Here is a 57,671-nt window from a genome sequence, read left to right as displayed (position 1 = left end):
CGCCAGCCGCCGGCTGCACGGCCCGACGCCGGCCGCCAGCCTGCCGCGCCCGACCATGCGCGACTGGATCGAGCGCTATTCGCTGCGGGGGCGCGCGCACTGGCTGCGGCTGCGGTCGGCCTCGCCACTGATCGGCCGCTCGCTCGACGACATCGATCTGGCGGATGACTACGGCGCCCATGTGGTCGCCGTGGAGCGGCGCACCCCGATGGGTGCCAGTGTCCTGCTCGGCAATGCCGACACGGTGCTTGCCGGCGGCGACATTCTGCTGCTCGACGCCGATGCCGATGCCGAGGCCTTCGACGTGTCGGCCCTCTGCACGCGCTATCGGCTGGCACAGACGACGCTGTCCGGCGCCTATTTCATGGACCAGACGCATGAAGTCGGCATGGCCGAGGTCATCGTGCCGCCGGACTCGGGACTGGTGGGCGGCATCGCGCGCAATTCGGCATTGCGCCGTTATGGCGTGACGATCGTCGGGCTGCGCCGGGCCGGCGGGCCAGTCGCAGAAGGGCTCCAGTCGACGCCGCTCAAGGTCGGTGACACGCTGCTGGTGGTCGGCCCGTGGGACAGCATCTTCACGCTGCAATCGGTGGAGCATGACTTGGTCTGTCTGGCCATGCCGATCGAGAGCGAGTCGTCCGTGCCCGCACCGCACCGGGCAATCGAGGCCATGCTGTGTACGGCACTGGTGATCGCGATGTTCATGATGCCGGGCATTCCGAACCTGTTCGCGGGCCTCACCGGGGCGCTGCTGATGGGTTTTTTCGGCTGCGTGAACTGGGAGAGTGCGTATCGGGCCATTCACTGGCGCAGCATCGTGCTGATCGTCGGCATGCTGCCGTTCGCCATTGCACTGCAACGAACCGGTGGCATCGACATGGTTGCCGATGGTCTGGTGTACGTGGCGAGCGAGTGGGGCATCCACAGCATGCTGGCCGCCGTCTTCGCGTTGACGGTGATTTTCGGCACGGTGGTGTCGAGCACGCCCACGGCCGTGCTGATGACGCCCGTCGCCATCACCATGGCGGAGCATTTGCATATGCCGCCGGCGCCGTTCGCGATGACCGTTGCGATCGCCGCGTCGGCAGCCTATATTTCGCCCATCGCCACGCCCGTCAACGCGCTGATCAGCAGCGCGGGCGGCTACACCTTCCGGGATTTCGTCAGGATCGGCGTGCCGATTACGCTGGCGGCAGGCGTGATCTGCGTGGCGCTGGTGCCCGTCTTTTGGCCGGCTTGATTCGATGTCAGCAAGACAAAGGAAGATTGCCTCATGCAGAGCAAATTGTCCGGCGTCGTGAAGAAGTGGAGCAAGCGGTGCGTGATCGGCCTGTTGCTCGTGCTGGCGACATTCCTCGCCTTGCGCATTTACGAAACGCAACGCGGCCCAGCGTTGTCGCTCTGGCACACCTACGTGCCGCCTGACTGGCATTACGACGATATCGATCACGCGACATGGGCGCAGTATCTGGCGCACGAAAATGTCTTATTCGACGACGTGCGCACGCATGTCAGCGACCATCTGCCCGCCGAGGAGCGGGTGCCGAGCAACCGCTTCAACCCGGCAAGCCCGATCTATCCCGAGCATTTCCAGCAGGACTGGAATCGCTCTTATACGCTGATGCCGGCGGGCGCGCCGCGCGGGGTCGTCGTGTTGCTGCACGGTCTGACGGATTCGCCTTACAGCCTGCGGCATATCGGCCGGCGCTATCAGCGCGACGGCTTTGCGGTGGTCGCTGTGCGCCTGCCGGGGCATGGCACGGTGCCGTCGGGCCTGTCGGATGTCACATGGGAGGACTGGGCCTCGGCAACGCGTCTGGCGGTACGCGAGGCACGCACGCTGGTCCCCGCGCCGTTGCCGTTGCATATCGTCGGCTTTTCCAACGGCGGGGCGCTCGCCATGCAGTACGCGCTGGGTGCCATCGAAGACCCCAAGCTCGCGCGGCCGGACCGGTTGATCCTGATTTCGCCGATGATCGGCATTACCGCGTTCGCCCGCTTTGCGGGGTTAGCCGCGCTGCCGGCGTATCTGCCGCCTTTCGCCAAGGCGGCGTGGCTCGGTATCGTGCCCGAGTTCAACCCGTTCAAATACAACTCGTTCCCGGTGAATGGGGCACGGCAGTCGTACCGGCTGACGCGCGCCTTGCAGTCGCAGATTGTCGACATGTCCCGTCAGGACAAGCTCGGTACGCTGCCGCCGGTGCTGACGTTCCATTCGGTGCTCGACTTCACGGTCAGCACGCGTGCGGTGGTAAGCGCGCTGTATCAGCGCCTGCCGGCGAACGGCAGTGAGTTGGTGCTGTTCGACATCAATCGTTCGGCGAAGATGGTGCCGTTCTTCCGGGCCGCCGCTTCGGATGCGATGCTGCGTCTGCTGCCGCCCGCGCCGCGCAACTATCGTACGACCATCGTCACCAACGCTACGCCCGATTCGCCGGACATGGTGGCTCAAGTGACCGAGGCCGGCAGCGCCGATACCCGCGTCACACCGCTGGCATTGCGCTACCCGCAGGAGATCTTCTCGCTGTCGCATGTGGCGTTACCGTTTCCGATGTCGGACTCGCTCTATGGCATCCGTCCGGACGAAACAGAGTCGTTCGGCGTACATCTCGGTGCGTTGTCCGTGCGGGGCGAAGTTGGCTTTCTGGTGATCGGTGCAGACACGTTTCTGCGGCTGTCGTCGAATCCATTCTTCCCGTTGATGGAGCAGTACATCGACGAGGCAACGGGTGCGCCTGCGCAGTGAGTTGTGCGGCTATCGCAAACAAAAAGAGGGCCTTGAAATTCAAGGCCCTCTAAGTACTTTCGCAGTGGTTTTTGTGGGGTCGTGCCGGTTTAAACCCGACAGGAACACGACGCTTTAAACGTCGATATTCCCCGCACGCAGTGCATTCGACTCGATGAACGCGCGACGCGGTTCGACGTCGTCGCCCATCAGCGTGGTGAAGATACCGTCCGCGGCAATCGCGTCTTCGATCTGCACGCGCAGCAGGCGGCGCACGGTCGGGTCCATCGTGGTTTCCCACAGCTGTCCCGCGTTCATTTCGCCCAGACCCTTGTAGCGCTGCTTCGACACATTGCGCTCGGCATCGGCCATCAGCCACTTCATCGCGGCCTTGAAGTTCGCCACCGGCTGCGAACGCTCGCCACGACGAATCGTCGCGCCTTCGCCGATCAGGCCCTTGAACGTCTCGGCCGTCTTCTGCAACTGCGCAAAGTCCGCCGATTGCAGGAAGTACGGATCGATCACGCTCACCTTCACGTTGCCATGGTGACGACGCAACACGCGCAGCGAAATCACCGGCTCCGCATTCTCGACGTCTTCCTTCACCGCCTCGATCGTGATTTCCGGTGCCAGCGGGTCGTCGCTCAACGCCGCTTCCAACGCGAGCGCCGACTTCGCTGCGGCTTCCTCAGTGTCCAGATTGACCTCGACACCTTCGGTCACGGCGGTCAGCACCGACGCTTCGTACAGACGGCTCAGACGCTCGATCACGCTGTCGGCCAACTGGTAGCTGCGCGTCAGTTCGCCCAGCGCATCGCCCGAAATCGGCGTTGCGCCCGTCGACGGCGTCAGCTCGGCATTGTTCATCGCCAGCTTCAGCATGTACGTGGCCAGCTCGGCCTCGTCCTTGATGTAACGCTCGTCCTTGTTGTGCTTGACCTTGTACAGCGGCGGTTGCGCGATGTAGATGTAACCACGCTCGATCAGCTCCGGCACCTGACGATAGAAGAACGTCAGCAGCAGCGTACGGATGTGCGCGCCGTCCACGTCAGCATCGGTCATGATGATGATGCGGTGATAACGCAGCTTGTCGATGTTGTAGTCGTCCTTGCCGATGCCGCAACCCAGCGCGGTAATCAGCGTGACGATCTGCTCGCTCGAAATCAGCTTGTCGAAACGCGCCTTCTCAACGTTCAGCACCTTGCCGCGCAGCGGCAGAATGGCCTGGAACTTACGGTCGCGGCCCTGCTTGGCCGAACCGCCTGCCGAGTCGCCCTCGACCACGTAGATTTCGCACAGCGCCGGATCCTTCTCCTGGCAATCCGCCAGCTTGCCCGGCAAACCAACGCCGTCGAGCACGCCCTTACGGCGCGTCATTTCACGTGCCTTGCGCGCTGCGTCGCGCGCACGCGCCGCTTCAACGATCTTGCCGCAAATGATCTTCGCGTCGTTCGGGGTCTCGAGCAGGAACTCTTCAAGCGCCTTCGCCACGTACTCTTCCACCGGCGCACGCACTTCCGACGACACCAGCTTGTCCTTCGTCTGCGACGAGAACTTCGGCTCCGGCACCTTCACCGACAACACGCAGGTCAACCCTTCGCGCATATCGTCGCCGGTCGTCTCGACCTTGGCCTTCTTGGCCAGTTCGTGCTCGTCGATGTACTTGTTGATCACGCGCGTCATGGCTGCGCGCAGACCGGTCAGGTGGCTGCCGCCGTCACGCTGCGGAATGTTGTTCGTGAAGCACAGCACCGACTCGTTGTAGCTGTCGTTCCACTGCATCGCCACTTCCACGCCGATACCGTCGCGTTCGCCGATCACATGGAAGATGGTCGGGTGCAGCACCGACTTCGAGCGGTTGATGTACTCGACGAAGCCCTTCACGCCACCCGCGAAAGCGAAGTCTTCTTCCTTACCCGTGCGCAGATCCGACAGGCGGATACGCACACCGTTGTTCAGGAAGGACAGCTCGCGCATGCGCTTGGCGAGAATGTCGTAGTGGAATTCAACCTTGCCGAAGATCTCTTCGTCAGCGAGGAAGTGCACTTCGGTACCGCGCTTGTCGGTATCGCCCAGCACCTTCAGGGGCGAGGTCTCGACACCATCGATGACTTCCAGTTCGCGGTGCTGCGGCACGCCACGGTGGAATTCCATGAAGGACTTCTTGCCGTCACGGCGCACCGTGAGCTTCAGGTACGTCGACAGTGCGTTCACGCACGACACGCCCACGCCGTGCAGACCACCCGACACCTTGTAGCTGTTCTGGTCGAACTTGCCGCCCGCGTGCAATTCGGTCATCACGATTTCCGCCGCGCTACGCTTCGGCTCGTGCTTGTCGTCGAACTTGATGCCCGTGGGAATGCCGCGGCCGTTGTCGGTCACGGAGATGGAGTTGTCCGCGTGAATGATCACGTGGATGTCGTCGCAATAACCCGCCAGCGCCTCGTCGATCGAGTTATCCAGCACCTCGAACACCAGGTGATGCAGGCCCGTACCGTCCGACGTGTCGCCAATGTACATGCCTGGACGCTTGCGTACGGCCTCCAGACCTTCGAGGATCTGGATGGATGCTGCGCCGTAGCCGTTTTCGGCCTGTTTTTGCTGTTCGCTCATGACAATCTTCCGGTTACTGCGTCATTGCTGACGGTTTGCTGCTTCATGACCCTGTCGCTCCCAGGCACTTTTGGCACCCGGAGAGCGATTTATCCTGCAAAAGGATCATCCTCTAGAAACGCCAAAGGGGCGCTCGGCCCCTTCGCGCATGGCGGCGCGTGTAGCGGAATTTCCGCTTAAATGCGCATCGGCATCACGACGTACTTGAACTCGTCGTTGTCCGGCAGTGTGATCAACGCGCTCGAATTGGCGTCGCCCAGACTGATCTTCACTTGCTCGACCTTCAGGTTGGCCAGCACGTCGAGCAGATACGTGACGTTGAAACCGATGTCCACCGAGTCACCGCTGTAATCGATTTCGATTTCTTCGCGCGCTTCTTCCTGCTCGGAATTGCTCGCGATGATCGTCAGCAGATTCGGCGCCAGCGTGAAACGCACGCCCTTGAATTTGTCCGACGTCACGATCGCTGCACGTTGCAGCGAACGATGCAGCTCTTCGCGGCTGATCGTGAAGCTGTTCGCATAGCCCTTCGGAATCACGCGCGTGAAGTCCGGGAACTTACCCTCGACCAGCTTCGACACCAGTTCGACATTCGCAAAACGGAACTTGACCTGGCTCGGCGCCACGTCGATCTGCACGGGGTCGTCGATGTCTTCCATCAGACGTTGCAGCTCGAGAATCGTCTTGCGCGGGATGATCACTTCCTGCTTGGCAAACTTCTCGCCGGCAATCTTCGTGCTGCTGTACGCCAGACGGTGACCGTCCGTCGCCACAGCCTTGATCTCTTCACCGTCGACCACCAGCAGCATGCCGTTCAGGTAGTAGCGGATGTCCTGCTGCGCCATCGCAAAGTGCACCATCGCCAGCAACTGGCGGAACGTGCGCTGCGGCAACGCGAAGCTCGCGGCGTAATCCTTCGCCTCGGCCACGGTCGGGAAGTCTTCCGCGGCCAGCGTCTGCAACTGGAAACGGCTCTTGCCGGCCTGCACCGTCAGACGCTTGTCCGACAGCGAGAGTGCCACTTCGGCGTCCGGCATGTTGCGCAGGATGTCGAGCAGCTTGCGCGCCGCCACGGTGGTCGCCACATCATCGGCGCCCGCACCGCAATCGGCGGTCGTGGTGATCTGGAGTTCCAGATCGGTGGAGAGGAACGAGATGTCCTGTCCGTGCTTGCGAATGAGCAAATTGGCCAGAATCGGCAACGTATGGCGACGCTCGACGATGCCACTCACAATTTGCAGCGGCCGCAGCAGATTGTCTCGTTGAGTTTTGACCAATTGCATATTTATCCTTCGTAGTAACTGTTAACGGGCGCCAGTTCCTGCTGATAACCCGAAGATTCCCTTACCAATCAATCGCTTGCAAAAGGGATAACAGGGCGGAAAACGCTGTGGATGATCGGGGGACGCAATGTGCGCCGATCCGCTATTGTGCCCGAAAACACGAATTGCCCCCAAACCGCTCCCAGCTTATCCACAGGGAGACGAGCAACCCCGCTCGCGCCCCGCCATACCCCCCGGCATCGATGCTGCCGACTACCTTTCGCCAATCGCTTGCCGACGCTTCGCCAGACCTTTCGATTTAACCCTTGAGCGTCTGCTCCAGCACGTGCAACTCGTGGTTGAGTTGCGCATCCTTGCTACGCTCTTCGGCAATCTTGCGCACGGCATGCAACACGGTCGTATGATCGCGTCCGCCGAACAGTTCGCCAATCTCCGGCAGGCTCTTTTGCGTGAGCTCCTTTGCCAGATACATCGCGATCTGTCGCGGCCGTGCAATATTGGCAGGCCGCTTTTTCGAATACATGTCGGCGACCTTGATATTGTAAAAATCGGCGACGGTCTTTTGGATGTTTTCGACAGAAATCTGACGATTCTGAACCGTCAGCAGATCTTTCAGCGCTTCCTTGGTCAGCTCGATCGTGATCTCTCGGCCATGGAACTTCGAATACGCCAGAATCTTGCGCAACGCACCTTCGAGCTCGCGCACGTTCGAGCGCAGGTGCTTACCTACGAAGAACGCCACGTCTTCCGACAGCCCTACGCCTTCGGCCTGCGCCTTCTTGATCAGGATGGCGACGCGCATTTCGAGCTCAGGCGGCTCGATGGCCACGGTCAGCCCCGAATCGAAGCGCGAAATCAGGCGGTCGTCGATGCCGGTGATTTCCTTCGGATACGTGTCGCTCGTGATGATCACCTGCGCACGGTTCGCGATCAGCGCCTCGAACGCGTAGAAGAATTCTTCCTGCGTACGGCTCTTTCCCGAGAAAAACTGAATATCGTCGATCAGCAACAGATCGAGCGAATGGTAATAACGCTTGAACTCATCGAAAGCCTTCCGTTGGTAGGCTTTCACCACGTCGGATACGTATTGCTCGGCGTGGATGTAACGAATTCGCGGATTCTGCTTCTCGGCCAGCAACTGGTTGCCGATGGCGTGAATCAAGTGGGTCTTACCCAGACCGACGCCGCCGTACAGGAACAACGGGTTGTACGACGTGCCCGGATTGTTCGCGACCTGAATCGCCGCCGCGCGGGCGAGCTGATTCGACTTACCCGTCACGAAGTTGTCGAAGGTCAGCACCGGGTTGAGCTTCGAGCGCTCGTAAATCGATTCGACCTCATGGGTCTGCGCCGGCTCTTGCGGCGTGACCCGCCAGTTGCGGCGCACGGCCTCGGCTTCGCTGGCTTCCAGATCGGGACGCTCGCCGTCGAGCGCGGCGCCGTCAGCGCCCTGCGATCCATGCGACCCATGTGACCCGTGTTGTCCGCCATGGGCACCGTTCGCACCATTCGAACCGTTGGCGCCATTCGCGCCAGTCTGCGCGCCAACCGGTGTCGTACGCTGGGCGGCCGGCGCCTGCGTGGCAACCGATGCCGGGGTGGGCGTGGGGGCAGGGGTGGACGACGGCACACGCATGCCGGCCTTCGGGTCGAGCACGAAGGTCACTTCGACCGGCTCGTTCCAGAAGTCGGACGCCATACTCTGGATGCGGCCCGAAAACTGGCTCTTCACCCAATCCAGCTTGAAGCGGTTGGGCGCACCAATTTTGAGCGTGCGCGAAGCCTCGTCGAAGTCGAGCGGCGCCAGCGGTTTAATCCACGTACGGAATTGCTGGGGCGTGAGCTCTTGCTCGAGACGCGTCGCGCAGTGTTGCCAGAAGTCGTTCATGCAGCGTGTGTCCAGGTGGCGCGAAGCCCGTCTGACCTGTCCGGCAGTGTCATTGACCGCACTATCCGATACATCCGATATGGGGTCAGAACACCGAAAACCAAGTCGTCACCCGCGCCGGCATTGGGTGCCAAGGCATAGCGGAGAGTCGACTGGCCGGTACCCGAGTCAGGCCGACGGCGCAATGCAGAAGACCGGCAAAGCCTTGCCATGGCGCTGCGCTCGGGCTCTCGTCGCGCGCTCGGCCGTGCTTCGGCGCGCGCAGACGACAAAACCCGGCGCGCTATCCACATGGCGGCGTCACCGGTACTCTGCTGGGAAAAAAATTGATGGGGGATTTTACCGCCAAAGCGTCGGCAAAGCGAGTTATCCACAGGAATGCCCACAGCACCGGCATCAGCAAGCGGGCGCACCGCGTTAACCCGCTTACGTTCGCACGATGACTGCGCAAAACCCCGGCAATCGCGACGATTTGCCGCGACCCTTTGGATATCTTTTGACGACGAACCGACCGATCGGCAGAAATTGATGCAATGGACGATTTTCGCCAACAAATCCGTGCCAAGTGGCGTCAACACGACAGCCCCGCGCGGGATGGCGCGTGCCCGCCTTTCACGCGGACGCTAACCTATTGACACACAACGGAAAAGCCGATTAAATAGCGGGTTCGTTAGAAAGACAACCGGATTCTTATCCAACTCCCGACGGCTGGACCGTGCGTGAAAGTCCTTGAATACGCAGGTTTTCACGGTGTCCATGTGGCGTTTCACGATGCTGCTGCGCGGGAATTTTTTCACACAGTGAGTGCATCATGAAACGTACTTTTCAGCCTTCCGTGACGCGCCGCAAGCGCACCCATGGCTTCCTGGTTCGCATGAAGACCCGTGGCGGCCGCAAGGTCATCGCCGCTCGTCGCGCCAAGGGCCGTAAGCGCCTGGCCGTTTAATCGCGGTTCGGTCGTACCGCGGTTTGCGCGTCAAATCCGCAAGGCGCGAAGTCCCGGCATTGGGGTTTCCCAAAGCTGCGCGACTTCTCAAAACGGATGAGTTTTCATCCGTTTTTAGTTTGCGCCCTCTGCGTCGTAGCGCGCATTTCGTCTTGTACATGCGTCGGCGGGAAACTGCGCCTGACGTCACTCCGGATGCCGGTGCTACGCCCGATGAGGGCCGCATCGGTATCGTCGTCGGCAAGAAGCATGCGCCGCGCGCGGTCACTCGCAACCTGATCAAACGTCAGGCCCGCGAGATGTTCCGACAGCGCCGCGTGTCTCTGGCCGGCTGGGACTTCGTGCTGCGACTGACCCGGCGTTTCGACAAAGGGACGTACACTGCGGCGGCCGCACCGGTTCTGAACACGCTGTGTCAGACCGAGTTCGCGCAGCTCTTCGATGCCGCTGAGAAAGCCGCACGCAAGGGCCGCACGACGAGCGACAAGACGGAAGGTAGTTAGTCCCCACACGGTAGCGCCCGAACCCGGGCATGCGCCGCCCACCCGGCCCCCAAAGGCCGGACTGACAGGCGGAATCGAGATGCGAAGCGTGCTGTTGTTGCTCCTGCGCGGTTACAAGCTGGTGATCAGTCCCTGGCTGGGGAACCGTTGCCGCTTTCATCCGAGCTGCTCCGACTACGCACGCGAGGCCATCGTCGAGCACGGTGCCGGTTACGGCACTTATCTCGCGGCCAAGCGTCTATGCCGCTGTCATCCGTTTCACCCCGGCGGTTTCGATCCCGTTCCGCCGGCTCGACACGCCCGTCCCGCTCCCGACTCCTCCGCTGAAGGCACCGATAAGGCTGCCGGCAGTGATTCGTCGCGAGCAGAACGGTCTGTCTCGTCCAGGCCCGCGGCCGCATCGGCAGTCACGCGCCGCGCGCCGAGCCATTCCTGAGTTTCGTCCACCACGAGTTACCGCATGGACATCAAACGCACCGTACTCTGGGTCATTTTCGCGCTGTCTGTCGTGATGCTTTTCGACAACTGGCAACGCGCCAATGGCCATTCGTCGCTGTTCTTCCCGGGCGCCGAAGTCTCGACCCCGGCCGCCACAGGCGGCAACGCGACCTCCGCCAACGACCTGCCGCAAGCCGCTAACGGCGCTGCGACGGGTAACGCGCCGGGCAATGCGCCCGCGACTGCCGCTGCGCAGAAGGTCCGCATCAACACCGACGTCTACGAAGCCGACATCAGCACGCAAGGCGGCACGCTGTCGTTCCTCGCGCTGAAGAAGTGGCCGGACGCCGATGAAGCCGACAAGCACGTCGTGCTGTTCGACAACACCCCGAGCCATCAGTACTACGCTCGCACGGGTCTGATCGGCGGCGACTTCCCGAACCACAACGACATCTTCACGATGGTGCCGGGTCCGACCACGTTGGAAGGCGACACGCTGACCGTGAAGTTCGAATCGCCGGTCAAGGGCGGTCTGCAACTGGTGCGTACCTACACGTTCCATCGCGACAGCTACGTGATCGACGTGTCGAACACGATCGTCAACAAGACCGACGCGCCGATCAAGCCGACGCTCTACATGGAACTCGTGCGCGACGGTCGTGAGATCAGCGGCGCGAAGTTCTCGCACACGTTCACGGGCCCGACCGTGTACAGCAGCGAAGACAAGTTCCAGAAGATCACGTTCAGCGACATCGACAAGGACAAGGCTAAGTACAACAAGCAGTCGAGCGACGGCTGGATCGGCATGGTGCAGCATTACTTCGCCACGGCCTGGATTCCGAAGGAAGGTGTCGCACGCGACAACTACATCGGCAAGCTCGACAACGGCCTGTATCGCGTCGGCGTGAAAGAGCCGCTCGCGAGCATCCCGGCAGGCGGCACGCAGACGGTTGACGCACGCCTGTTCGCCGGTCCGCAGGAAGAGCACATGCTCGAGCAGATCGCGCCGGGCCTGGAGCTGACGAAGGACTACGGTTACTTCACCATCCTCGCCAAGCCGCTGTTCTGGCTGCTCTCGAAGCTGCATGGCCTGATCGGTAACTGGGGTTGGGCGATCATCGCCGTGACCGTGATCATCAAGCTGGTGTTCTTCCCGCTGTCGGCCGCAAGCTACAAGTCGATGGCGCGCATGAAGGAAATCACGCCGCGGATGCAGGCGCTGCGCGAACGCTATAAGGGCGATCCGCAGAAGATGAATCAGGCGCTGATGGAGCTGTACAAGACCGAGAAGGTCAATCCGTTCGGGGGCTGTATTCCGATCGTGATTCAGATTCCGGTGTTCATCGCGCTGTACTGGGTGCTGCTGTCGTCGGTGGAAATGCGCGGCGCGCCGTGGCTGGGCTGGATTCATGACCTCTCGACGCAGGATCCGTATTACATCCTGCCGGTGCTGATGGCCGTGTCGATGTTCATCCAGACCAAGCTGAACCCGACGCCGCCGGATCCGATGCAGGCCAAGATGATGATGTTCATGCCGCTGATTTTCTCGGTCATGTTCCTCTTCCTGCCGTCGGGCCTGGTGCTGTACTACGTGGTCAACAACACGCTGTCGATTGCCCAGCAATGGTCGATCAACCGCATGCTTGGCCAGAAGAAGGAAAAGAAGGCGGCGTAGTGGTTTGAGAAATCCGGCATGCCCGGATTTCGCCGTCTGACGAACGAAGCCGCCCGCGAGTCTCTCGCGGGCGGTTTTGTTTGGTGCGTGTCAAAATGAGCCCTGTTTTTCGATGAATCGTCCTATGAGCGCAACCTCCAACGCCGCCCCGATTGCCGCCATCGCCACTGCCCCCGGGCGCGGCGGGATTGGCGTGGTGCGCGTGTCCTTCGGCAAGCATCGTGGCGAAGCCGTGCAAGGCGTCATCGCACGACTCGTCGGACAGCCGTTGAAACCGCGCCATGCGTCGTACCTGCCGTTTCTCGATGGCACCGGCGACGCACTCGACCGCGGGATTGCGCTCTACTTCCCCGGGCCGAATTCGTACACCGGCGAAGACGTGCTGGAGTTGCAGGGCCATGGCGGCCCGATCGTGTTGCAACTGCTGTTGCAGCGCTGCATCGACGAAGGCGCTGCGCTCGGTGTGCGTCTGGCAGAGCCGGGCGAATTCACGCATCGCGCTTTTCTGAACGACAAGCTCGATCTGGCGCAGGCCGAAGCCGTCGCCGATCTGATCGAAGCAAGTACCGAAGCGGCCGCACGCTCGGCCAGCCGGTCGCTCGACGGCGCGTTCTCGCGCGAGATTCATTCGCTGGTGGATCTGGTGATCCATCTGCGCATGCTGGTCGAAGCGACGCTGGATTTCCCGGAAGAAGAAATCGATTTTCTCGAAGCGGCCGATGCGTTCGGGCAGCTCGAGCGCATTCGCACGCAGTTGGCGCAGGTGTTGTCGCAGGCCCGTCAGGGCGCGCTGCTGCGCGAGGGCATCAACGTGGTGCTCGCCGGGCAGCCGAACGTGGGCAAGTCGTCGCTGCTCAATGCGCTGGCCGGGGCCGAGCTGGCCATCGTCACGCCCATTGCCGGCACCACGCGCGACAAGGTGCAGCAGACGATTCAGATCGACGGCATTCCGCTGCATATCATCGACACGGCCGGGTTGCGCGAGACGGAGGATGAAGTCGAGCGCATCGGTATCGAGCGCAGCTGGAGCGAAATCGCGAAGGCGGACGCGGTGCTGCATCTGCTCGATGCGCGCACCGGCGTGACGGCGGAAGACGAGGTCATCGCCTCGCAGTTGCCGAAGCACGTGCCGATCGTGCGCGTGTTCAACAAGACCGACTTGGCGAGCGAGCCCGCGACCGTGTTGCCGAAGGAGGGCACGGCGCCCCTCGGCATCCGGTTGTCGGCGAAGGGCGGGCAGGGCATCGATCTGCTGCGCGCAGAGCTGCTGAAGATCGCCGGCTGGCAAGCAGGTAACGAAGGCGTGTTCCTCGCTCGCGAGCGGCACCTGACGGCGCTACGGGCCGCGCGTGAGCATGTCGAGATGGCCGACGCCCACGCACGGCAAAATGCCGGTGCGCTGGATCTCTTCGCCGAAGAACTGCGACTCGCGCAAGAACAGTTGAGCACCATCACGGGCGAATTTACTTCTGATGATTTGCTCGGCGTGATCTTCAGCCGGTTTTGTATCGGGAAGTAGGCGCCGCGCCGTCTGCTGCCCGTCGCAATGTTCGTCACGGCATGACGATCGGCTCACGCGCGTAAGCCTGCGTCAGCAGCGCCACGAAGTGCGGGTCGACCGGTATCGACACCTCGTCGATCCGATGCACCGCGACACCCGGCGTCCACGAGTTCATCACCACGGCACCGCGCATCGCTGGCAGATCGTCCACGGTGATTTCCTGCTCGCGCTGCGGCACGCCCAACGGCGTTAGCTGCCTGCGTAAGATGCCCATGGTCGTGCCGCCCAGCATCGCGGCCACCGGCCAGACCACCGATTCGCCATCCCAGAACGCCAGATTCCAGATCGAGGCCTCGCTCAACCGGCCCGCGCGGTCTTTGAACGCCGCATCGTCGAAACCACGCGCTGCTGCCTGTCGCAAAAGCCATGTCTTGGCGACTTCGCCGACGTGTTTCAGTTCGGGCAAAACGCGCTCGTGCTCGAACGTCGCGAGACTGAGTGATTCGGCCGCTCCCGTTCGTCCATTCCCCCCCGCCAGTCCAGTCCACGCCGGCCCAGTGCGTACCAGCAGCTCCGGCACGGCCTCGGCGCCCGCGACAGTGAACTCGCCCTCAGGCGAATACACCGTCGCCACCAGCGACATCTCCGCAGGCCCTGCACGTAGCGCCGCCCGCAACGCGTGCTTGATGCGTTCGTCCGGGAGCGCTTGCCCGAACATCTTCAACGACGCCTGTCGCAGACGCGCCAGATGCAAGTCCAACCCGCGTACGCCGCCGTCACGAATCTGCATGGCCGTGAAGTGCGCGTATCCGGCGAACGCCAGCGGCGTCAGTTCGGCAGCCGTTGCAGGGTGCGCTTCGGGAATCGACCGCTCATCGGCATTCCCCCTCGATATCTGCGTGACGAATTGCCCGGACGCGTTCTCCGTCACCGCGCGTGAACGCACTTCGCCCGGCGTGCTCTGCGTCTCCTGCCTGCCTGTTGCTGCCATGTTGATCTCCCGATCTGGATGTCTTCATTCACGCGTCCACACATCGACGCCAGCCCAAAGGCTAAACTCTGACAGCGCTGTCAAGGTCAAGCGTTGATGCGGGCCTCGCGCGCATCACCTCATCAAGGAGTCCCAGAGCCATGCGAATCGGAGAACTGGCACACCGCGCCGGTGTGAGCGAGCGGATGTTGCGCTACTACGAACAGGAGGGGTTGTTGCGCCCCGCACGCACGGGCGCGGGCTATCGCGACTACGACGAGGACGACGCGCAGGTCGCGCAACGCATTCGCGTGCTGAGCGCCGCCGGTCTCAAGATCGACACCATCCGCGTATTGCTGCCCTGCATGCGCGGCGATCAACCGGTGTTCGAGCGCTGCGACGACATCGTCGACGCGCTCTCGCAAGAGGTGGAAAAGCTCGATCGGAAACTCGACGAACTCACGCAAAGCCGACGTCTCGTCGCCCGTTATCTGGCCGATCTCAAGGCGACCGTACCCCGTCGCTAGATCGCCTGTTCATGCGGATCTTCGTAAAAAACGTAATGCTTTGAAACACTTCTAACAGGCACCGTAATTGCTACGCCGGAGGGACGGGCCTAGACTCCGAAGCGTCAACTCCAGGGCGTTGTCTCGTCACATCCAAGCCAAGTGCGACGCGCGTACGCGAGGCGGAATCCACCGCGCCGGGAGTCAGTTCCTTCGAGGTCTGTGCCGTGAAACGTATTCCTGTTGTCCTCGGTTTCGTCGCCGTGGCCGCCGCGCTCGCCAGCAGCAGCGCATTTGCCTGGCGCGGGGGTGTGCGCGTCTGGGTCGGCCCCGGCTACTATCCGTACGCCTACCCGTATCCGTACTACTCAGCCCCGTATTACTCGCCGCCCGTCGTCGTCGTGCCCAGCCAGCCCCAGCAATATGTCGAACAACCGCAGGCTGCCGCACAACCGGGCCAACCCGGCACAGACAGCGACACCTGGTACTACTGCGACAAGGCCGGTGCCTACTACCCGTACGTAAAAACCTGTCCGGCAGGCTGGCGCGAAGTGCCGGCACAGCCGGCTAACTGATCGGGAGGCTCCGCATGCCATTCGAATCGCTTGTTTCTGACCAATCCCACGCCAGCCAATCCCGCCGCAACGTTCGCCGTCTTGCTGCGCCGCTGGCCATCGTGCTCGCCGCGGCAACGCTCGCCGGCTGCGCGGTCGTCCCGTCCGGCCCGAGCATCATGGCGCTGCCGGGCACCAACAAATCGTTCGACCAATTCCGGCAGGACGACTTCAACTGCCGTCAGTTCGCTAACGGCCAGAACGGCGGCATGGATACCGCCTCCGCCGCCAACACCAGCGCTATCGGCAGTGCCGTGATCGGTACCGCCATCGGTGCCGCAGCAGGCGCCGCCTTCGGTGGTGGCTCGGGGGCCGCGATCGGTGCCGGTGCCGGCCTGCTCGCGGGTAGCGCGGTGGGCGTGGGTAACGCCCAGTCGTCTGTGTATATGACGCAAAGCCGCTATGATCAGGCCTACATTCAGTGCATGTATGCCTATGGCAACCGCGTGCCTGTACGGGGCGACATGGTATCTTCGCAGCAGATGCAACCTGCGCAGCGCTATGCGCCGCCGCCTCCGCCGCCCCCGGGCTGGAAACCGCCCCCCGGCGCTTACTGAAACGACTGAACCCCATGACACCGACATGGCGCGCGCCTGCCGATCAGCGCGCGGCGCCAGCGTCGATGTCTTCCCGAGAGAATTCAATGGCCCACCCCACGTTTGCCCGCTTCCCGTTCGCCGGGTACTTCTCCGTGCGTACGGCGCTTTGGCTGACGCTGCCTGCCGCCATCGCCGCCGTGCTCGTACTCACGCCGTCGGCCCACGCCCAGAACACGCCCGCACCGGCCAACTCAGCGAATTCGGCCAACGCCACCGGTGCCGGCAATGCCGCCAACGCCGCCGCATTCAATCCGAGCGCCGACATTTCGCGGGCCGTGTCGCGCGACACCACCGACGCTGCTATCCAGAGCAACTGGAACAGCATCATGCACCCGCCGGTACAAGCCAAAACCGAAGAAAAACCCGCCGATACGCCGCGCCGCGGCCGTCGCAACGGGATCAACACCGGGGTGTCGACCAACTGAGGGGTAACGATGACGGCGCCGGCTGGAATTCGCGCCGTACCCCGTCTACTATGAGAATCATCAGAAGGACACAACGACTGGTGTTCTCATGCGACTTTTCCTTGCCCTGTGGCCTGGGCCGGGCGTGCGGGCGCAGCTTCACGAATGGGCGTCTGCCGCCCATGCGGAGTGCGGCGGACGCGTGCTCCGTGCGCAGACACTCCACCTGACACTCGCCTTTCTCGACGAGGTCGATCCCGCCCGCCTGCCGGTGCTCCTTGCGCTGATGCAGCGCACGCCGCTCGCACCGTTCTCGCTCACGTTCGATCATCTGGGCTACTGGTCCGATCGCAAGATCGTCTGGGCCGGTTCACCCGCGGCGCCCGAGAGTCTGATCGCCACGCGCGACACATTGCTCTCGCAATGGCGCGCCACCGGCGCACGTGTCGTCACGCAGTCTTTCAGGCCCCACGTGACGCTGTTGCGTCATGCACGGCGTGCCCCGTCAGACCCCTATCCGCGTCCGCTCATCTGGCATTGCGACGGCTATGTGCTGGTGCATTCCGTGCGCACGCCGCGCGGTCCGCATTACCGCGTGCTGGCCGAACATCACGGCGGACAGACGGACGGTTTTTTCACCACGGCGCCGGAGAAATCGGGGATGTCGTCTGCGCAATACGGTATAGTCGGATGACGATTCGCCCGCATGAAATCACCCGCCGGCGCGTCGTTTTTCGTTATTCGCAGGAGACTCAAGTGAAAGTGGGAACGATCGTCACATCCAATCACATCGCAGTGCCGCAGGGCGCCAAAGGCATCGTGACCCGTGTGCTGGGCGACATGGCGATGGTGCGCTGGTACGCCGGCCAACCCGGGGCATCACGTGAACTCAACACCGAACCTTTCTTCATTGCCGATCTGATCCCGACGGGTGACGTCATGCCCGTGGGTGCCAGTAGTCCCATCCTGCATTGACCCGCCGCGTGCGAGCGCGCAATCACTCGCAAGCACGCGCAAAAAAACGCCGGCCCATCGAAAGACGGGCCGGCGTTTTGCTTTGTGTTGTGTCGTTAATTGTTTCGTTAATTGTTTCGTTAAACGTGTCCAGTGCGCTGCTGCATCACGGCGTCCAGCCGCGCGGCAATACGCTCACGACGGCGCCGCCCGGTGCGATAGAGCAGCACGCCCATCCCCAGCAGCACCACGCACGCAATCACGAAGACACCGTACGGCAGCAGGTCGCCCTGCAAGCGCGGGCTGATCTGCGCGCGCGTTTCCGACGTGCAGATCATCGTGCCGGCGAGCATGCCCGTGTAGTGCATGCCGCACACCGCAATCGCCATGACAATTGCCGCGAGCGCGCGTTGCAGGCTCGTTTGCAGATGGAACGCCAACCACAGCGCCACGCTTGCCGCCACCATGGCGATGAGTACCGACAGCGCAATGATCGTCGTATCCCATTGGAAAACGGCTTGCGTGCGTACGGCGTTCATGCCGAGATAGTGCATGCCTGCGATGCCGAGGCCGCCCGCCACACCGGCGATCACGCAGTGCATCGCATTGCGGTAGGGCGCCTGAGCGACGTACCAGAGCGCCGCACCCGACACCACCACGGCGAGCACCAGACTGCCGACGGTCGGCCACAACGCAAACGACACCGGGAACGGCATGCGCTGCGCGGCCATGCCGATGAAGTGCATGCCCCAGATGCCGACGCCGCCCAACGCAAGCGCTGCAACTGCCAGATAACCGACGCTGATGCCACCATCTTCATTGCGGATACGCGACGCGGCCACGAGCGCCACATAGGCACCGAGCGCGGAAATCAGAAACGAAAGCAGGACGAGAAACTCGCCGTACTGAAGGGGAATGACGCTGCCTGGTTGCATGGGGCTTTTCCTGTGGTTTTACCGTTGCCCGGCATCGTTCGCAAAAAGCGCACGACGCGGGTCATTTGGTTTTCTGAGCCGGCCGACAACGCCCAGGGGCAGCGACGCGAAAACCTCCGCATCGGGCGTCAACGCCGATTCAAGCTTGTGCACTGTCTGGCGTCAAGTGGCAAAAACGTCTCGTGATCGCCAACTGACGGCGTTTTGCCGCATGACCGTCGTGCGGCATGCCAGCGTTCGCCTGAAAACCATTACAGGACGCGCATTCCACGCAGTTCGCAGGTGTCCGGACAGGATAAAGGTGCGTAAGGGGTGCGATTAGAGCATCGCGTCCAAACTTGCGTCGCACATCTCCCGGCGATCTGCGGCACCATCCAATATTCGGAATGGTCAGGCGACTTCAGATCGCCGGCCGCCAAATCAGGGAGAGCATTTGCATGTCTGACGCCGCTACCGCCAGCCCAGCCGACGCGCCACAAGCCGCCCCGATCACGGGCGGCCGACTGGCCATTCTCACGGTCGGGCTGGCACTCGGCACTTTCATGGAAGTGCTCGACACGTCGATTGCGAACGTGGCCGTGCCAACCATCGCGGGCAGTGTGGGCGTATCGAACAGTCAGGGCACGTGGGTCATCAGCTCGTACGCGGTGGCCGCCGCCATTGCCGTGCCGCTGACCGGATGGCTGGCAAGGCGCGTGGGCGAAGTGCGGTTGTTCGTGACGTCGGTCACGCTGTTCACGATTGCCTCGATGCTGTGCGGCCTCGCGCCGAATATGGAATCGCTGGTGTTCTTCCGGCTGCTGCAAGGGCTGGTCTCCGGCCCGATGGTGCCGCTCTCGCAAACCATTTTGCTGCGCAGCTTTCCCGAGAAGAAACGCGGGCTCGCGCTCGGCTTATGGGCCATGACAGTGATCGTCGCGCCGATCTTCGGCCCCGTGGTCGGCGGGTGGATCACCGACAACTACACGTGGCCGTGGATCTTCTATATCAACGTGCCGGTCGGCATATTCTCGGCTGTCGCGTGCTATCTGCTGCTGCGCGGACACGAAACCAAAACCCAGACCATCCCCATCGATCTCGTCGGGCTGGCGCTGCTCGCCATCGGTGTGGGGTCGCTGCAAATGATGCTCGACCTCGGCAAGGATCGCGACTGGTTCAACAACAGCCTGATCGTCACGCTCGCGATCACGGCCGCGATCTGTCTGTCGTTGCTGATTCTCTGGGAGCTCACGTCCGACAAACCCATCGTCGATCTCACGCTGTTCAAAGACCGCAATTTCGCGCTTGGGGTGGTGGTGATCTCGTTCGGCTTCATGACGTTTTTCGCCTCCGTCGTAATCTTCCCGCTATGGCTGCAAACGGTGATGGATTACACGGCGGGTAAAGCCGGGCTCGCGACCGCGCCAGTCGGCTTATTGGCGCTGATTCTCTCGCCGATCATCGGGCAGAACATGGACAAGCTGAATCTGCGCGCCGTGGCGTCGTTCGCGTTCTTCGTGTTCGCGGGGGTGTCGTTTTGGAACTCGCATTTCGCGCTCAACCTGTCGTTCGCGAAAGTCATCGAGCCACGGCTGGTGCAGGGCATCGGCATCGCCTGCTTTTTCGTGCCGGTGACGACCATCACGCTCTCCAGCATTTCCGACGACCGGCTGGCCGCGGCATCCGGGCTGTCGAACTTCTTCCGCACGCTCTCGGGCGCCATCGGCACCGCCGTGAGCACGACGATGTGGGAAGACCGGGCGATCTACCACCACGCGCGGCTGGCCGAGAGCGTCACACCGTACTCCGATGCCACCACGAGCTATCTCGACCAGTTGCGGCAGGGGCTGGGCCTCACCAACGGGGCGGAGATCGGCGTGCTCAACGATCTGGTTACACGGCAGTCGTTCATGCTGGCGACGAACGACATCTTCCACTTGTCCGGCTACGTGTTTCTCGCCATGGCGGCGCTGGTGTGGATGACCAAGCCCAAGCGGGGCACGAAGGCGTCGATGGGGCACTAAAAACGTCACCGACGGCGATTTCGCCCGCGATCGTTCCAAAAGAGCAACAATACTTTTCGAGATACGGGCTTCTGGCCGTCATGGCCGGGGGCTACCATGCGTTATTGCGTAAATTCGCTCAGGTACCGGCATGCTGTTCGATCTGATTGCCCGCTATGGCCTCTGGCTCGTCTTTCTGAATATCTTCGGACAGGCGCTGGGCCTGCCGTTGCCGGCGTATCCCACGCTCATCGTCACCGCCTCGACGGCGCTGTTCCCGCCCCTCGGCATCATCGCGCTGGCCGCTGCCGCCGCGCTGCTCGGTGACGTCATCTGGTTTTTGGCCGGGCGCCGCTACGGTCATCACATCCTGCGACTGATGTGCCGCCTGTCGATCTCGCCCGACACCTGCGTGAGCCGCACCGAAGGCTCTATGGGCCGCTACGGCGTGCGCGTGCTGCTGTTCGCGCGGTTCGTGCCGGGTCTCTCGGCCTTGTCGGTGCCGATGGCCGGGGCGCTAGGCGTGTCGTGGCGCAAGTTTTTGCTCTACGACGCGCTGGGCGCGATGCTCTGGTCGGGCGTGGCCGTGGCACTGGGTGTGGGCTTCTCGTCGCACATCGTGTCGGTGCTCGACGCCTTCGACACCCTCGGCCGGGGCGTTCTCTGGCTCGTGGTGATCGTCTTCGCGCTCTACCTGCTCAACCGCTGGCTCAATCGTTACCGCCTGCTGCGCTCGCTGCGCATGGCACGTATCGGCGTGCAGACGCTTGAAACATGGATGAAGGACGAGATCACGCCGGTCGTGATCGATGTTCGCTCGGCAGCACGCCGTGCCATCGACCCGTTCACGATTCCCGGCGCGATCGCCATCGAGCCGGACGACATCGCCAGCAAGCTCCGGGATATTCCCCGCGACCGTCGGATTGTGGTGTTTTGCGCCTGTCCGAACGAAGTCACGGCGGCGCGGCTCGCCCAGCAATTGCGGCAACAGGGCTTTGCGGAAGTGCGTCCGCTGCTCGGCGGACTGGATGCATGGCGCGATGCCGGCTACCACGTAGAGAAGATCGCCGGCTTCGAGATGCTGATGCCGGCGCACTGATCTTTTCACCGGCAGCCGATTCAATTGCGCGCAACTCAATGACGCGTGCCTTTCCGAAGAAGGGCACGCGTTTTGTTTTTTTACGCCTCGCCGAGGGCGTCGCGAAGTTGCAGCAACAAGTTGCGCAAGGTCTTTTGTGCCGTGTCGGATTGACCGGTGGCGGCTTGAATTTGCGCCGGCACCTGACGCGCTTCGCGACGCAGATTCACGCCGCGCGGGGTCAGGTCGATAAACACCTGACGTTCGTCGATATGACCGCGTCGACGCGTCAAAAGCCCCATGGATTCCAGTCTTTTCAGCAGCGGCGTGAGCGTTCCCGAGTCGAGCCCGAGGCGTGCACCGAGTTGATTGACGGCGATGTCGTCCTGCTCCCAGAGCACGACCATCGCGAGATATTGCGAGTACGTCAGCCCAAGTCGATCGAGCATCGGCTTGTGCGCTTTGGTCATGGCAAGCGAAGCCGAGTACAACGCGAAACCCAACTGCTCTTCGAGACACACGGGTGATTTTTGTGTGCCTTTTTTGCTGACTGCCATTCGGGTGGTGCTTTTCAGTTCCATTTCAATTGCGTGCCATTCTATTTCACTGAATGGAATGTGACCAGTTGATTGCGGGTTGGTATGACGAATTCGTGACGCGTGATTTTTCGAGGCGTCGGCCAAGCAGGTGCCGCTATTCCGGCATGCGCTTTTAGTGCCTGTGTGCCTGTGTGCGGCTTGCCGGCGACGTCTCAGAAATGCGGGCGGGGCGCCCCTGCGCGCGGAAATCGGCCGTGGAAAATACGCCTCTCTGGAAATGGCAAAAAATCATGTCGCGGGCGGTTTGGCGAAGGCGCCGTGCCTCAGAAATTACCTTTATCTGAATCACGCTCAGAAGTCGCTGGATGGCCGGGGCGTACGGAAAATCGATCTCGGAAAATGCCGCCGGGGAATACGTCGCGCGAGACATGCGAAGGCGGTGCACAGCGATGTAACTAAGCTAGCGAAACCCGCTTATCTGAGGCCGGCTCAGTTTTTGCCGGGAATCGGCAGGCCAAAATCGCTCAGGCCCTCAAAAAATGCCCCTCGGCTGAAATCGATCCAGCCGTTCGAAATGGATTTCAAATCGACGCTATCTAGGAAGCTCAACGCGAAGCAGGGGCGATGACCGCTAAAAAATACCTTACGTGAGCAACGCTCAGTTTTAGCGAGAACGACGGGAGCAAAAAGTCACGTTCCCGTCCAAAAGTCCCCTTCATGCCGAAAATCGCCCGTTCCCGGCGCCCGGCGCGCCGGTCCCGCGCTTTCAAAATAAGTCGTCGGTCGATACCATGAGACCCAATTTCGATCACGACAGTCTCCTATCCGTGTCAGCAGTGTCCGCTTGGGCCAAGTTGCCCGTCGTCGTGTGGGTGCGTCGTCAGTTCGCGCCCAACACCCTGCAAATCACGCTGCTGCTCGCCGGCATCGTCGGTCTGTTGGGGGCGTTAGCCACCGTCGCGTTTCGCGAAGCGCTCTCCGGCCTGCAATTTCTCCTCGCGGGCCACCACAGCGGCATGGTCGAGCTCGCCATAGACCTCAACTGGTGGCAGCGCCTGCTGTTGCCGACCACCGGCGGTCTCATCGCCGGGCTGATCCTCCAGTACGCCACGCTCTGGGTGCCCAAGAAGGGGGCCGACGACTACATGGAAGCCATCGCTATCGGCACCGGCGTGCTGAGCCTGCGTCAGACGCTCGTGAAAAGCACGTCGTCGCTGTTCTCGGTGGCCTCGGGCGCGTCGATCGGCCGGGAAGGGCCGATGGTGCAACTCGCCGCCATGTTCGCCTCGCTGGTCGGCCGCGCGCTCGCGTTCCCGCCTGAGCGGCTGCGGCTGCTCGTGGCCTGCGGTGCCACCGCCGGCATCACCTCTGCCTATAACGCGCCGATCGCCGGGGCGTTATTCATCTCCGAGATCGTCTACGGCTCGATTTCGACGGCAACGCTCGGGCCGTTGGTCGTCGCCTCGGTCATCGCCAACATCGTCATCCGCCAGTTTCTCGGCTACGAGGCGGTGTATCAGATGCCGCGCTTCGACTTCGTGTCGGGCTGGGAAGTGTTTTTCTACGTCGGGCTGGGCATTCTCGCGGGCGTGCTCGCGCCCCTGTTCCTGCGCTTGCTCGACACCGCCAAACAACGCTTCGGCGCGTTGCCCGTGCCGTTGTTCGTAAGGCTCGCGCTCGGCGGGCTGGTCGTCGGGGTGCTCTCGCTGCAAGTGCCGCAGGTCTGGGGCAATGGCTACAGCGTGGTGAACTCGATACTGCACACGCACTGGGCGTGGCAGGCGCTTGCCATGGTGCTGGTGTTCAAGGTGCTCGCCACGGCCTCGTCGGCGGGGTCGGGCGCGGTGGGCGGCGTGTTCACGCCGACGCTGTTCGTCGGCGCAGCGCTCGGCAGCCTCTACGGTCTCGCCATGAACGCGCTCGCGCCGGCCACGGCGTCGGTCGCCAGCAGCTATGCGGTCGTCGGTATGGGGGCGTTTCTTGCTGCCACCACCTATGCGCCGTTGATGTCGATTCTGATGATCTTCGAGATGACGCTGAGTTATCAGGTCGTGCTGCCGCTCATGCTGGCCTGCGTCACGGCGTATCTCACCGCGCATACGTTGCGAGAAGACTCGGTGTACGCCAAGTCGCTGCGCCGCAATCTGGTGGCCGGGCGCTGGTTGTCGATGACCGGCGAGGCGAGCCAGATGCGGCTGTCGTCGCTGGCCGTCGATCCGGACGCCAGCGACGCCGTGGTGACGGCCAACCTCTCGCCGGAGGCCATCGGCGAACGATTTGTCGAGACGGGATACCGCAATCTGGTCGTGCGTGCGGAAGACGGCCGTCTGGTCGGCATGCTCGACGCCGCAAGCTGGTGGCGCCGGCAGGCGACCGGCGAGCCTGCGCAATGGACGGAGATCGTCGCCCCTTGCAACGCGCTCGATGGTGAGATGGCGCTGGTCAGCGCACTGCGCGCGGTGGCGAAGTTACATGCCGACTGGATTCCGGTCGCCGCGGCCGACGGCCGCTGGCTCGGCGTGGTGTCGCTGCCCGGGCTGATCGAGATCGTGACCGAAGAGCGGGGGAGCGAATGAAGCGCCGCGCCGGTTTGCGCCCGATCGTGCCGGCAGAACCGGCCCGAACCGATGACGGCACGCCGTACTCGGCCGAGTTCGACGACGTTTATCACCCCGTGGAAGGCGCACTCGCGCATGCCCGTCACGTGTTTCTCGACGGGAATGACCTGCCTCAACGCTGGCAGGGGCGCGATCAGTTCGTGATCGTCGAGACGGGCTTCGGTCTGGGCCTGAACTTTCTGGCGACATGGGCCGCGTGGCGCGACGATCCGCAACGCCCCAAGCGCCTGCACTTCGTGTCGGTCGAGAAATTCCCGTTCCGCCCGCGCGACCTCCGCCAGACGCTGACGCCGCTGCTGGTGCAGCCCGGCATGACCGAACTCGCGCCGCTCGTGCAGCGGTTGTGCGATATCTGGCCGTTGCCCGTGGCGGGCTGGCACCGGCTGGAACCGGCCCCCGGTGTCGTGCTGAGCATCGGGTTCGGCGACTTCTCCGACTTGATGCCGGACCTGCGTGTGGGCGCTGACGCGTTCTTTATCGACGGCTTCGACCCGGCCAAGAACCCCGACCTGTGGACGCCAGTGGTCTTCAAGACGCTGGGCAAGATGGCGCGGGAAGGGGCGACGCTTGCGACCTACACTAGCGCCGGGCAGATACCACGCGATCTCGAGGCTGCGGGCTTTCAGATGACGCGTCGTGAAGGCGACGAACACACTCGCGAGTCGCTTGCAGGTGTCTACGCGCCGCCTTACCGCATGCGCCGCTACGATCCGCCCGATGCGCCCAATATGCCCAATACACCCAATGCGCCAGCATGGCGTGAGTTGCGGACGGCCGCCGCCGAATCAGATACCGCGGATAACGCAGAAGCCGCAGATACCGCCATCATCATCGGCGCGGGGATGGCGGGTGCCGCCATGGCATTGCGGCTCGTCGCGCGCGGCTGGCGGGTGAAACTGTTCGAACGGGCAGAGGCATCGGGTTCGGCAGCCTCGGGCAATCCGGCAGGCGTCTTCCATCCGCAGCTATCGGCGGACGACAACGTGCTCTCCCGCCTTACGCGCGCCGGCTTCCTGTACGCGCTGTCGCAATGGCGCACGCTGCCGGGCGGCCTGCCCGGACGCGCCGACGGCCTGTTGCAGGTGGCCTCGGACGACGACGACGCGCACGGCCTCGCGCAACTGGTCGCGGTGCATGGCTATCCCGAGGAATACGTGAAGTGGGTCGATGCGGCCCAAGCCTCGGCGCTCGCCGGGGAAACGCTGGCATATGGCGGCCTCTGGTTCCCGGAAGGCGGCTGGCTGGCCCCGGCAATGCTGTGCCGCGCGGAACTGGTCGCCGCCGGCCCGTCGCTCGATGCCCGCTACGGCGTGAGCGTCGAGCGGCTGGAACACCGGGACGGCCGCTGGCTGGCCATCGACGAGACCGGACGGGTGCTGGCAGACGCCGCCGTGGCGGTCGTCACCGCCGCCGATGAGTCGCAACGCCTGCTGGGCCCGTATCTCGCGCCCGAGTTCATTCCCGTCCAACGGGTACGCGGTCAACTGACCTTCCTGCCGCCCGATTCACTCCCCGATCTGCGCATACCGGTCTGTGGCGAGGGCTACGTTGCCCCATCGCCGCTGGGCGGGGCAGGCCCGATCACGGGCGCCACATACGGTTTCGACGATCCGGCGACCGATGTCCGCGTCGGCGACCATCAGGCCAACCTGCGCCGCCTCGCCACGTTGCTGCCTGACCATGCTGAAGCCTTTGGCGATGGGGAAGGCGGGTTGGGAAGTGCCAGCGCCGCCGCCGAACTCGGCGGACGTACCGCCTTCCGGGCGCTGGTCACCGACCGTTTGCCGATGGCCGGTCAACTGCCGGATATGCCCGCAATCGCCAGCAGCGACCCGCAGGGCCGCCGGTTGGCCGGGGGCCACCTGCGAGACCTGCCTCGGCTGCCAGGCCTGTACGCGAGCTTTGCGTTCGGTTCTCGCGGTCTGGTCTTCGCGGCGCTCTGCGCAGAATTGGTTGCCAGCCAGATCGACGGCGAGCCGTGGCCCGTGGGCAGCGATCTGGCCGACGCCATCGACCCGGCGCGCTTTCTGTTACAGGCGCTGCGCAAGGCCTGAGCGCACGGCACCACGGCAGAACTTCGGCAGATAAAACCGGCCGACCGGCCGTTCATCGCGTAGCCGATGTCATTCCCAATAATTCGAATCTGACCCCCATGCAGTTCAAGGTCCGCCGCAGGCGGAGGCGACGCGCTACGCGCTTGCCTCCGGCACTTTTCGCCTTGCCTGCCGTGCGACTGCCCCGGAATCGGCCCGCCATCCGGTCTTCAGTTCGGTCTTCAGGAATGGGGGAATGGCGAAGTCCCGCCACAAGGGGCTTCCCGGGGTACCGCGGGTCCTGACAGAGCCCTCCAAACCGAGTGTGGCAAAATGAGCCCAACCCTAAGGGTTCGTCGCGCATTTGTCTTTATTTCTGCAACCCCGCGCGCGGCATTCTTTTCCTTTCCACCACTTGATGCGCCGTCAAGCGGCGCAAAGCGAGCAATATGACGTCGGAACTGTCCCTTTTCCCGGGCTGGCCGCCGGCGCCTGATCCCGTTTTCTTCGCTGGTCTGGCATTGGTATTTGCCGGTCTGGCAGGAGAAATCTGTTTCCGGAGACTGCGCCTGCCGCGCATCACCGGTTACGCGGTGGTCGGGCTGGTCGGCGGTACGTTGGGTCTCTCGTCGATGCTGGACGCGCAAACGAGCGCGGCCATCCGGCTGCTGATCGATCTGGCCCTCGGCCTGCTGCTGTTCGAACTCGGCAGCCGTCTGAATCTGAAATGGATGCGGGCCAACTCGTGGCTCATCGTCACGAGTGCACTCGAGGCGCTGCTCACCCTCATCGCGGTCTACGCGGTGCTGCGGTTGTTCAACGTCGCGCCGCTCACATCGATGCTCATCGCGTCGATCAGCATGGCCACGTCGCCGGCGGTTGTCGTCCAGCTCAAGAACGAGTTGCGTGCCGAAGGTCAGGTCACCGAGCGCCTGCTGGCGCTGGCGGCGCTGAACAGCATTTACGCCGTGGTGGCCGTCAAGCTGGTCTACGGCTGGATGCACCAGACATACCACTCGAGTTTCTGGGTGGTGCTGTTCCATCCGCTGTACCTGCTGATCGGCTCGATCGTGCTGGCCTTCGTACTCGCCAAGGCGTGCAATCTGGTGTTCCGGAAGTTCGGCAGCCAGGACCATCATGCGTTCGTGATGCTGATCGGCCTGATCATGCTGATGGTCGCGCTGGTGCACATGCTCAAGCTGCCCAACTCGCTCACGCTGCTGCTTGCCGGGATCATTTTCCGGAATCTGGATGAGCGTCCGCAGCTTTGGCCGGCGTACTTCGGCACGGCCGGCTGGCTGCTCGCCGTGGTGTTGTTCGTGCTGACATCGCTGGCATTCCAGTGGCAATACGTGATGATCGGCGGTCTGGCCGCGGCAGCGATCATCGTCGTCCGTCTGCTGGCCAAGGTGGTCGGGACGGTCGCCGTCGCCCATCCGGCCGGCATCAGCTACAAACAGGCCGTCGCACTAGGGCTCGCGCTCTGTCCGATGGCGAGTCTTGCGCTCGTACTCGTTGCCGACACGTACGACATCTACCCGCAGTTCGATCCGATGCTCAAGGCCGTGGTGATGTGCACCATCGCGTTGCTGCAACTGGTCGGCCCGCTGGTGGTCTATTGGGCATTGGCCCTTGTCGGTGAACGGAAGGATTAAGCCATGTCATTAGAAGAATTCATCCCCTCGAAGCCGTGCACCTTCGGTGTCGAGCTCGAGATGCAGATCGTCAATCGCCACGATTACGACCTGACCAAGGCCGCGTCGGACGTGATGCGGCTGGTGGCGAAGGAGACACATCCGGGGGAAATCAAACCGGAAATGACCGAAAGCATGATCGAGCTTTCGACCGATATCTGTCACCACCACAGCGACGCCGTCTCGCAACTGCGAAGGGTTCGCGACGTGCTGATCGGCGCCAGCGAACAGCTCAACGTCGGCTTATGCGGAGGCGGCACTCACGCATTCCAGCGCTGGAGCGAGCGCACGATTTACGACTCGCCGCGTTTTCATTTCCTCTCCGAGCTCTACGGCTATCTCGCCAAGCAGTTCACGGTGTTCGGTCAGCACGTGCACATCGGCTGTCCGGACCCGGATAGCGCCCTTTACCTGCTGCACGCGATGTCGCGTTATATCCCGCACTTTATTGCGCTGTCGGCCTCTTCGCCGTACGTGCAAGGGGTGGACACGGGCTTTCACTCCGCGCGTTTGAACTCGGTGTTTGCGTTCCCGCTGTCGGGCCGTGCGCCGTTCGTGCTCAAGTGGGAAGACTTCGAGACGTACTTCGACAAGATGGTCAAAACGGGCGTCGTCGAGAGCATGAAGGACTTCTACTGGGATATCCGTCCAAAACCGGGCTTTGGGACGATCGAAGTGCGAGTGATGGATACCCCCTTATCGGTCGACCGGGCGGCTGCCATCGCCTGTTACATCCAGTCTCTGGCCCGTTATCTGCTCGAGGAGCGCCCGTTCACGCTGAGCGAGGACGACTACCTCGTCTACACGTTCAACCGCTTCGAGGCCTGCCGTTTCGGTCTGGAAGGCGCTTACGTCGATCCGCAGAGCGGTGAGCGGACCACGCTGGGTCAGCACATCGCCCAGACGCTGGAGGTCATCAAGCCCCACGCAGCGGTGCTGGAAGCCGAAGCCGCGTGTGAAGAGATCCGCCAACTGGTGGCCTCGGGCATGAACGACGCCGTGTGGCTGCGTCAGATCCACGCGGATGCGAAGTCGCTCAACGAGATGGTCCGTCAGCAGTGTCTGCGGTGGGCGTCATGACGCCGTAGGCCTGCCAGAGCGCCTGTCAGGGTGCTGATGAAGCCCTGATTCAGCGATCGGTGTCACGAAACCCCGCCTTGGCGGGGTTTTTTATTGTCTGCAACGCTTGTTGCACGCATCGCAAGCGCTGCGTTTTCCACTGTTCGTCCCTACCGGGTTTTCCGGTTTTCGCGCCGCTCGTAGCAATGTTTTAAGGTTTTAATAGGTTTACTGTATGTATACATAGTAGTAGTTAACAAAGGCAGCCCACTCCTGTGGATAACCACAGTTAACGCCTTGTAAACATCAACTTGCCCGATTGAGAACTGGATGGACAAACAGCGGGTATCTCCAGAACAACTCTGAACAGTTTTTGCCCCCTGTGGAAAGATTGGCAAGTTATCCCGAACCCATGCACACGTACTCCGATAAGTTATCCATAAAGTTATCCACAGGCGCCTAAATATTGTGCAGCAGACCCCCGAAAACACGGTTTTGTGGATAATTTTGACGTTCTCACTTCGTCTGTGAGGTTCGCGGCTACAATCTCGCCACTCCGTTTTTGTGACGTACCGCGCGTGTTATCCGAAGTGATTGATGTTGGTTTTATTGGCTGTAACGCGCGAAATCGCCGTCGTCGTCCATTTCTTCATTTCGCATGTCAAAAAGGTGCGCTCACCGGACATGCCGATCAGCTCATTCCCCGAATTTTTCGCCGAACGGGTCGTTATGCGACTGAGGGTCGCCGTTCGTGTTTCAGAACATTTGCGTTCTGTCCGAAACACAGGCGCGCTTCGTATACGCCAGCGCATGCGCTAAAGCGAAGCGGATCTCTCGATATTCGAGGCATTTTTCCCGGGGACGTAACAGGGACGCTCGTCAATCAAAAAGCGTCGCTACGGCCTGCGAGCCAAGTCCGGCGCGGCTTTGCACGGATGCTTGCGATTGGTGCGGGGTGCGAGACAAGACACGGCGTTACATCTATTGGCTTAGCGAGTGAATTCGCATGGGATGCGAAATGTTTTTGACGCTGTCACGATTCGCGCTGCGAGTGAGCAGGACACCAATATTTTGTAAACATCGCGCCTAGGATCTGGGAGATCAGTACAAGAACTGATACGCCAAAATTCGACTCAGAACACACAATGGAATCGTGGCGGGAAGGCAGGTTCAACAGCGACTTGCCGTCGCGTATCGACACGGAAGTGGGTCAGGGTTTCCCCCGGGCGGGGCGCCGAAATTGATGGAAAGGCAAGGCAACTCGTGTGATGCACCGCCTGATAGTAAATTTGACAAGCTGTTTTACCGACGTATAGTTTTTAGAAATCCTAACGAAAATCATGGCTACTCCGACCCCACTAGATGAAGCGCTCTCCAAGCGCGTAACGGCAGGTTTGTTGCGCATGGGAACGGCGTTACGGAGCCACGCCTGGGAGGGCGCGGCATTGGCTGGATTGACGCCGACGCAGGGAGAGATTCTGACGCTCCTGCTCTCGCGTGGCGTGCCGATGCGATTAGGTGAGATTGCGGAGGATGCCGCACTCACATCGGCCACGGTCAGTGAGGCCGTGAGTACACTGGAATCCAAGGGACTGGTCGAGAAACGGCGCGATGCCAACGACGGCCGGGCACTGGCGCTTCGATTGACCGCTTGCGGCCGTACCGCCGCCAAGCGGGCGTCGCAGTGGCCCAACTTCCTGACGACGGCGGCCGACTCGCTGGGCGACAAGGAATGTGCTCAGCTCTATCGCGCGCTGCTCAAGCTGGTCTTCACGATGCAAGAGCGCGGTGACATGCCGCCGCAGCGCATGTGTCTGACCTGCTCGCACTTCGAAGCAGCGCCGCGCGGCAAGGGCCAGTTCCATTGCAATCATTTCAATGCGACTTACGACGATTCGCGAATTCCTCTCGATTGCAATTCGCATGAGGACGCGGACATCGCCACACAGCGCAAGGTCTGGAAGCTCTACAGCAAGGCTTGAGCGACCGGCCATCCGTCGCAACGCCCAGGCGGCGCGAACGAGGGGGGAACGCCATCCGGCATGGGTGGCGTTTTTTTTCGTCGGGACTTGTCATGCACATGACCGGCGCGGCCCTGTACACTGCGCTCTTTTGTACCCACGAAACCTCGTCGCATATACATGTCAGCTAAGCGCAGAATCGAAGTCAGAAAATCCGGCGTCCACGGCAAGGGCGTATACGCGGTCAGGCGTCTCAAAAAAGGCGAACGCGTGATCGAGTACAAGGGCGAGGTCATTTCGTGGAAAGAAGCGTTGCGTCGTCATCCGCACGACCCGGCGCATCCCACGCATACGTTCTACTTCAGTCTGGAAGACGGGCGTTGCATCGACGGCAAAGTCGACGGCAACAATGCGCGCTGGATCAACCACTCGTGCGCGCCGAATTGCGAAGCGCGCGAAGAGGGCGAGCACGTGCAGATCTACGCCATGCGCGAGATCGACGCCGGCGAAGAGCTTTTCTATGATTACGGATTAGTGATCGACGCGCGTTACACCGCCAAACTCAAGCGCGAGTACGCCTGCCATTGCGGCAGCAAACAGTGCCGTGGCACATTGCTCGCACCAAAGAACTGACGGAACATCCATCGGGATATCAACCCGCGGCATCGGTGCGGACCGGGCCCTCAGTGGCCGCGATACCGTCCGATGCTGGGTGAAAAAGTGGAAGAGTGAGACGTCGTGATCCGGCTGAAATCAGGCCGAGGCGCGATCGCCCGCGAACTGATCGATGGCGAGCGCCAGATCGACGTCGCGCTGGGTAAGACCATCGGCATCGTGCGTCGAGAGCGTGATGTCGACCTTGTTGTAGACGTTGAACCACTCCGGATGGTGATTCATTTTTTCGGCCTTGAGCGCGACCTGCGCCATGAAGCCGAAAGCCTCATTGAAATCGTGAAATGTGAAGCTACGCTGGATCGCGTCGCGTCCAACCACCTGGTGCCACTCGGGCAGCACTTCCGCCAGGCTGGCGCGCGTCTCGGATGAGAGTCGTGTTGTCATGGCATTCCTTTCAAAGCGTATTCAGTACAGTACGAATCGAATATCGAATCGACGCGCCTTTTGAGCCCGTCGAATGGCTATTGTTTCACAGGCAGATGCGACGTGCGCGCAAGTTCCGCCCGGACGGGCAAGATCCCGTAGGCGGAACTTAGCAACATCCGGTAGCAACATCGGAAGCGGCCCGGTCTTGCTCAACATCGACCGGGCCGGGCCATCACGCCGGCAGAATGATCTGCGTATCTTCCGGCAGGCGGGCGTTGGCGGCGAAAGACGGCTCTGCCGCCAGCGCCTTGAACAGCGCGGGCAGGTCGGCGCGCATGGCGTCGAACAGTTGCGCAAAGTCGTCGATGACGAAGTAGGTTTGCTGGAACGTGTCGATGCGGTATTCGGTACGCAGCACCCGGTCAAGCGAAAAGCCGATCCGGTTCGGTTCGTTCGAGGTCAGCGAGAACTCGGTTTCGCCGCGGCTCGAGACGATGCCGGCACCGTAGATGCGCAGCCCGTCACCGTCGCGCATCAGACCGAATTCGACCGTGTACCAGTACAGACGCGCCAGCAGCGGCAGTGCCCCGATTTCCTGCGCGACCTTGCCGGCCTGACCGTAGGCTTGCATGAAGTCGGCGAACACCGGGTTGGCGAGCAGCGGCACGTGACCGAACACATCGTGAAAGCAGTCAGGTTCTTGCAGGTAGTCGAGCTGGTCGGGGCGGCGCATCCACCACGTGGCGGGAAAGCGACGATTCGCCAGATGGTTGAAGAAGACCTCGTCCGGCACGAGACCGGGCACCGCGACCACTTGCCAGCCGGTGGCCGCCATGAGCTTTTCGTTCAGATGGGCGAACTCCGGCACGCGGCGGGCGTCCATGTCGAGAGCGCGAATGCCGTCCATGAACGCGTCGCACACCCGGCCCGGCAGCATGGCGGTCTGGCGTTCGTAAAGTTGTTGCCACACCGCGTGGTCAACCGCGCCGTATTGCTCGACGGGTTGATCGATGGTGAAGTCGGGCCGGGTCGTGAGACCGGCGTCGAATTGCTCTTTGAGCATGGCGGTGGTGGACATGATGCTTACGTCTCAATCAGGCAGTAACAATGATTGAAAGTGTAGTGCGCATGGCATGCGAAATGGGCGCATAATGCGCCTGTGGTGAAAGCCGTTTGCATAAAGTTCGCAAAAATAAGCGATTTATTGCGGAGAATCGTCATGGTTGATCTGGATAGCTACGATCTGTCCCTGTTGGAGTCCTTGCAGAAGGACGGACGGGCCACGCATCATGAGTTGGCCAAAGATGTGGCGCTCTCGGCGTCGCAGATCGGCCGGCGGCTTCAGCGGCTCGAAGCGGCGGGCATCATCGAGGGGTATCGGGTGGTGTTGCGGCCTGAAGTGTTGGGCCTTGGCGTGACGGCGTTCACGACGCTGCGCCTGCAACATCATGGCGATCACGTCATCGAGCGTTTTCAGGCCGAGATCGATCTGCTGCCTGAAGTGCTCGAGTGCCATGCGGTGGTCGGCGAGGCCGATTACCTGTTGCGCATCGTCGTGCCGGACCTCAATGCCTTGTCGGCCTTCGTGATGAAGCGTCTGATGCAGGTGCCGGGCGTCGAGAACGTGCGCTCGAACATCGTGTTGAGCGCCTTCAAGCGCAGCAACTCACTGCCGCTGCACTATCTCGCACGCAGCACGGGTGTGCGCCGGGTGGTCGGCTCGGACGACTGATCGGGCTGGGCCAAAATGGCCTGCCTCGCATTGTTCGCCTCGAATCGTCCGTCTTAGTCGCCCGGCATCAACCAGGGTTTGACGTAACGCCCATAGATCAGCGACATGATGAGCGCGACGGTCGAGCCGACCAATACCTCGATCACGCGCAGCATCGCGAGGCTCAGCTCCTCGTGAAGCCCCTGTCCCTGACCGCTCAGCGCAGCGGACATCAGAATGACGACCGTGGCCGGCCCCAGCCGCCAGTTGGCCGGATAGTTCTGCACCAGCATCGCCGCGAGCGTGGCGATGGTGATTCCTACCAGCATGGCCGCCAATCCCGGCCCCATGACCAGCAAGACAATACACGCCACGATGGCCCCGCTGATCGTATTGATCGAGCGCGCCTTGAAGTTGCTGCGCGCCTGTAACGGATCGGGCTCGGTCACGATGATGAGCGAAATCATCGCCCAATACGGTTCGGGAAAACCGGCCGCCCGTAGGCCGAACCAGACGATCAGCGATCCGGTGAGAATCTTGACCAGATAGACCAGCGCATTCTTCTTCGGATGGAGAAAGGCGATGGACATGGGGCAGATAGCACGAAGACAGGAAGTTGGCAGTGTGACATAGGCCGCGTCCGAGGCCCACAGGCCGATTGTCCGAAGCACCGTGCTCTGGAATCCGAATTGCCATGAATCCGCGCGGTTGTCACTGGGAAATGGTTCGAAATGCCAAAAGGTGCAGGGTAGAATCCGATGACCAGAAACCGGGAGGAGTCCGGCATGCATAGCCGAACGCAGCGAACACAGCGAACGCAACGAGTCTGGCCGGCCGCGCCTTTGGCGCTGGCGGCACTTTGTCTTGGCGTCTTCGCGACGTCGCCCGCACACGCCGCGCGTGTGACGAGTGTGAGTCCGCAGGGTGAAGTCGCCAGCGTCGATCAGGTGGTCGTCAAGTTCGACGAAGCGATCGTCCCGGCGGGAGATCCGCGGGCGCAGGCACCGGCAACCGTGCGTTGCTCCGATGCCAAACTCACCGGTGACGGTCACTGGCTCGAACCCAAAATCTGGGTCTACGACTTCAAGCAATCGTTGCCTCCCGGCGCGAAGTGCACGGTAGAGATGCGCAGCGGTTTGTCCGCCGTCTCCGGCACAGCGGTGTCCGGCACGACACGCTACGCGTTCAACACCGGTGGCCCTGCCGTGACAGGGATTCGCCCGTCGTATGGCCCCATCGACGAAAACCAGATCTTCGTTCTCACGCTCAACGGCGAGGCAGACCCTGCCAGCGTGCGCCAGAACGCATGGTGCGAGACCGAAGGCATCGGTGAGCGCATTGGTGTGAAGTGGATCGAGGGGGACGCGCGCACGGCGCTGCTCAAGCGATTCAATCTGGATAAGCAGGCGTCGCGCGTGGTGATGCTGCAATGCAATCGCACGCTGGCGGCTGGTGCGAAGATGCATCTGGTCTGGGGCGCGGGCATTGCGACGCCGTCGGGTGTGGCGACGCGCAAGGCGCGCCCGTTCGAATACGAAGTGCGCGAACCGTTCACTGCGAGCTTCAGCTGCGAGCGCGAGAACGCCAACGCGCCGTGCACGCCGCTGCGTCCGCTGCGACTGACGTTCAACTCTCCGGTCGCACGCGACATGGCCGCCAAGCTTCGCGTCACCGGGGCCGGGGCGGAACGCAGCCCGAAGATGGATGCCTCGGACCGCTCGGCCAGCGTGACCGATGTGACGTTCTATGCACCGTTCCCCGAGAAGGCGGAACTGACTATTACGCTGCCGAAGGGCTTCGCCGATGACAGCGGACGCCCGCTGGCCAATGCCGGTGAGTTCCCGCTGCATACCAAGACATCGACGATGCCGCCGCTGGCGAAGTTTGCCGCCGCGCCGTTCGGTATCGTCGAGCGATTTGCCGAACCCGGCATGCCACCGATGTTGCCGGTCACGCTGCGCAAGGTCGAACCGGCGTTGCAGATCAACGGCCTTGGTGTCGCGGGGGAAGCGGCCGCCAACGGACGCACCATGCAACTGCGCGTAGAGGACGACACGCAAGTGCTGGAGTGGCTGTCGCGCGTACGCCGTTTCGACGAAACATGGATGACGCGCAAGCAGATCGCCGGCGACATGCCGTCGATTCTTACTGCGCCGGCCGCCAAAGACAGCTTTGGCCCGAACGCCGCGGCGATTGTCGAAAATAAGGTCACGCGCTACGACACGCGCAGCCTGTCGCTGCTCTCCGGCCTGCCGGGCGTGCAGGCACTGACGTTGCCGGTGCCCAAGGAGAAAGACCCGCGTCCGTTCGAAGTTGTCGGCATTCCGTTCCAGAAGCCGGGCTTCTACGTGGTGGAGCTGGCATCGCCCTCACTGGCGGCGGCGTTGTTGGGGAAAGCGGTGCCGATGTATGTGCGCACGACGGTGCTCGTGACCAACCTTGGCGTGCATTTCAAGATGGGCCGCGATAACGCCGTGGCATGGGTGACGACGCTCGACAAAGGTCAGCCGGTGCCCAACGCCAGCGTGCGTGTGCTCGATTGCGACGGCAATGAAGTCGGCACTGCGGTAACCGACAAGACGGGCGTCGCGAAGATCGACAAACCGTTCGAGAGCTACAAGTACTGCGAGAGGACGAGTCGGTCGGGCTACTTCGTCGTAGCCCGCACGAAGGGCGAAGATCCCGACATGGCCTTCGTTTCGTCCGACTGGAATCGCGGTATCGAGCCGTGGCGTTTCCATGTGCCGACCGACGGCGGCAGCAGCCCGACCGTGCGCGCACAAACGGTGTTCGACCGCATGTTGTTCCGCGTCGGCGAAACCGTCTCGATGAAGCACTTCATCCGTCAGGAAACGATGCAGGGCTTGTCGTTGCCGGGTGGCCTGCCGTCGCAACTGACCATCACGCACGAAGGATCGGGGCAGACCTATACGCAGCCCGTGAACTGGCGCAACGGCCGGCTGGCGGAGAACGCGTTCCAGATTCCGCAGGGTGCCAAGCTTGGCGAGTACTCGGTCACGCTCGACTACACCGATGGCGACAAGCGGCCGCCGAATTACCCGGCGTCGCTCGATGCCGGGCGTTTCCGTGTCGAAGCGTTCCGCCTGCCCGTGTTGGCGGGCAGCATTGGCGTGCGCGACGCGGCGAAGTCGCCGCTCATCAACAAGACAGAAGCACCGCTGAACGTGCAGGTGAACTACGTGGCAGGCGGTCCGGCGGGAAATCTGCCGGTGCGCGTGTCGGCGTTGCTGCGTCCGCGCGATCTTACGTTCGACGGATATGACGATTTCAGCTTCACGCCCTATCGTCCGCCGTCAGCGCAGACCGGCGCGTCGGATGACGACGATCAGAATGGTGACGACGGGGCAGGGGCGAGCGATCAGAAGCTTGTCGCCGACAAGCAGCGTCTGGTGCTCGATCGCAATGGCGCAGGCAGCCTCACGCTCAAGGATCTGCCGAAGGTCGACCGTCCGAGCGATCTGGTGCTGGAAGCGAGCTTTGCCGATCCGAATGGCGAGATTCAGACGCTGCGCGGCAACGGCACGCTATGGCCGGCCAATCTCATCACCGGTGTGCGCAGCGAAAGCTGGGTATCGGTGACCAACAAGCTGCCCGTGAAGGCGATTGCGCTGGATCTGCAAGGCAAGCCGAAGGCCGGTGTGGCGATGGACGTGCGTGCCGAGGCACGTATCACCACCAGCAGCCGCAAGCGGATGGTGGGCGGCTTCTACGCCTATGACAACCGTACCGAGGTCAAGGATCTCGGTACGGTGTGCAGCGGCAAGACGGACGATCGCGGGCTGCTGTCGTGCGATGTGTCGCTCACCCAGCCGGGCGAAATCACGCTGGTGGCGCAGGCCAAGGACGACAAGAGCAATCTGAGCACGGCAACGACCAGCGTCTGGGTGACCGGACGCGGCGAAGTGTGGTTCGGCGGTGACAACACCGATCGCATGGATGTGCTGCCGGAGCGCCGCACCTACGAGCCGGGTGAGACGGCCAAGTTGCAGGTGCGCATGCCGTTCCGTACGGCGACCGCACTCGTGTCGATCGAACGCGAAGGCGTGATCGAGACGCGCACTATGGAGATTTCAGGGAAGGAGCCGAATATCTCGCTGAAGGTCGACCCGTCGTGGGGCCCGAACGTCTACGTTTCGGTGCTGGCGGTGCGCGGACGTATTCACGAAGTGCCTTGGTATTCGTTCTTCCAGTGGGGCTGGAAACAGCCGCTCGAGTGGTTCCGCGCGTTCTGGTACGAGGGGCGCGAATATCAGGCGCCCACGGGGCTGGTCGATCTGGGCAAGCCGGCCTATCGCTTCGGCGTCACGGAGCTTCGCGTGGGCACGGCGGGTCAGCGTCTCGGCGTCGAAGTGAAACCGGATGCCGCGACTTACCCGGTTCGCGGTCATGCCAAGGTGCGCATCAAAGTGACGCAGCCGGACGGCAAGCCGATGCCGGCGGGGTCCGAAGTGGCGCTCGCCGCCGTGGACGAGGCATTGCTGGAGCTGGCGCCGAACACCAGTTGGAATCTGCTCGACGCCATGTGGCAGCGCCGCAGCTACAGCGTGACGACGGCCACCGCACAGATGGAGATCATCGGCCGCCGACACTATGGCCGCAAGGCCGTACCGGCCGGCGGTGGTGGCGGCAAGAGCCCGACGCGTGAACTGTTCGACACATTGCTGTTGTGGCAGCCCCGCGTGGTGCTGGATGACAAGGGCGAGGCGAGCGTCGATGTGCCGCTCAACGACGCGATATCGAGCTTCCGCATTGTGGCGATTGCCGACGACGGCAAACCCGGCGACGCGAGTGCCAAGGCGCTCGGCTGGTTCGGCACGGGCACGGCGACGATCCGCACCACGCAGGATCTGCAACTGATCTCGGGGTTGCCGCCGCTGGTGCGCGAGGGCGATAACTACCGCGCGCAATTCACGGTACGCAACACGACGCAGCACGCCATGCAGGTGCAACTGACCGCCCGGGCGACACAACTCACGCTGGCACCGCAACGTATCGACGTGCCGGCGGGCGAATCGCGCGAAGTGGCGTGGGAGGTCACTGCGCCGACGGGGCTGGCGGATACCCGTGCGCAACGCGTGATTTGGGAAGTCTCGGCACAGGCGCCTGCGGTGAGTGGCGCGGCGGCGGCGAGCGATGCGATCAAGGTCGGTCAGGACATTCAGCCGGCATTGCCCGCGAGCGTGCAGCAGTCGGTGCTCACGCAAGTGGAAGGCAGCCTCACGTTGCCGATGGCGGCGCCTGCCGGCGCCGTGGCCGACAGCACAGGCAAGTTGCGTGGCGGCGTTCGCGTGAGCTTGCAGCCGCGCCTGTCGCAAGGTCTGCCGGGCGTGAAACGCTGGTTCGAGCTGTATCCGTATGCGTGCCTCGAACAACAGGCGTCGAAGGCGCTGGGCTTGCGGGATGTCGCGCAGTGGAAGCGGGTGACGGGGACGTTGCCGTCGTATCTCGACGAAGACGGTCTGGCCAGCTACTTCCCGCCGCAGGAAGGATTTGCCAATCAAGGTAGCGACACGCTCACCGCCTATCTGCTCGCGATGAGCAACGAAGCCAAGGCGCTCGACCCGGCGTACGCCATCCCCGATGACGCGCTCGCGCGCATGGAAGACGGGCTGGCGGCGTTTGTGGAAGGCCGCCTCACTCGCAAGTTCTGGGCACCGCGCGACGACCTGACGCTGCGCAAGCTCACGGCGATCGAAGCGCTTTCGCGGTATGGCCGCGCCAACGCTCGCATGCTGAGTTCGCTCACGATTGCGCCGAACGACTGGCCGACCTCGGCCGTTATCGATTGGTACGCGATTCTGCAACGCTTGCCCGATGTGCCGCAACGCGCGGAGCAGATGGCGCAGGCCGAGCAGATTCTGCGGGCGCGTCTGTCGTATCAGGGCACGCGTGTGGGCTTCTCGACGCAGTCCAGCGACGGGCTCTGGTGGCTGATGGTTGGCCCGGAAACCAACGCGGCGCGACTAGCACTGCTGATGAACGCGAACCCGGCATGGAAGGATGAAATGCCACGTCTCATCATCGGGTTGCTCGGCTTGCAATCGCGCGGCGCGTGGTCGACGACCACGGCGAACGTGTGGGGTGGGCTGGCCGTGGATCGCTTCTCGGCACGGTTCGAACGTGACACGCCGACGGGCCAGACGGCTATCCAGTGGCAGCGCGACAACCAGACGAGCGGTGGCGTGCAGACCGTCGATTGGGACAAGCTGAAAGCGGGCACGGTGCCGCCTGCGGTATCGCTGCCGTGGCTCGCGCAGGCCGCCACAGGTGCCGACAATGGTCGCGACGTATTGCGGCTGGACCAGACCGGCGCAGGCAAGCCGTGGGCCACGATCCAGAGTCTCGCGGCGGTACCGCTCAAGGCACCGTTCTCTGCAGGCTATCGGGTCACTCGCAGCGTGCAGGTGCAGGATGCGGCCGATAAATCGGGGGACAGCTACCTGCGCGGTGCGGTGCTGCGTGTGCGTCTCGATATCGATGCGCAAGCCGATATGCGCTGGGTGGTCGTGAGCGATCCGCTGCCGGGCGGCGCAACGGTACTGGGTGGCGGGCTGGGCCGCGACTCCGCGATTGCGGCGCAAGGTGAGCGCAGCGAAGGCGCCATGCCGGCATTCGAAGAGCGTGCGCAGGATGCTTATCGTGCGTACTACGACTATCTGCCGAAGGGCCAGCATCGTATCGAGTACACCGTGCGGTTGAACAACGTCGGCAAGTTTGCGACGCCGCCGACGCGTGTCGAAGCGATGTACGAGCCTGCGATGTATGGCGAGTCGCCTAACGCGGTGGTGCAGGTCATTCCGGCCAAATGAATCGGAGCGTGAGGGCGCAATGACGTCGAACTTCTTCCAGCCTGCGGCGGCGCTGCCGCGCGAAGCACGACGCTTCTGGTGGCTCGCGGCGGCGGCGGGTGCCGCCTATGCGGTGTCGTTGCGCGGTGCGCCGTATCCCGATCAGGCCGTCGCCAAGGTCTTCCTGTGCGTGATGTTGCTGTTTGCTGCGCTCTACCACCGCGAACACCGCGAGCGCATGTGGTTGTGCGCGGCGTTGATCTTCTCCGGAGCGGGGGATGTGCTGCTCGCATTGCCGGGGATGGCACAGGGCTTTGTGCTGGGGCTCGGCGCGTTCCTGTTGGCGCATCTTGCCTACTTCGTTCTTTTCTGGCGCGTACGGCGCCGGTGGTCGCAAGTGCCCGCGTGGCATCGGGTCGCGATTGTGCTGGTATGGATCACGGCGGCGCTCGCGTACGTGATGTACTGGCCCGGTATGGGCGAATTGAAGGCGCCCGTGGCGTGCTACGTGATCGTGCTGGCGATGATGGCATCGGCGGCGCTGCTCGCGAATGTCGGGGGGGAATGGGCCGCCGTCGGTGCATTGCTCTTTACCGTCTCGGATGCGCTGATCGGCACCACCCGCTTCGTCGGCAGCGTGCCCGCGCAGGAATACACCATCTGGATTCTCTACGCGTTGGCGCAGTTGTTGCTCACGGCCGGCATCTTGGCCAAACGCCCGGGCAATGACGCGCGCGCCTCCGGTGCAAACACTGGAAGTGGCGACAGCAGCGGAAGCGGTGAAAGTGGTGGAAATAGTGGAGACGCCCGCAGTGCCTGATCTTCGTCGTCTGACGGCGTCGGTCGTCGTTGCGCTCGCACTTTGCACGCTACAAGCCGTGCAGCCTGCGCATGCTGTACCGTCGTTTGATGAGATGCGGCAGGATTGGCGCGCGTCCGACTGGATCTTGCTCGATCGTCATGGGCAGCCGTTGCAGCGTTTGCGTGCCGACATGCGTGCGCAACGTGGCGATTGGGTCACGCTGGCCGACGTCTCACCCGCGTTCCGGCAGGCGTTGATCGTGTCTGAGGACAAGCGTTTTTACGAGCACAGCGGTGTCGATTGGCGAGGCGTGGCGGCGGCAGCGTGGGGCAATCTCTGGCACTCACGAACGCGCGGCGCATCGACGCTGACGATGCAGTTAGCCGGTTTGCTCGACGACGATTTACGGCCGAACACGCGCAATCGTTCGATGACACAGAAGGTCGGTCAAGCCGCGACGGCGGTGTGGCTGGAACAACGCTGGCGCAAGGATCAGATTCTCGAGGCGTATCTGAACCTCGTGCCGTTCCGGGGCGAATTGGTCGGACTCTCGGCGGTGTCGCAGACGCTCTTCGGCAAGCTGCCGATCGGACTGGACGCACGCGAGTCTGCGATAGCCGTGGCGCTGTTGCGCGCGCCGAATGCGCCCGCTGCGCGGGTGTCGCAACGGGCCTGCGGCATTCTCCGCGACATGGCGCAGGGCGGCGCTGGCGGCGTTGGTGGCGTCGGCGGTGCAGCCAACGACTGCAACGGACTGGAGGGTTACACGCAACTCGTGTTCTCACGTCCCGCGGCCGTCATGACCACGCGCGACGCGGTCAATCTGGCGCCGCATTTCGCGCGCCGGTTGTTCTCTGGCAGCCGGCCACCCGCAGGCACGCGTCTGACGAGTACGCTCGACGCGAATCTTCAGCGCATGGCCGTCACCACTTTGCAACAGACGCTGCGTGAGCTTGGTGCACCCGGGCGTTCACGCAACGTGCAAGATGGCGCGCTGGTGGTCATCGACAACGCCAGTGGCGACATTCTCGCGTGGGTCGGCTCGTCGGGCGCACTCTCGGCGGCGGCACAGGTCGATGGGGTGACTTCGCTACGTCAGGCGGGCTCGACACTCAAGCCCTTCCTTTATGCGCAGGCCATCGCTGAACAGCGAATCACGGCGGCGACGTTGCTCGACGATTCGCCGCTCGACTTGCCGACAGGTGGCGGTTTGTATATCCCGCAGAACTACGACCGCCACTTCAAGGGATGGGTCAGCGCGCGCACGGCGCTCGCGTCGTCGTTGAACGTGCCAGCGGTGCGCACGTTGGTGATGGTGACGCCGCGCCGTTTCGCACAAACGCTGGTGTCGCTGGGTCTGCCGCTGACGCAAAGCGGCGACTATTACGGTTTTAGCCTCGCACTGGGCAGCGCCGACGTCACGCTGCTTTCATTGACGAACGCCTATCGCGCGTTGGCCAACAGCGGTGTGGCGAGCGCCACGCGCGATCAAATGCCGGTTGCCGCCCGCGCAGGTACCGGAAAACTCGCTGCCAACGCCAACGCCAACGCCAACGCCAACGCCAACGCCAACGCCAACACGACCGTTTTCTCGCCGCAGGTGAGTTTCATCGTGTCCGACATGCTCTCCGATCGTCAGGCGCGTACGCGCACGTTCGGGCTCGACAGTCCGCTCTCCACACGCTACTGGACGGCCGTCAAAACGGGCACCAGCAAGGACATGCGCGACAACTGGGCGGTGGGCTATTCGCGCCGCTATACGGTCGGCGTCTGGGTGGGGAATGCGGATGGTGCGCCGATGTGGGATGTCTCCGGTGTCTCGGGGGCGGCGCCGATCTGGCATCGCGTGATGGACTATCTGCACCGCCGCACGGCCAGCCTGCCGCCAACGCCACCAGCGGGCGTAGAGCATGTCGCAGTGCAGTATGCCGAGCACGTCGAACCCGCGCGCGAAGAGTGGTTTCTCGCGGGCACCGGGCAAAGCACCATTGCCTTGTCGTCGCTCGCGTCGAAAGCACCGGGCGGCCCGCTCTGGCGCATTTCCGGACCGGCCGACGGCACCATCGTCGCGCTCGACCCCGACATTCCGCCCGCTAATCAACGCCTCTGGTTTCAGGTGGCCGCAGCGTGGCCCAAGGGCGCCGCGTGGCGACTCGATGGCAAGCCGCTGAGCGGCGGTGCTCGCGTGAGCTGGTTGCCTTGGCCGGGACGCCATACGCTCGAACTTGTCGACGCCTCGGGCACGGTGCGCGATAGCGTTCATTTCGAGGTACGCGGAGCGAGCGTGAACGACGGCAAGCGCATGCGCAATGCGAGTCGCTGAGCGCATGTGCGCTGTTCGTGAAGTGAATCTGCTGGGAATGTGTTTGGAATGTGCGTGGAATGTGCTTATTCCGCCACAAGGATTGCCCTGATTAATTTTTGATGAAGCAGACGCGTCGACGCGATGCGCGCTACACTAAAAATCAGACTTGGCAATCTTGGCAATACGTGACGCGATGTGTCGGTAGCGAGTCGAAACGCCATCGAACTGTGCGGACACGCCCTGTAGCGGAGACACATCGATGATCACGCTGGATGCGCGGCAAACTGCGCAGTTGCTTCCCTATCCGCAACTGGCCGATGGTATCGAGGCCATGCTCATGGAGATGCGCTCGGGCACGGCGCGTGCGCCGGAGCGTCTGCATTTTCCCCTGACCGAACCTGAACGCGGCCGTCGCGGCGGCGTGCTGCTTGTCATGCCCGCCACCAATCGCGATGTGGCGATGACGAAGCACATTACGGTGCATCCCGAGAACTGTCGCGCGGGCAAGCCGTCGATCATCGGCGAAGTCATGGTGTTCGATCCCCACACGGGCGAGCGCCTGATGTTGCTCGACGGACCCACGGTGACCGGGCGCCGCACGGCGGCTGTCACGCTGTTTGCCGCGCGCAAGTTTGCGCCGCGACCGCAGGGCCCGGTGCTGATCGTCGGCGCGGGGGTGCAGGCGCGTGCGCATCTCGAAGCCTTTGCGGCCGGCATGGGTACGCGTCACTTCATGATTTTCTCGCGCAGCCCCGAGCGTGCGCATGCGCTGGCCGATCACGCCGCAACGCTTGGCGTCGAGGCGACAGTCGTTGATGCGATCGAGCCGGTGCTGAGTACGGTGAGCATTGTCATCACGGCCACCACGAGCAGCGAACCGGTGTTGCCCGATAGCGATGCGATGCGGTGGCGCGACGACATTTTTGTCGCGGGCGTCGGCGCGTTCCGGCCCGACATGCGAGAACTTCCGCCGCAGTTGTGCCGTGACGCAGCGGTGCGCGGCACACTGGTGGTCGATACGTGGGAAGTCAAACACGAAGCGGGCGATTTGCTGCACGCCGCGATCGACTGGGGCCGTGCCGCACCGTTGATGGACGCCATCATCACCCCCGACCGTTTCCGCGCCAGCGGCCCGGTACTGTTCAAGAGCGTGGGTTACGCGCTGTGGGATCTGGCGGCTGTGCTGTGCGCACGGGCCAATCTCAAAAAGGACGGTGTGCCGGAAGCTTGAGTAGCCATCGTTTACGCCGGCAGCGCAATCGGCACGCCCGCCGCCCCCGCAGAGATGTGCGAGAGGTGTGAAAGGTCGGGCGTAATCACATGCACGGGCAATCCGAGCGTCTGCTCGATCAGATCGGCGCGCATGATCTCGCGCGGCGTGCCTGTGGCAAGAATGCGGCCGTCGGCCAGCAGCGCCATCCGGTCGGCATGGCGCGCCGCGAGGTTCACGTCGTGCACGATCGCCATCGCGCCGAATCCCCATGACTTCGCCAATTCACGTGTGAGCGACAGCAGATGATGCTGATGCGCGAGGTCAAGCGCCGCCGTCGGCTCGTCGAGCAGCAGATAGCGCGGTACCGATGCTTCGCGCTCCTTCGAAGCACCCGAAGCACCCGAAGCCTCCGACGGCCACAACTGCGCCAGCACCCGCGCGAACTGTACGCGTGCCCATTCGCCACCGGAAAGCGTCGTCACGTCGCGATGCAACAGCGGCCCCGCGCCTACGCGCTCCAGCGCCGCCGTCGCAATCTCCGTGTCGCTCGCACCGCGTGCGTTGCCGCGTCGCGGCGTGGCGAACGGCAAACGTCCCATCGTCACGATTTCCAGCGCGCTGAACGGAAACGACAACTGCGCCGTTTGCGGTAACACGGCGCGCAACCGGGCCAATGCCGCCGTGGTGTATTGCGCGAGATGCGCGCCGTTGAGCGTAATGGCGCCAGACACTCGCGCCCGCGGCGACATCGGCTCGCCCGCGAGCGCCTTGAGCAACGTGCTCTTGCCCGCGCCATTGCGCCCGAGCAAGACCAGCAATTCGCCGGGACGGATGTCGAGCGACAGGCCGTCGAGCACGGGCGAATCGGTGTGAGCAATGGTCAGATTGTGGGCGCTAAGCATGTTGAATTCCTGTTCGGTGTCGGTGCACGTTGTTGGCGTCTCGTCCTACAGCCCGAACTGGCCACGGCGTCGCCACAGCAGCATCAGGAAGAAGGGCGCGCCCAGCAGCGCCGTCAGAATGCCGAGCGGCAATTCCGCCGGCGACACCCACGTGCGCGCCACCAGATCGGCGAGCAGCGTCAGAATCGCGCCGAACAGCGCCGCCGCAGGCAACACCGCACGCGGATCGGGGCCGACCACCAAGCGCACGATATGCGGCGCGATCAGGCCGATGAAGCCGATCATCCCGCTCGACGCCACCAGCGCGCCGACGCACAACGCACACGCCACCATCACGCGACGCTTTACCGACTGCACGGCCACGCCCAAGTGCAAGGCTTCGGCTTCGCCAAGCAGCAGCGCATTGAGCGAACGGCACTGGCTAGCCAGCACGACGATGCCCAGCGCCACCGGCCACACGATCACGGCCAGCATCGACCATTGCGCGCCGCCCAGACTGCCGAGCGTCCAGAACGTGAGGGTGCGCAGTTGCGTGTCGTTGGCGAGATACGTCAGCAAGCCGATGGCGGCGCCGGAGATCGCGTTGATTGCAATCCCGGCGAGCAACAACAACGGCAACGCCAGACGGCCCCGTCCGGCCGCCAACCGGTAGACGAGGGCGGTCACGCCCAGCGCACCGACGAATGCGGCCAGCGGCAGCATCCAGAGACCGAGGGACGCGGCGAGCGCGGCAGGCAGCAACACGCCGCCCATCACGATGACGCCGGCAGCACCTAACGCTGCGCCGCTTGCCACACCGATCAGTCCGGGATCGGCAAGCGGGTTGCGAAAGAGGGCCTGCAACGCCGCGCCCGCTGCGCCGAACCCGGCGCCCACGAGGATGCCGAGCACGATGCGCGGCAGACGAATCTGCAACATCACGCTGCGCGCCTGATCCTGTACGAAGTCGCCGCTGGCGCCGCGAAACAGCGCCATGATGGCCTCGCCGGGGGCAATCCGATACGCGCCGCCACAGAGCGCCGCAAGCACCGTGAGCGCGAGCAGCGTGACGAGTACTGTCATCACCAGCCATCGCGGCGGACGCCGGCGAGCGATGCCGGTCGCAGGTTGCGCGAGCCTGTTCAGTGTATTGGGCGTATTGGTTGTGTTGAGCGGGGGAGCGGCTGACATATCTTCGTTCAATAGCGGACCAATAGCAGCTTTACGCCGCGTGCACGCGTTGCGCCAGTTCGGCCACCGCTTGCGGCAGGCGCGGTCCGAAACCGAGCAGATAGAGTGCGTCGAAGCTCACGACGCGTTTGGCACGTCCGGCGGGCGTATTCGCCAGCCCGGGTTGTGCCAGCAGCGTGGCGGCGGGGTCGACACTAGACGGACCGGTTGTGGTGGTGAGCAACACATCGGGCTGTGCCGCGACGGCGGCTTCTGCCGTCAACGGGCGATACCCCGTGAAACCGCTCAACGCGTTGTCGGCACCGGCGAAGGCGAGCATCGCGTCGGCCGCCGTGTCCTGCCCCGCCACCATCACCTGATTGCCGGTGTGACCCAAGATGAACAACACGCGCGGGCGACGTTGCTTGCCATAGCGTTGGGTGATCTCGTCGCGTGCCTTCTGCCAGTCCGCCATGAAGCGATTGGCCACGCGCGCACCATCGTCGTTCACGCGCAACGCGGCGGCGACGTCACGAATGTTGTCGCGCACCAGTTCGGCGGTGTAGCCGTGCGTGAAGCGTTTCACCGGCACGCCGGCGGCCGCGATTTGCGTCAACACGTTCGGCGGACCGGCTTCCGCACCGGCCAGCAGCAGATCGGGATGTAACGACAGCACGCCCTCGGCCGAGAGCGTGCGCAGATAGCCGATCTTGGGCAGCTTGGTCGCGGCCTCGGGGTACAGGCTGGTGAGGTCGTTGGCGACCACACGGTCCTGCGCACCGAGGGCGTAGACGATCTCCGTCAGCGCGCCGCCTGCGACGATGACGCGCTTCGGGCCAGCGGCGTTGGCGGGCATGGAAGCGGGCACGGCAGCGGTGGCCGCCCGTGCCGACGAGACCATGGCGAATGGCGAAAGCCACGCGCCCGCCGCAAGCGCTGCACCGCCCGCGAGCAGCGCTCGCCGGGCAGGCTTGCCGGGCACGCCTGCCGGGGTGCCCGATGCCGTCACCGATTGCGTGTCGATGACGGCATCACGTGCGTCGAATGTCGTTTTCACGCGGCGGCTCCGGCAGCGGCCACGCGAGCCAGCGTCTCGCGCCAGTCTTCGCGTTCGGCCTGACCCGGCTTGCGCTCGCCGAAGAACATGGCGATCACCATGCCCGACGCGTCGAGCAGTTCCAGCGACGACACGATCCCGTCGGACGTCGGCTTGCGCACGATCCACGCGGTGTCGACGAGGTCTTCGCGCAGGTGCAGGTTGAAGTCCGAGTCGAGCACATTGACCCACGGGCCCATCACGCGGATGTTTTTCACCGGGCCGGTGTGAATCTGGATCATGCCGGCGTTGCCGACGAAGACCATGATCGGCAGGTCGGTGCCGGCGGCATCTTCGAGCAGCGTGCGCACCGACGACGCGGGAATGCTCTGTGCGTGATCGGCAGGCGCCAGACGCAGGGCTTGTGCGCGCGACACGCCGTGACGGCGGAGCATGTCGAAGAACTGGTGCGTATCGGTCATGGCGAGCCAGTCGCGCTGGAACGCGGCGGCATCGATGTCCGCGTCGGGCGTTTCGGCCTTCGGGGCGTCGGCAGCCACTACGTGCTCACCCGGCGTCTGGTCGTCGGCGCGGTATTTGGCGACGAGCGCTTCGAACGCGGCCACATCGCTGTGATCGCGCAGGAACATCTTGTGCACGGCCGTGCCGGTCTTGTCGAAGAATTGCAGCGAGCGGCGCGGACCGTTTTCCGCCGGCGTTTCCACGGCATAGCCGAAGGCCCACTGGTGATAGAAGATGCGCAGATCGAGCTCTTTGCCGAGGCCGAGACCGATGGTGCCGTTGTGCGAGAGCTTCTCGTACGGACCGTCTTTCTCGTGCACGGCGGCGTTGTTGCGCGTGAGCGCCATCACGCGGCCCAGCGCGGGCAGGGCTTCGACAATCTCGATGAAGTCCGGGCGCAGACGCACGACGTGTTCGCCGACAAACGCGGCGACGGTCTCGCCTTCCGACACGCCGAGCGCCGCCGCAGCGTCACGATCGCGCAGGTTCTGCTCGGACTTCAGGCGTTGGAACTCGCTGCGCAGACGGGTGACGTCGGCGAGGGCGGGAAAGACCGGCTTGGAAGCAGCGGTGGCGGAGGCGTTCTGAGCGTTCATCATGGCAAATTCCTTTGTTGCGGTAGCTTGCTGGCAGGTGGCTGGCACGTGCCCGCACGGCGGCGGGCACATCGTCTGACTTGTCTGACTAATCTGATCTTGCGAAAAATCTCGTCAACCTGACGATTCGATCGGTCAGTACTGCAATTTCAGGCTCACAGCCACGCTGCGGCCCGGTGCCGAATACGCGTCCTTCACGTTCGACGTTTCGGCGATGTTGCGCACGTCCGACCAGTTCCAGTACTTGCGGTCGAACACGTTGTAGACGCCCGCATAAACCGTGGCGTGCTTGTTGATGTGATACCCGCCCGACAGGTCGAGCACGATCGATGACCCCGGCGCCCAGCAGGTCTGGTTTTGCTGCATACCCGAGGTGCAGGTCTTGGCGATCTGGCTTTGCGACTTGGCCGCTTGGAACAGCAGGTCGGCTTGCGCGAACCACGTGCTGTTCGGTTCATAGCGCACGCCGAGCACCATCGAGAACGGGTTGATGGTGTTGAGCGGCTGGCTGCTCGACCCATCGTCCTCGGTGGTGCCGTGCGTGTAGGCCATGGCCGTACGCAACGTCACACCGCCCTTGAGCGCCCACGTGGCACGGCCTTCCCAGCCCTGAATGCGGGCGCGGCTGAAGTTCACGTACTGATAGATGAGCGGATCGTTCGGGCGGCCCGAGCCGCTGATGTTCTGCTGCGAGATGAAGTTGCGGTAGTTGCCGGCAAACACGGCGGTGCTATACGTGACCGGCCCCAACGTGGTGGCCAGTCGCCCACGCAGACCCAGCTCGACCGTGTCGCTCGTTTCCGGCTTCAGGTTCGGGTTGGCAATCGACATGTAGCCGTACAGCGGATTCGAGAAGCCGTTGTTCACCTGATCGGGCGTCGGCGTGCGGAAGCCGCGTGCGTATTGCACGTACGGAATCAGCGACGGGGCGATTTCATACATGATCGCCAGACGCGGCGAGAACGCTGAGTCGTTCGATGAGGTCGGCGCGACCGGCTTGCCGTTAGCCGATTGCGAGACATACAGCGGGTCGTTCTGTTTCGGCGAGAGCCAGTATGCGTCGTAGCGGATGCCCGGCGTGACGGTCAGTGCGCCGTAACGGATTTCGTCCTGCAAGAACGCGCCGAAGAGGGTGTAGTCGGTATCCGGGAACGCCTTGTTCGGGAACGATTCGCCGGCGCCCGGCACCGTGCCGTTGCGATAGCTCGTGATGAACGCGCTGCTGGCATCCGTGCCGTACACCAGCTTGTGCGCGAGCGGGCCGGTAACAAAGTTGCTTTCGGCTTGCAGCGACCCGCCGATGGTGCGTTCCTTGTACGTGTTGTCGCGCGTGCGGGCACCCGCCGTGCGATTTTCGTACGCGTACTGGTTGTTCTTCGCATCTTGGAAGTACAGCAACGCGTGCGCGTTCTGCACATACGCCTGCGACGCGTCGTTGAAGTCGTAATCGAGGCTGACGCGATTGCGCTCCAGACGATCGCTGGTGGCCAGACCCAGCGTCGTGGGCGGGTTCACCGCCGACAACACCTGCGTGTCCACGCGGCGGCGCACGTTCTCGGCCGTGAGCTTGAAGGTGGAGCTCGGCGTGGCCTTGAACACCAGCTTGCCCAGCACCGAGTCGCCATTGCTGTCCTGCGGATTGGCGGTCGTGCGTGCCGTGCTGGCGCTGTTGTTGGTGCCCTTGCTGTCGAGCTCGTGGCCCTTGTTGCTGTCGATGATCACCATGCCCTGCCACTGCTCGCCGCCCCACGCAGCCTGCGCGGTGGTGCCGAAGCTGCGGTCCATCGAGTTGTAGTACGGGCGCAGCGAGAAGTAGGTCGACTTGCCGAAGGTGTCGAGCAGGTCCTGCGGGTCTTTGGTCAGGAAGTTGACCACGCCGGTCAGACCGTCGCTGCCGTAGAGGGACGACGCCGGGCCGCGCAGAATTTCGATGCGGCGCAGGATGTCCATGCTCATGTAGTCGCCGCGACCCGCTTCGAGCGGGCCGAACGAGTAGCCCGACGGCATGCGGATGCCATCTTCGAAGAGGGCGACGCGGTTGCCTTCGAGACCGCGGATGTTGATGCTCGAATTGCCGTCGCGCCCGCCACCCAATGCGGCCGAGCCGGGACGATAGGGCGCGCGGCGCACAGTAACGCCGGGCTCGTAGCGCAGCGCTTCCTTGATGTCTTGCGCCTGCTGCTCTTCGAGATCCTGATCGGTGATGACCGAGATCGATGCCGGCGTGCGGTCCGATTCGGTGCGCGTGCGCGTGGCCGTGACGTTCACCTCTCTGAGGTTGGCTTCCGCGAGTTGCAACGGTGCTTTGGGCGATGCCTGCGCGAGCTGGACGGACTGGGCCGCCGTGGCCGACGTAGCCGTCGCACCTGTCGCAGTCGTCGTTTCGACCTGAGCCTGCGCCGGTGTCTGCTGCGCGTACGCGGCAGTCATTCCGGCGGTGAGCCCGGCAGGCAGCCAGACGGCGGCAAACACCGCACGCACCAGCGGACGCAGACGCCGGTGGTTCTCACGAGCGCGTTCGCTACGCGAGTCTTCGATACGGTTGCCGGCGATGCGGCTGTTACGAATCGAAGGGTTGGCGCCGTTTCCCCGGCGCGTGGTCATGACAAATTGGCGGTCCCCGCCGCTCGACGACTGCTTCACTGCTGGCTCCCAGTGCAAAAAACCCCGTTGCTGGCTGGCAAGCGCTCGTGGCAATCGTCGTGTTCCCCCGATGTCGAAAACGACCGGTCGAAACACGCTGGCAGGCGCGGCTGGCGAAATCTCGTGCCACCCGGCCGCATGTTTTTCGGCCTCGGGACAACGAACTTAAATAAGAATCATTCGCATTTTTAATGATAAATGAAACCGGCGTCAAGGGGGAATTTCCTCGACGGTGTCAATGGACGGGAAGGCTTGGCAAGGCGGCGGGACGGCGAGGGGACGGCGCGGCGGGGCACGGCCGCCCCGCCTTGTGATCCGATTGCCGTCAGACCGGCAGGCTCGTATCGAACTTGATTTCGCGCAGCACCACGCTGGTTTTGACGTGGGCGACGGCGGGCAGGCGGAAGATGTGTTCGTGCAGGAAGGCGTCGTACGCCTTGATGTCCGGCGCCACGATTTTCAGGATGTAATCGGCCTCGCCGGTGGTGCTATAGCACTCCGTCACCTCAGGGCAGGTGCGGATCTCGCGCTCGAACTGTTCCGTGCCGCCTTCCGTGTGGCGCGTGAGTTGCACGTGCGCCAGCGCGCACACGTGCAGGCCGAGCTTCTCGCGATCGAGCAGCACCGTGTAGCGCTGGATCACGCCGTTCTGCTCCATCTCTTTGATGCGCCGCCAACACGGGGTCGCCGACAGCCCCACGTTTTCCGAGAGTTCCTGCGCCGAACGGCGCGAATCGATCTGCAAAAGGCGCAGGATCTGCCGCGCAAAGTTGTCGAGTAATTCCATTTTCCAAAATGGCCTATTTCGAAATGAACGTTTCTTATTCTGCGCCAAACCGAGTGAAATAGTAAAAATCTTTCTCCTGCCTCCCCATACACTGCTTCCATACGGACGCTCGCCTGTCCTGCTGGGCCGGGCGCGACAACGAACATAACGACACGCCCCCGAAGCACGCCCCGCCTCGATCACTTCCCTGATCACAAGATGCCGGCGCGGGCCGCACGGGGATCAGGAGATACACGATGAATGCCCCCATGCGCGCCGCGCTCGCGACGCCCACGGCCAACCCGCTGGCCCATCCCGACTATCAACTCTCCGACGCGCTCACCGCTAGCCGTGGTCAGATTTTCCTGACCGGCACGCAGGCGCTCGTGCGCATTTTGCTGATGCAGCACCAGTTGGACGCCGCGCGCGGCCTGAACACGGCGGGCTTCATCAGCGGCTATCGCGGCTCGCCGCTCGGCGGCGTGGATCAGCAACTGTGGAAGGCCAAGAAGCTGCTCGACGCGGCCAAGGTCAAGTTTCTGCCGGCGATCAACGAAGAACTCGGCGGCACGGCCGTCATGGGCACGCAACGCGTGGAAGCCGATCCGGAGCGCACCGTCGAGGGCGTGTTCGGCATGTGGTACGGCAAGGGCCCGGGTGTCGATCGCGCGGGCGATGCCTTGAAGCACGGCAATGCCTATGGCGCGTCGCGCCACGGTGGCGTGCTGGTGGTGGCGGGTGACGATCACGGCTGCGTGTCGTCGTCGATGCCGCATCAGAGCGACTTCACGATGATGTCGTGGAGCATGCCCGTACTGAACCCGGCCGACATCGGCGAACTCGTCGAATTCGGTCTCTACGGCTACGCGCTGTCGCGCTTCTCCGGTGCGTGGGCGGGCCTGAAGGCGATCTCGGAAACCGTGGAGTCGCGCGGCACCGTCGATCTCGACAAGATCCGCACCGACTGGGCCGAACCGCTCGATTACGTGACGCCCGAAGGCGGTCTGCACAACCGCTGGCCTGACCTGCCGAGCCTCGCGCTCGAGACGCGTCTGGCGGCGAAACTCGACGCCGTGCGCGCGTTCGCTCGCGTGAACAGCATCGACAAGTGGATTGCCCCGACGCCGGACGCCGACATCGGCATCGTCACCTGCGGCAAGGCGCACCTCGACCTGATGGAGACGCTGCGCCGTCTGGACATCACCATCGAAGACCTCGCTGCTGCGGGTGTGCGCATCTACAAGGTGGGCCAGTCGTTCCCGCTGGAGATGTCGCGGATTGACAGCTTCGTGGCCGGCCTCACGGAAATTCTCGTCATCGAAGAGAAGGGCCCGGTGGTCGAGCAGCAGATCAAGGAGTATCTGTACAACCGCACGACCGGCTCGCGTCCCATCGTGCTCGGCAAGACCGACACGGATGGCCGCGCGCTGTTGTCCGCACTCGGCGAACTGCGCCCGTCGCGCGTTCTGCCGGTGTTTGCCGAATGGATCGCGAAGCATCGCCCGGCGCTCGATCGCCGCGAGCGGGTGGTCGATCTCGTGGCGCACGACATCCTCTCGAACGAAGCCGACGGCGTGCGCCGCGTGCCGTATTTCTGTTCGGGCTGCCCGCACAACACGTCGACCAAGGTGCCTGACGGCTCCATTGCGCAGGCCGGTATCGGCTGCCACTTCATGGCGTCGTGGATGGACCGCGACACCACGGGCCTGATTCAGATGGGCGGTGAAGGTGTCGACTGGGCGGCACACTCGAACTTCACCAAACGTCCGCACGTTTTCCAGAATCTGGGCGACGGCACGTACTTCCACTCGGGCCTGCTTGCCATTCGTCAGGCGGTCGCCTCGAAGGCGAACATCACCTACAAGATTCTGTACAACGACGCCGTGGCGATGACCGGCGGGCAGCCTGTCGACGGTTCGATCTCGGTGCCGCAGATTGCGCGTCAGGTCGAAGCCGAAGGGATCGCCAAGCTGGTGGTCGTGAGCGACGAGCCGGAGAAGTACGTCGGCCACGAAGGTCAGTTTCCGAAGGGCACGACGTTCCATCACCGCAGCGAACTCGACGCCGTGCAGCGCGAGTTGCGCGAGATTGCGGGCGCGACCGTGCTGATTTACGACCAGACGTGTGCGGCCGAAAAGCGTCGTCGTCGGAAGAAAAACGAATTCCCGAATCCGGATCGCCGTCTGTTCATCAACGAAGCCGTTTGCGAAGGCTGCGGCGATTGCGGCGTGGCCTCGAACTGCCTGTCCGTCGAGCCGGTGGAAACGGCCATGGGCCGCAAGCGCCGCATCGACCAATCGTCGTGCAACAAGGACTTCTCGTGCGTGAACGGCTTCTGCCCGAGCTTCGTGTCGGTCAAGGGCGCCGCGTTGAAGAAGGCGCTCGCTGCGGCGTTCGATCAGGCCGCATTTGAAGGGCGTTTGAACGCGCTGCCGCAGCCGGCGGCACTCGCCGGCGATGCCCCGTTCGACATCATGGTCACGGGTGTGGGCGGTACGGGTGTGGTCACGATTGGCGCGCTCATCACGATGGCGGCGCACCTCGAAGGCAAGAGCGCTTCGGTGCTCGACTTCATGGGTTTTGCGCAGAAGGGCGGCGCGGTGCTGTCGTTCGTGCGTTTTGCGAACACGCCGCAGGCGCTCAACCAAGTGCGTATCGACACGCAACAGGCCGACGTGCTGCTGGCCTGCGACATGGTCGTGGGGGCGAGCGCCGATGCGCTGCAAACCGTGCGCCGCGACCGCACGCGTGTGGTGGTCAACACGCATGCGATTCCGAACGCGACGTTCGTGCAGAACCCCGATGCCAACCTGCACGCCGACGCGTTGCTGGCGAAGATGCGTCATGCGGCCGGCAACGAGAAGCTCGACGCGTGTGATGCGCAGGCACTGGCGCAGCGCTTCCTCGGCGACACGATGGGCGCGAACATCATCATGCTCGGCTTTGCGTGGCAACTTGGTCTCGTGCCGGTGTCGCTGGACGCGTTGCAACGTGCGATCGAACTGAACAACGTTGCCGTGCCCATGAACCAGTTGGCACTGGCGATTGGCCGCCTTGCCGCTGGTGACCCGACGGCACTGACGCAAACGACGGCCAAGGCCGTGAATCAACCGGTGCATGCGCCGGTGGCGGCGGACATGTCATTCGACGAACTCGTCGCACACCGCGTCGATTTGCTGACGAAGTATCAGAGCGCGGCGTATGCGGCGCAGTTTGCGAGCTTCGTGAAGCAGGTCGCCGATGCGGAAACGCGAGTGGCGGGTGCACCGGGGCGTGTGTCGCGTGCCGTGGCGCAGCAGCTTTCGCGTCTGATGGCGTACAAGGACGAGTACGAAGTGGCGCGTCTGTATGCCGAGACGTCGTTCACCGATGCGCTGGGCGAGACGTTCGACGGCAAGCCGGGCCGCGACTTCCGTCTGGAGTTCCACATGGCCCCGCCGCTCATCGCGCGCGGCAAGGACGGTGGTGCGCCGAAGAAGGTCACGATCGGCCCGTGGCTGTGGCCGGTCTTGCGCGGTATGGCAAAGCTGCGCGGCCTGCGTGGCGGTGCCCTCGATGTGTTCGGCTACACGCTGGAGCGCCGCATGGAGCGTCAGTTGATCGCCGACTACCGTGCGACCATCGGTCAGGCGCTGGCCGGTCTGAACGCCGAGACGCTGGCGGATGTCGCAGCGTTGGCCGAAGTGCCGGCAAAGATTCGCGGTTATGGCCATGTGAAGCTGGCGAATCTGGTGATGGCGAAACGTGTCGAAGCGACCATCGCCGGCCGTCTCGACGTGACACCGGCCACGGGCGATGCCGTGACCGAAGCACTGGCCCACGCGCGCAGCAGCGGCAAGTCCCTCAAGGGCATTCCGGTGGTGACGGCGCGCTAGGCGGGCGCCATCAAACGCGGCAACCCGTAAGTGATATGTTGGCAAATGCCGTTCAGTGGCAAGACTGAACGGCATTTTTATTTGGGCGCGCAAAGTGGTCGTGCCGCGCTATCCGAATTGGCATCACGTAAGCCGTTTCCATACCGGCATCCGGCCAACGCGCTACCATTCGGGGGTTACGGTTTACGCGAGTGGGTCGACTCGATGCCGGCTGAGCATGCGACGGAGGGTTTTGGCGCGGCTCGGCGGGTGTGGTCAGCCCACCAATCTGCTAAGTAGCCGGTTGAGTCATCGGTTCAATAAGCGGTTGATTATGGAGAAGAAAATGAGTGTTTCGAAGTCGCCTGCGGACCGCAAGGTCATTCTCACGGGTGACCGCCCGACTGGCCCGCTGCATTTGGGTCACTACGTCGGCAGTCTGAAGAACCGCGTCGCTTATCAGCACGAATACAAACAATTCGTCCTCGTGGCCGACGCACAGGCGCTCACCGACAACACGGATGATCGCGGCAAGGTGCATCGCAACGTCTCGGAAGTGGCCCTCGACTATCTGGCCGTCGGCATCGACCCGGACGTGACCACCATCTGCGTGCAGACGTGGCTGCCCGAGCTGACCGAACTCACCTTCTACTACCTGAACCTCGTCACGGTCGCGCGCCTCGAGCGCAACCCGACCGTGAAGCAGGAAATCGGGCTGCGTAACTTCGAACGCGATATTCCCGCCGGCTTCCTCACCTATCCGGTTAGTCAGGCCGCCGACATCACGGCGTTCCGCGCAAC

The 57,671-nt window shown here is 63.2% G+C and carries 43 protein-coding genes (2 of these 43 cut by a window edge); 28 read left to right on the top strand and 15 right to left on the bottom strand.

Annotation, left to right across the window (positions count from 1 at the left end; translation table 11 throughout):
- Both PIN31009_RS00455 and PIN31009_RS00450 read left to right on the top strand, forming a co-directional pair.
- Positions 1 to 1,243 carry the 3' portion of an SLC13 family permease gene (locus tag PIN31009_RS00455; RefSeq protein WP_150788951.1) on the top strand. It extends 584 nt beyond the left edge of the window, so the window shows 1,243 of its 1,827 coding nt (coding positions 585-1,827); the start codon falls outside the window, past its left edge; the stop codon is at positions 1,241 to 1,243.
- 33 nt (positions 1,244 to 1,276) lie between these two features.
- Positions 1,277 to 2,749 (top strand): alpha/beta hydrolase, encoded by a 1,473-nt coding sequence (locus PIN31009_RS00450; protein WP_150788950.1) that lies wholly within the window; start codon positions 1,277 to 1,279, stop codon positions 2,747 to 2,749.
- A 114-nt stretch (positions 2,750 to 2,863) separates the two neighbouring features.
- Here the strand turns inward: PIN31009_RS00450 and gyrB are convergent, their stop codons facing one another.
- The 3 genes from gyrB to dnaA all read right to left on the bottom strand — a co-directional run bounded on the left by gyrB (position 2,864) and on the right by dnaA (position 8,512).
- Positions 2,864 to 5,341 carry a DNA topoisomerase (ATP-hydrolyzing) subunit B gene (gene gyrB, locus PIN31009_RS00445; protein ID WP_150682581.1) on the bottom strand — a complete coding sequence of 826 codons (2,478 nt, stop codon included), beginning with the start codon at positions 5,339 to 5,341 and terminating at the stop codon, positions 2,864 to 2,866.
- Positions 5,342 to 5,517: 176 nt separating this feature from the next.
- The gene (dnaN, locus tag PIN31009_RS00440) at positions 5,518 to 6,624 is read right to left on the bottom strand and encodes a DNA polymerase III subunit beta (RefSeq protein ID WP_058376642.1); all 1,107 of its coding nucleotides are present in this window, start codon (positions 6,622 to 6,624) and stop codon (positions 5,518 to 5,520) included.
- A 298-nt stretch (positions 6,625 to 6,922) separates the two neighbouring features.
- Positions 6,923 to 8,512 carry a chromosomal replication initiator protein DnaA gene (dnaA, locus tag PIN31009_RS00435; RefSeq protein ID WP_150788949.1) on the bottom strand — a complete coding sequence of 530 codons (1,590 nt, stop codon included), beginning with the start codon at positions 8,510 to 8,512 and terminating at the stop codon, positions 6,923 to 6,925.
- An 811-nt stretch (positions 8,513 to 9,323) separates the two neighbouring features.
- Between dnaA and rpmH the strand changes: the two genes are divergently transcribed.
- The 5 genes from rpmH (at position 9,324) to mnmE (ending at position 13,593) form a co-directional block, all read left to right on the top strand.
- Complete coding sequence (gene rpmH / locus PIN31009_RS00430; RefSeq protein WP_010806664.1) at positions 9,324 to 9,458, top strand: 50S ribosomal protein L34; 135 nt, start codon at positions 9,324 to 9,326, stop codon at positions 9,456 to 9,458.
- A gap of 59 nt (positions 9,459 to 9,517) precedes the next feature.
- Positions 9,518 to 9,961, top strand: a complete 444-nt coding sequence (gene rnpA / locus PIN31009_RS00425; RefSeq protein WP_174995931.1) for a ribonuclease P protein component — start codon at positions 9,518 to 9,520, stop codon at positions 9,959 to 9,961.
- A 79-nt stretch (positions 9,962 to 10,040) separates the two neighbouring features.
- Complete coding sequence (yidD, locus tag PIN31009_RS00420) at positions 10,041 to 10,397, top strand: membrane protein insertion efficiency factor YidD (protein WP_087690644.1); 357 nt, start codon at positions 10,041 to 10,043, stop codon at positions 10,395 to 10,397.
- A 24-nt stretch (positions 10,398 to 10,421) separates the two neighbouring features.
- Entirely contained in the window at positions 10,422 to 12,074 is a 1,653-nt protein-coding gene (yidC, locus tag PIN31009_RS00415; protein ID WP_150682578.1) for a membrane protein insertase YidC, read from the top strand.
- 124 nt (positions 12,075 to 12,198) lie between these two features.
- A complete protein-coding gene (gene mnmE / locus PIN31009_RS00410) occupies positions 12,199 to 13,593 on the top strand; it encodes a tRNA uridine-5-carboxymethylaminomethyl(34) synthesis GTPase MnmE (protein ID WP_150788948.1) in 1,395 nt (464 codons plus the stop codon).
- A 34-nt stretch (positions 13,594 to 13,627) separates the two neighbouring features.
- Here the strand turns inward: mnmE and PIN31009_RS00405 are convergent, their stop codons facing one another.
- The gene (locus tag PIN31009_RS00405; RefSeq protein ID WP_150788947.1) at positions 13,628 to 14,566 is read right to left on the bottom strand and encodes an aminotransferase class IV family protein; all 939 of its coding nucleotides are present in this window, start codon (positions 14,564 to 14,566) and stop codon (positions 13,628 to 13,630) included.
- Between the two features lie 140 nt (positions 14,567 to 14,706).
- On the opposite strand from PIN31009_RS00405, the gene PIN31009_RS00400 reads away from it, so the two are divergent.
- The 6 genes from PIN31009_RS00400 to PIN31009_RS00375 all read left to right on the top strand — a co-directional run bounded on the left by PIN31009_RS00400 (position 14,707) and on the right by PIN31009_RS00375 (position 17,643).
- The gene (locus PIN31009_RS00400; RefSeq protein WP_150788946.1) at positions 14,707 to 15,072 is read left to right on the top strand and encodes a MerR family transcriptional regulator; all 366 of its coding nucleotides are present in this window, start codon (positions 14,707 to 14,709) and stop codon (positions 15,070 to 15,072) included.
- A gap of 206 nt (positions 15,073 to 15,278) precedes the next feature.
- Entirely contained in the window at positions 15,279 to 15,626 is a 348-nt protein-coding gene (locus tag PIN31009_RS00395; protein WP_150682574.1) for a hypothetical protein, read from the top strand.
- A 14-nt stretch (positions 15,627 to 15,640) separates the two neighbouring features.
- Entirely contained in the window at positions 15,641 to 16,222 is a 582-nt protein-coding gene (locus tag PIN31009_RS00390; protein WP_246185459.1) for a hypothetical protein, read from the top strand.
- An 86-nt stretch (positions 16,223 to 16,308) separates the two neighbouring features.
- Positions 16,309 to 16,689 carry a hypothetical protein gene (locus PIN31009_RS00385; protein ID WP_150788945.1) on the top strand — a complete coding sequence of 127 codons (381 nt, stop codon included), beginning with the start codon at positions 16,309 to 16,311 and terminating at the stop codon, positions 16,687 to 16,689.
- A gap of 88 nt (positions 16,690 to 16,777) precedes the next feature.
- Complete coding sequence (thpR, locus tag PIN31009_RS00380) at positions 16,778 to 17,362, top strand: RNA 2',3'-cyclic phosphodiesterase (protein WP_150788944.1); 585 nt, start codon at positions 16,778 to 16,780, stop codon at positions 17,360 to 17,362.
- A 62-nt stretch (positions 17,363 to 17,424) separates the two neighbouring features.
- Complete coding sequence (locus tag PIN31009_RS00375; protein WP_087690840.1) at positions 17,425 to 17,643, top strand: hypothetical protein; 219 nt, start codon at positions 17,425 to 17,427, stop codon at positions 17,641 to 17,643.
- Between the two features lie 119 nt (positions 17,644 to 17,762).
- Here the strand turns inward: PIN31009_RS00375 and PIN31009_RS00370 are convergent, their stop codons facing one another.
- Positions 17,763 to 18,557, bottom strand: coding sequence for an MHYT domain-containing protein (locus PIN31009_RS00370; protein WP_150788943.1), 795 nt, complete (start codon positions 18,555 to 18,557; stop codon positions 17,763 to 17,765).
- A 437-nt stretch (positions 18,558 to 18,994) separates the two neighbouring features.
- On the opposite strand from PIN31009_RS00370, the gene PIN31009_RS00365 reads away from it, so the two are divergent.
- Together PIN31009_RS00365 and PIN31009_RS00360 are read left to right on the top strand one after the other, a co-directional pair.
- The gene (locus PIN31009_RS00365) at positions 18,995 to 20,560 is read left to right on the top strand and encodes a DHA2 family efflux MFS transporter permease subunit (RefSeq protein ID WP_150682570.1); all 1,566 of its coding nucleotides are present in this window, start codon (positions 18,995 to 18,997) and stop codon (positions 20,558 to 20,560) included.
- Between the two features lie 130 nt (positions 20,561 to 20,690).
- On the top strand, positions 20,691 to 21,638 hold the full coding sequence (locus tag PIN31009_RS00360; protein ID WP_150682569.1) for a DedA family protein/thiosulfate sulfurtransferase GlpE: 948 nt from the start codon (positions 20,691 to 20,693) through the stop codon (positions 21,636 to 21,638).
- Between the two features lie 80 nt (positions 21,639 to 21,718).
- Here PIN31009_RS00360 and PIN31009_RS00355 read toward each other — a convergent pair whose 3' ends face one another.
- The gene (locus tag PIN31009_RS00355) at positions 21,719 to 22,174 is read right to left on the bottom strand and encodes a MarR family winged helix-turn-helix transcriptional regulator (RefSeq protein WP_058379983.1); all 456 of its coding nucleotides are present in this window, start codon (positions 22,172 to 22,174) and stop codon (positions 21,719 to 21,721) included.
- 773 nt (positions 22,175 to 22,947) lie between these two features.
- On the opposite strand from PIN31009_RS00355, the gene PIN31009_RS00350 reads away from it, so the two are divergent.
- The 6 genes from PIN31009_RS00350 to PIN31009_RS00325 all read left to right on the top strand — a co-directional run bounded on the left by PIN31009_RS00350 (position 22,948) and on the right by PIN31009_RS00325 (position 32,154).
- Positions 22,948 to 24,732, top strand: coding sequence for a ClcB-like voltage-gated chloride channel protein (locus PIN31009_RS00350; RefSeq protein ID WP_425495447.1), 1,785 nt, complete (start codon positions 22,948 to 22,950; stop codon positions 24,730 to 24,732).
- A complete protein-coding gene (gene mnmC / locus PIN31009_RS00345) occupies positions 24,729 to 26,828 on the top strand; it encodes a bifunctional tRNA (5-methylaminomethyl-2-thiouridine)(34)-methyltransferase MnmC2/FAD-dependent 5-carboxymethylaminomethyl-2-thiouridine(34) oxidoreductase MnmC1 (protein ID WP_150788942.1) in 2,100 nt (699 codons plus the stop codon). Before PIN31009_RS00350 ends, mnmC begins: the two co-directional genes overlap by 4 nt.
- 428 nt (positions 26,829 to 27,256) lie before the next feature.
- Positions 27,257 to 28,462: a cation:proton antiporter gene (locus PIN31009_RS00340; protein ID WP_087690666.1), complete on the top strand. Its 1,206-nt coding sequence runs from the start codon at positions 27,257 to 27,259 to the stop codon at positions 28,460 to 28,462.
- 3 nt (positions 28,463 to 28,465) lie between these two features.
- On the top strand, positions 28,466 to 29,581 hold the full coding sequence (locus tag PIN31009_RS00335; protein WP_087690668.1) for a YbdK family carboxylate-amine ligase: 1,116 nt from the start codon (positions 28,466 to 28,468) through the stop codon (positions 29,579 to 29,581).
- Positions 29,582 to 30,900: 1,319 nt separating this feature from the next.
- Positions 30,901 to 31,542, top strand: coding sequence for a MarR family winged helix-turn-helix transcriptional regulator (locus PIN31009_RS00330; protein WP_174996852.1), 642 nt, complete (start codon positions 30,901 to 30,903; stop codon positions 31,540 to 31,542).
- A 159-nt stretch (positions 31,543 to 31,701) separates the two neighbouring features.
- Entirely contained in the window at positions 31,702 to 32,154 is a 453-nt protein-coding gene (locus tag PIN31009_RS00325) for an SET domain-containing protein (RefSeq protein ID WP_058376625.1), read from the top strand.
- A gap of 120 nt (positions 32,155 to 32,274) precedes the next feature.
- Here PIN31009_RS00325 and PIN31009_RS00320 read toward each other — a convergent pair whose 3' ends face one another.
- Both PIN31009_RS00320 and phhA read right to left on the bottom strand, forming a co-directional pair.
- Positions 32,275 to 32,580 (bottom strand): 4a-hydroxytetrahydrobiopterin dehydratase, encoded by a 306-nt coding sequence (locus PIN31009_RS00320; RefSeq protein WP_058376624.1) that lies wholly within the window; start codon positions 32,578 to 32,580, stop codon positions 32,275 to 32,277.
- A 214-nt stretch (positions 32,581 to 32,794) separates the two neighbouring features.
- Positions 32,795 to 33,640, bottom strand: coding sequence for a phenylalanine 4-monooxygenase (phhA, locus tag PIN31009_RS00315; RefSeq protein WP_174996850.1), 846 nt, complete (start codon positions 33,638 to 33,640; stop codon positions 32,795 to 32,797).
- A gap of 141 nt (positions 33,641 to 33,781) precedes the next feature.
- Between phhA and PIN31009_RS00310 the strand changes: the two genes are divergently transcribed.
- Positions 33,782 to 34,294 (top strand): Lrp/AsnC family transcriptional regulator, encoded by a 513-nt coding sequence (locus tag PIN31009_RS00310; protein ID WP_058376622.1) that lies wholly within the window; start codon positions 33,782 to 33,784, stop codon positions 34,292 to 34,294.
- A gap of 53 nt (positions 34,295 to 34,347) precedes the next feature.
- On the opposite strand, the gene PIN31009_RS00305 is transcribed toward PIN31009_RS00310, so the two are convergent.
- Complete coding sequence (locus PIN31009_RS00305; RefSeq protein ID WP_087690672.1) at positions 34,348 to 34,863, bottom strand: FUSC family protein; 516 nt, start codon at positions 34,861 to 34,863, stop codon at positions 34,348 to 34,350.
- 195 nt (positions 34,864 to 35,058) lie between these two features.
- Between PIN31009_RS00305 and PIN31009_RS00300 the strand changes: the two genes are divergently transcribed.
- The 4 genes from PIN31009_RS00300 to PIN31009_RS00285 all read left to right on the top strand — a co-directional run bounded on the left by PIN31009_RS00300 (position 35,059) and on the right by PIN31009_RS00285 (position 45,420).
- Complete coding sequence (locus tag PIN31009_RS00300; RefSeq protein ID WP_150788941.1) at positions 35,059 to 41,103, top strand: alpha-2-macroglobulin family protein; 6,045 nt, start codon at positions 35,059 to 35,061, stop codon at positions 41,101 to 41,103.
- Positions 41,104 to 41,122: 19 nt separating this feature from the next.
- Entirely contained in the window at positions 41,123 to 41,902 is a 780-nt protein-coding gene (locus tag PIN31009_RS00295) for a lysoplasmalogenase (RefSeq protein WP_150788940.1), read from the top strand.
- On the top strand, positions 41,895 to 44,207 hold the full coding sequence (gene pbpC / locus PIN31009_RS00290; RefSeq protein ID WP_425495446.1) for a penicillin-binding protein 1C: 2,313 nt from the start codon (positions 41,895 to 41,897) through the stop codon (positions 44,205 to 44,207). Before PIN31009_RS00295 ends, pbpC begins: the two co-directional genes overlap by 8 nt.
- 241 nt (positions 44,208 to 44,448) lie before the next feature.
- Complete coding sequence (locus PIN31009_RS00285; protein WP_058376619.1) at positions 44,449 to 45,420, top strand: delta(1)-pyrroline-2-carboxylate reductase family protein; 972 nt, start codon at positions 44,449 to 44,451, stop codon at positions 45,418 to 45,420.
- A gap of 11 nt (positions 45,421 to 45,431) precedes the next feature.
- On the opposite strand, the gene PIN31009_RS00280 is transcribed toward PIN31009_RS00285, so the two are convergent.
- The 6 genes from PIN31009_RS00280 to PIN31009_RS00255 form a co-directional block, all read right to left on the bottom strand.
- Positions 45,432 to 46,304: a heme ABC transporter ATP-binding protein gene (locus PIN31009_RS00280; protein WP_150788938.1), complete on the bottom strand. Its 873-nt coding sequence runs from the start codon at positions 46,302 to 46,304 to the stop codon at positions 45,432 to 45,434.
- Positions 46,305 to 46,349: 45 nt separating this feature from the next.
- Positions 46,350 to 47,474 carry a FecCD family ABC transporter permease gene (locus PIN31009_RS00275; RefSeq protein WP_246185458.1) on the bottom strand — a complete coding sequence of 375 codons (1,125 nt, stop codon included), beginning with the start codon at positions 47,472 to 47,474 and terminating at the stop codon, positions 46,350 to 46,352.
- Positions 47,475 to 47,505: 31 nt separating this feature from the next.
- A complete protein-coding gene (locus tag PIN31009_RS00270) occupies positions 47,506 to 48,510 on the bottom strand; it encodes a heme/hemin ABC transporter substrate-binding protein (RefSeq protein WP_246185457.1) in 1,005 nt (334 codons plus the stop codon).
- Positions 48,507 to 49,610 carry a hemin-degrading factor gene (locus PIN31009_RS00265; protein WP_150788937.1) on the bottom strand — a complete coding sequence of 368 codons (1,104 nt, stop codon included), beginning with the start codon at positions 49,608 to 49,610 and terminating at the stop codon, positions 48,507 to 48,509. Before PIN31009_RS00265 ends, PIN31009_RS00270 begins: the two co-directional genes overlap by 4 nt.
- A 132-nt stretch (positions 49,611 to 49,742) precedes the next feature.
- A complete protein-coding gene (locus tag PIN31009_RS00260) occupies positions 49,743 to 52,037 on the bottom strand; it encodes a TonB-dependent hemoglobin/transferrin/lactoferrin family receptor (protein WP_150789584.1) in 2,295 nt (764 codons plus the stop codon).
- Positions 52,038 to 52,575: 538 nt separating this feature from the next.
- On the bottom strand, positions 52,576 to 53,037 hold the full coding sequence (locus tag PIN31009_RS00255) for an Lrp/AsnC family transcriptional regulator (RefSeq protein WP_058376615.1): 462 nt from the start codon (positions 53,035 to 53,037) through the stop codon (positions 52,576 to 52,578).
- A gap of 248 nt (positions 53,038 to 53,285) precedes the next feature.
- On the opposite strand from PIN31009_RS00255, the gene PIN31009_RS00250 reads away from it, so the two are divergent.
- Together PIN31009_RS00250 and trpS are read left to right on the top strand one after the other, a co-directional pair.
- Entirely contained in the window at positions 53,286 to 56,891 is a 3,606-nt protein-coding gene (locus PIN31009_RS00250) for an indolepyruvate ferredoxin oxidoreductase family protein (RefSeq protein WP_425495458.1), read from the top strand.
- A 325-nt stretch (positions 56,892 to 57,216) separates the two neighbouring features.
- Positions 57,217 to 57,671, top strand: the 5' portion of a protein-coding gene (trpS, locus tag PIN31009_RS00245; protein ID WP_058376614.1) for a tryptophan--tRNA ligase. 574 nt of this gene lie beyond the right edge of the window; only the first 455 of its 1,029 coding nucleotides appear in the window; the start codon lies at positions 57,217 to 57,219; its stop codon lies beyond the right edge, outside the window.

It is taken from the genome of Pandoraea iniqua, from assembly GCF_902459685.1.
GTDB lineage: Bacteria > Pseudomonadota > Gammaproteobacteria > Burkholderiales > Burkholderiaceae > Pandoraea > Pandoraea iniqua.
This window is presented reverse-complemented; position numbering and strand designations above follow the sequence as displayed.

Excerpts from the sequence above, each read along its gene's own strand:
- PIN31009_RS00255 (WP_058376615.1), bottom strand. The coding sequence starts at position 53,037 with ATGGAATTACTCGACAACTTTGCGCGGCAGATCCTGCGCCTTTTGCAG.
- PIN31009_RS00305 (WP_087690672.1), bottom strand. The coding sequence starts at position 34,863 with ATGTCCATCGCCTTTCTCCATCCGAAGAAGAATGCGCTGGTCTATCTG.
- PIN31009_RS00335 (WP_087690668.1), top strand. The coding sequence starts at position 28,466 with ATGTCATTAGAAGAATTCATCCCCTCGAAGCCGTGCACCTTCGGTGTC.
- yidD (WP_087690644.1), top strand. The coding sequence starts at position 10,041 with ATGCGAAGCGTGCTGTTGTTGCTCCTGCGCGGTTACAAGCTGGTGATC.
- dnaA (WP_150788949.1), bottom strand. The coding sequence starts at position 8,512 with ATGAACGACTTCTGGCAACACTGCGCGACGCGTCTCGAGCAAGAGCTC.
- gyrB (WP_150682581.1), bottom strand. The coding sequence starts at position 5,341 with ATGAGCGAACAGCAAAAACAGGCCGAAAACGGCTACGGCGCAGCATCC.
- PIN31009_RS00250 (WP_425495458.1), top strand. The coding sequence starts at position 53,286 with ATGCGCGCCGCGCTCGCGACGCCCACGGCCAACCCGCTGGCCCATCCC.
- phhA (WP_174996850.1), bottom strand. The coding sequence starts at position 33,640 with ATGTCCACCACCGCCATGCTCAAAGAGCAATTCGACGCCGGTCTCACG.
- PIN31009_RS00370 (WP_150788943.1), bottom strand. The coding sequence starts at position 18,557 with ATGCAACCAGGCAGCGTCATTCCCCTTCAGTACGGCGAGTTTCTCGTC.
- PIN31009_RS00385 (WP_150788945.1), top strand. The coding sequence starts at position 16,309 with ATGGCCCACCCCACGTTTGCCCGCTTCCCGTTCGCCGGGTACTTCTCC.
- PIN31009_RS00355 (WP_058379983.1), bottom strand. The coding sequence starts at position 22,174 with ATGGCAGTCAGCAAAAAAGGCACACAAAAATCACCCGTGTGTCTCGAA.
- thpR (WP_150788944.1), top strand. The coding sequence starts at position 16,778 with ATGCGACTTTTCCTTGCCCTGTGGCCTGGGCCGGGCGTGCGGGCGCAG.
- PIN31009_RS00275 (WP_246185458.1), bottom strand. The coding sequence starts at position 47,474 with ATGTCAGCCGCTCCCCCGCTCAACACAACCAATACGCCCAATACACTG.
- PIN31009_RS00310 (WP_058376622.1), top strand. The coding sequence starts at position 33,782 with ATGGTTGATCTGGATAGCTACGATCTGTCCCTGTTGGAGTCCTTGCAG.
- PIN31009_RS00295 (WP_150788940.1), top strand. The coding sequence starts at position 41,123 with ATGACGTCGAACTTCTTCCAGCCTGCGGCGGCGCTGCCGCGCGAAGCA.
- rpmH (WP_010806664.1), top strand. The coding sequence starts at position 9,324 with ATGAAACGTACTTTTCAGCCTTCCGTGACGCGCCGCAAGCGCACCCAT.
- PIN31009_RS00265 (WP_150788937.1), bottom strand. The coding sequence starts at position 49,610 with ATGATGAACGCTCAGAACGCCTCCGCCACCGCTGCTTCCAAGCCGGTC.
- PIN31009_RS00450 (WP_150788950.1), top strand. The coding sequence starts at position 1,277 with ATGCAGAGCAAATTGTCCGGCGTCGTGAAGAAGTGGAGCAAGCGGTGC.
- PIN31009_RS00400 (WP_150788946.1), top strand. The coding sequence starts at position 14,707 with ATGCGAATCGGAGAACTGGCACACCGCGCCGGTGTGAGCGAGCGGATG.
- PIN31009_RS00300 (WP_150788941.1), top strand. The coding sequence starts at position 35,059 with ATGCATAGCCGAACGCAGCGAACACAGCGAACGCAACGAGTCTGGCCG.
- yidC (WP_150682578.1), top strand. The coding sequence starts at position 10,422 with ATGGACATCAAACGCACCGTACTCTGGGTCATTTTCGCGCTGTCTGTC.
- PIN31009_RS00325 (WP_058376625.1), top strand. The coding sequence starts at position 31,702 with ATGTCAGCTAAGCGCAGAATCGAAGTCAGAAAATCCGGCGTCCACGGC.
- PIN31009_RS00280 (WP_150788938.1), bottom strand. The coding sequence starts at position 46,304 with ATGCTTAGCGCCCACAATCTGACCATTGCTCACACCGATTCGCCCGTG.
- mnmC (WP_150788942.1), top strand. The coding sequence starts at position 24,729 with ATGAAGCGCCGCGCCGGTTTGCGCCCGATCGTGCCGGCAGAACCGGCC.
- PIN31009_RS00320 (WP_058376624.1), bottom strand. The coding sequence starts at position 32,580 with ATGACAACACGACTCTCATCCGAGACGCGCGCCAGCCTGGCGGAAGTG.
- PIN31009_RS00285 (WP_058376619.1), top strand. The coding sequence starts at position 44,449 with ATGATCACGCTGGATGCGCGGCAAACTGCGCAGTTGCTTCCCTATCCG.
- PIN31009_RS00350 (WP_425495447.1), top strand. The coding sequence starts at position 22,948 with ATGAGACCCAATTTCGATCACGACAGTCTCCTATCCGTGTCAGCAGTG.
- PIN31009_RS00365 (WP_150682570.1), top strand. The coding sequence starts at position 18,995 with ATGTCTGACGCCGCTACCGCCAGCCCAGCCGACGCGCCACAAGCCGCC.
- PIN31009_RS00405 (WP_150788947.1), bottom strand. The coding sequence starts at position 14,566 with ATGGCAGCAACAGGCAGGCAGGAGACGCAGAGCACGCCGGGCGAAGTG.
- PIN31009_RS00330 (WP_174996852.1), top strand. The coding sequence starts at position 30,901 with ATGGCTACTCCGACCCCACTAGATGAAGCGCTCTCCAAGCGCGTAACG.
- PIN31009_RS00340 (WP_087690666.1), top strand. The coding sequence starts at position 27,257 with ATGACGTCGGAACTGTCCCTTTTCCCGGGCTGGCCGCCGGCGCCTGAT.
- PIN31009_RS00260 (WP_150789584.1), bottom strand. The coding sequence starts at position 52,037 with ATGACTGCCGCGTACGCGCAGCAGACACCGGCGCAGGCTCAGGTCGAA.
- dnaN (WP_058376642.1), bottom strand. The coding sequence starts at position 6,624 with ATGCAATTGGTCAAAACTCAACGAGACAATCTGCTGCGGCCGCTGCAA.
- PIN31009_RS00360 (WP_150682569.1), top strand. The coding sequence starts at position 20,691 with ATGCTGTTCGATCTGATTGCCCGCTATGGCCTCTGGCTCGTCTTTCTG.
- PIN31009_RS00390 (WP_246185459.1), top strand. The coding sequence starts at position 15,641 with ATGCCATTCGAATCGCTTGTTTCTGACCAATCCCACGCCAGCCAATCC.
- mnmE (WP_150788948.1), top strand. The coding sequence starts at position 12,199 with ATGAGCGCAACCTCCAACGCCGCCCCGATTGCCGCCATCGCCACTGCC.